Consider the following 48,884-nt stretch of genomic DNA (forward strand, 5'->3'; position numbering starts at 1 on the left):
TACGGAGGTCGGCGGGACATCATCCGGTACCGGACTGGATATGGCCCAGACGTCGCCGGACGCAGACGACATTATCGCAGACAGCATGACCGTCTCCGGATCGAGCGTGACGTTTACCGGGCTGGATACGGATGATAATGACGAGAACGATATCGCGCTGCCGCCCAGCTGGGTCGCTGGCGCCGTGGTCGAACTGAAAGCCCCGGCGAACTACCAGATCACCACGGCGGCCGGATACAGTGTTATCGCCAGCCCGCTGCTGACGGAGATCGCGCCGGTAGTAGGTATGCCGGTGACGCTGGGGTTTAACTCTGTCGATTACGATCTGTTTATCGCGTCATATACCCCCGGTCAGGCTGCAGTGCCCGGCACCGGGGGGAGTGCGGCAAAACTCCAGGCCAGTGCGGCCCCGACCACCTACGATTTTTCGACCAGCTCCAGCACGTTCACGATCACCTGGCAGGGGGTTACCTACCCGGTGTCGCTGGTGGCTAACTACGTCTCGATGTCGGGACTGCTGGCGGCCATCACCGAGGGACTCACTGGCTCCGGCCTGGTTGCGCAGGACAACGGCGGCACCGTACTGATAACCGAGGCGGCCAGTCCGTTCGCGGGTGGGGCGATCACGTCCTCTTCGCTGCCTGCAGCTGTTTTCGGTGATGCTCCGGTTTACACCTCCGGCACGGCATCAACCGGCGGCAGCCCGGCGGTAACGGCGAATGTGACGCTTACATATAACAGCGCCACGGGAACAGCCTTTTCCGGCATGCCGGAGGGGGTGCAACGGCTTTCACTTGCTCACCGCGGGAATGAGTACCGCATTGTCTCGACCGACGGCACAACGGCGACGGTGGCGCGCCTGGTTAATGGTGCCGTTGATGAGTCATGGCCGGGATTCACCGCCCGGACGATGATCGACTATGAGGCCACTGGTCTTAACGACACGCTGAGCTGGCTGGGGCCTTTCCTCGTATGCCCTGAGAATGAAGTGGTGGATGCATTCGAGGTGAACTTTTCATACCCTTCCGGTATTTGCGGCTTTGACAGTAAGGGCAAAAAACGGATCCGCCACGTTGAGTGGGAGATTCAGTATCGCGTCTACGGTTCCGGAGCGGGGTGGGTGAGTCACCAGGGAGAGTATGCGCTTAAAAACGTCAACGGGCTGGGATTCACTGAGCGGATCACCCTCAGCTCACCAGGGCTGGTAGAGGTTCGCTGTCGCCGGCGCAATGAGCAGGGCTCAAACAACGCCAGGGATTCGATGTACTGGCAGGCACTGCGCGGGCGACTGCTGACGCGCCCTTCATCCTATCCCGGCGTGTCGCTGATGGCGGTGACCGTTGAGACGGGGGGCAAATTGGCGGCTCAGTCGGACCGCCGCGTAAACGTTGTGGCCACGCGGGCCTATGACTCAGGAACGGCCAGAACCATTTCGGGGGCGCTGCTGCATGTCGGGAACTCGCTGGGACTGGAGATGGATGTCGACACCATCAACGTGCTGGAGTCTGCATACTGGACGCCACGCGGCGAGTATTTCGACTTTGCTACCGGCGACAGTATCTCAGCGCTGGAAATGCTGCAGAAGATAGCCAACGCCGGGAAGTCCCGCTTCCTGTTAAGCGATGGCCTGGCGACGGTCAACCGTGAGGGGATTAAGCCATGGACTGGCGTGATTACTCCGCATGAGATGGTGGAGGAGCTGCAGAGCGGATTTACCGTACCGTCCGACGATGATTTTGATGGCGTCGACGTGACGTACATCAACGGGACTACCTGGGCAGAGGAGACCGTTAAATGCCGGACGCCTGATAATCCCACGCCGGTGAAAGTCGAGAATTACAAACTCGATGGGGTACTGAATCAGGATCACGCCTACCAGAACGGCATGCGTCGCCTGATGAAAGCCCTGCAGCAGCGGGTGACGTTCCAGACCACTACCGAGCTGGACGCGCTGTGCTACAACCTGGGCGATCGCATTGTGCTCACGGATGATATTCCGGGTAACAACACGATTTCCTGTCTGGTGGAGGCGATGACAACGGCTGGCGGTGTAACGACCTTCACCGTTACGGAGCCGCTGGACTGGTCTTTCGAAAATCCCCGCGCGCTGATCCGCTATCAGGATGCCTCTGCATCCGGGCTGATGGTGGCGAGCAGGGTGGGTGATTTTCAGCTGTCAGTCCCGCACCTGAGCGAGTTTGATGATCCCATGCGGGTTGACCTGTCGTCGGCAACCATCGAGCCGATCCGCCTGGTGTTCTGCGGCTCAACGCGCCACGTCTACGACGCCATTGTAGAGGAGATCGCGCCGCAGTCTGACGGCACCTGTCAGATCACCGCAAAAGAATACCTCGAATCGTTCTACCAGTACGACGACGCCACATACCCCGGCGACGCTGCTTAATACCAAAAAAATCCCTTTCAACTTTTCTTTCGCTCAAACCCTCGTTTGAGCGAACGCCTTTTTTGGAGCAAAAAACATGGCCTTTACTCCCCCGCTCGGGAGCACCTCCCCGGAGGTGTTGCTGGATAATGCCACGCGCCTCGATAAACTGGTGAACGGCCCAGAGGCCACCATCCCGGATCGCGCCGGAGAACCATTAGACTCATGGCGACGGCAACAAAAGAAAGTTGACGATACCCTGGTTAATTTCCAGGAGAACGGCGGCGCTATGGGTTTCAGTTCTTTGCAGGAACTGCTGGCCTTTACACCTGATAAAGCCAATGTTCTGGCTGTCGATACCAGTACAGGAGAACAATATTTGTGGAATGGTACCGAGTGGGTACCTTCTGAATACCAGGTCAATAAGCAGATTAAATCGCTTAACGAAATCGTTGAGAAAAGCCACAGCACGAAGTTCTTTCATCGGTGGAAGGACAGGATCGGAACGATTATCGCCGGGTGGAAAAACGATGATGTGGGCGGTGTTTATTTTCTGTCACGGCTGCTGAAGTTCGGCCCGAATGGTTTTTTTGGCGCGGGCATGCAACTGTCAGAAAATGAGATATCGAATAAAACCATCGCATTCAAAAAGGGGCTGGACGGTAAAACCAGAATCTTCGATAAACGCGGCGTGATGCTGGCCTCGATTGAGAACGGCAAACTGCAGATGGCTAAAATGAATATTGAAACCATGCTGCAGTTAGCTGTTAAGTCCGGGAATACTTCTCTGACCATCAGAAAAGATGGCAAGGGGATCAGCGTTTCTGACAAGCGGGGAGTGGTATGTTTCAGGATTGATGAAAGGGGTTACGTTCACGGTAATTTTGTGAATAAAGGCGGGAGCGCCAGCCCGGTTTTGACTGAGGAACAGATTATTCAGCAGCTTGAAACTTCAGCTTTTGCAAAGCAATCAAACCGCTTCAATAAAATTTTCAGTTGCTCTCCAAAGTCCCGTAAAAAAGTAAAAGTCATTCTTGTTTACGGGCAGTCTTTCGCCGCTGGCGCGCAAAGCAATGCAGCGCTCACGACTACGCCGCTTTATGGCAATGTGATGTTGGGTCAGTCGCCTCGTGGATCATTCTTCTCTAACCCTCCGGTAGGGAGTGAGGTATACGGGCCGGTTGGCGGGGAGAATAAATTTTATCCTTTGCATGAAGTATGTCAGGACGTGGACGGAACCATTATCCCGCAAAGTGGATATGGCGAAACGATTTGTTCAACGGTCGGCAATGAGTTCAAGCGCCTGCACAACGAAGCAATGGGCGTCGCCAATGATGATGACATGGTTGTTTGTGTAGGTAGTTGCGGTGTATCCGGGCGGTCGATTGCGCAGCTACAGAAAGGAGCATCCCCGGAGCTTTACAACAGAGTTGAAACCTTTCTTGCAGGCGTCGCGGAGGCCTGTGCAGCTGATGGGGTCGAGTTTGAGGTTATCGGGATCATTTACCTGCAGGGAGAAAATGATAATTCCGCCAGCACCACTTACTATGCCGCCCAGTCACAGACTATGCGGCAGAACCTTATCAATTCCTGTAAGGCGGCATCCGGGCAGACCTTCGCTCCAATTTATTTGATTAACCAGATTGGTAACACCTATATCAACACAATGGGCGTACCACAGGCGCAGAACAGACTGCCGGAGCAGGCCGACAAAACCATTCTGGTTGGTTCGTATCAGGGACTGCCTAATCCCGGCGCACATCTCTGCTCGAACTCATACCGCAAGCTGGGTTGCCTCTTCGCGCGGGAACTATGGCGCTATTACTCTGGTAATGGTGATTTCACTTTTCGGATACTGAAAGCTGTTCACCGTGAGGACAAAGTTTATTTGTCTCTAACGCCACGGGTAGCGCCACTGAAGTTTTCAGCTGTATACGATAAATGGACAGAGACACTCCACGCAGATAAAGGGATAACGCTCTCAGATGGTGCCGGGACATTTTCCCCGGAAGATTTTATCGTTGACATAGTTTCTGACCGTGTGATCCGCATTAAGGCCAGTCGTGCCTTAACCGGAGCAGTGACTGTATCGCTGGGGGATAAAAGCCATAACGGGACTCATAATATTAGCGACTCGTCCAATGAAGTTGGCGGACTTAACTGGGTATACGGAATAAACGGTCAGTATACTCAGGAAAATATACCTTCTCTCGTTAATAAACCTTACGCGCTCAATAATTTTGCCGCCATTCAACAAATTCAGTCAGAGGAAATTAAATATGTCTCTTGATTTAGTTATGGGTGATTCTGTTTTTGCATCCGGGATAGGTATTGATGTTCCTGTATCAAAAAACCTGCTCTCTTTTGGTCTTGGGGGCGATCTTTTTGGTGTGAATCTTGTCGAAGATGGTGTGCAACCGATAATTGTCGGTGCACCAGCCAGGCTGGACGCATACTCAACTCTGCTTGGTCCGGGAGGGTATCTTGATCTGAATATTAAGGAGTCGGAAAACTTCACTTACTTTGCAGTGTTTAAACTGTGGAATTCGGGCGGGGGCGGAAATACTCAGCTTATAGGCACATTCCAGAGTTATGCAGCAGATGGCACTACCGCAGTGGTGGGATCGGGGATTGTTCTTGAGGCTCAGGGATACCGTGATGTTATCTGTTCAACGTATGACGGCGGCACTGGTTCATCGTCTGCAAACAACGTGATAATAACGGATGTTTCTGATCTGGCGACAACAGAAGCTACAGCCTCCTGGCGCTGTCTTGTTGGCTGCTATGACGGAACAGGCATTAACGGTACACCGCGACTCAAACGAATTATGGATAAAACGTCAGGAAAATCCGGTTCCTCGTTAACGCCGACGGGTGTGGTTCGTGATATGCGTGGGACATCTACTATCAGGGTAGGGAATACTGGCCCTCGGGTTACTCAAACGAAATCGCTCGCATTTATGGGGTATGCTTGTTACGACCGCCAGTTAACTAACGCAGAAATGGATCTGATGTATAGCCGGTTTAAAGATATTGGTGAAGTTCAGGGAATGTCACTGTAATAAAAACCCCCGGATCAACCCGGGGGTTACTTTACTGCTCAGCCAGAGATAAATATTACGGCAGAGCCGATAGACTGTCAGCTAACCAACCAGTTTTTGAAGTGCAGTAAGTCGGTCTGTTACCAGTGAGGAGATACGCACAGGCCCCGCGTCTGCATTGAGATGAATGCGAGAGGGATTGGTATCACCTTCCGTCATCAGGAAGTTGCTGCTGTTAAACTTCGTCCATCCGCAATCGGCGTTCAGGTCAATTAATGGGAAACCGTATCGCAATGCCACGGCGCGAATCGCTGCAGCATAGTCTGAAACCCGCCCATACTGATTCGTCTCCCCATCAACCCACGCCCCCGTCCTTCCTGAGTCATAGTCGCCATTGAACGGCGTGGCCCACAGGATAGGTTTTGTTGGGGCTCGCGCCCGCAATTTCTGAGCGATGATGTTCAGCGCGCCGTAAACGGTGGTGTTCACCGTGTCGGAGATACTTCCAATCGGAATATTTTGCGCCCAGTCGTTTGTTGCCCACGGACCGCAAATCCACGCTGCCGCCGATGTATCCAGAGCATTAATTCGCACATCGTCGCACATGCTGATTTGCGTTGATGAGCTATCCGGTTTGGCTATTTTCGAACCACCGATACCATGATTCAGGAATGAACACCCCAGCGCTTCCGCGACAAGGGGTTGCCATTTGTTATAGGCAACGTTGCTGTCACCCATCACATCGATGATTTTTCCAGACCACGGACTCACCGCACTTCCCCCGCCGGGTACGACTACATATTTTTTGGCAATAATGGGCACTGCTATACGGGTGGTGATCCCGATTTTGGCGGTGCCGGAAGGAGGTGTTAGCTCGTAATCGGTATAGTCCACCGATTCTGTAGTACCGTTCCCTTCGGTGCCGATAACCGTCCCGGCGCTGTTCATATACACCGCGAGTGAAACTCCACTGCCGTTAACCCTTGCTGTGACTTTCCAGCGGTCTCCTGCTGTGTAATTAAAAATTGCACAGTCAAATGCAGCATTTACCACCACACTGCCATCAGCACGGTTTATATATGCTCCTGAGGTAATCGTTACGTCCTGTTTAATAAAATCATATACAAGAGAGTCCTCTATTGTCTGTACCCTGACATCCAGAGAATCGATCGATGCCAGTACTGTGGCCGTCTCAACGACAGCAAGTTTTTTAACAGCAATTTCCGCAGAATTACGACCGGTTATACCGATCTGTGTAGTCCCGGCAGGAACGTTCAGACGATAATTTGTATACTGCTGCGGGGTTGCCGTGCCCCGCCCTTCAACACCCAATACCATCCCGGCGCTGTTCAAGTACACAGCCAGAGCAGTCGCCGATCCTGTCACAAGGGCTGTCACCAGCCAGCCATCCCCGTCGGAATGCGGAATGATTGCGCAGTTCAGCGCAGAGTTATCAGTGATGGCCCCTGTAGTTGGATTGATAAATTTCCCGACTTGCCAGGCAGCTGCATAAGCATAACCAACAGAAATAGCCCCCTGCAGCGCATCGACGCGTGATGTTAACCCCGAAATACCGGATGATATGACGGCTGACAGATAGGTTTTATCCGGCGTGGCGCGAACAAACTCAGGCTGAATAGCCCCTAACGCAGCAGCATAAGCACCGACCTTAAAGATCCCTGCCGAAGTATTTTCAACCCGGATCCTGACGTAGGATGCGCCGGATGGAATGACATCTGTGATAACCGGAGTATTTATACCGGCGGCCAGAGCAAGCTGTGATTTAGACGAAATAACAGCGCCCGCGGTGGACATCCAGAAAATATGGAACTTAGCACCGGCATCCTGGAACCACGCCAGCACGGAAAAGGTTAACTTATCACCAACCCTTACAGGCAGGCGGGCAAGGTCATAATATTTATCTGCAGACCATACGCCGGAATACTGTGCCACTGGAGTCGGTAACGGAATATTGGCATCAGTAGTGCTGAAAGTGACCACTGCTCCGCGATACCAGTCCCACGCACCGAATTTAGGATCATTTGCTGAATATTCATTCAGAGCATCAAACAGAATGTTCGCCCCGCGTAGCGAAGAATAAGATGGCATTTTCCGCCCGGTAGGCTGCAGCGTACCGGCGTTATTGATCACTTCTACAGCTAAAGCGCTGTCATCCGGGCTACGGTAATACGTGGTCGACCCCACCGGAATATACACAATATCCGCCTGCGCTGCCGCCAGCGTCTGATACTGCTTACTGAGCGGGATCAGGTTCTGCCTGATCTCATCGTTTTTCGCCATCATCTGGCGCCAGGTATCGAGCGGTTCACCGCCGCGGTCGTTAACCGTTCCGGCCGGACCGTTAACCAGCTTATCCAGGCGCTCGGCGTTATCGAGCAACACAGCGGGAGACGTGCTCCCCAGCTCCGGGTTAAAGGCCATGTTTTTTGCTCCAAAAAATAGCGTTCGCGCAAACGAGGGTTTGAGCGAAAGCGCGGGGCTTTTTACAATCAGCTATTTCAACGGGTTACAACATGCTGATTGGCTATGCACGGGTCTCTACAGGGGATCAAAACCTCGATTTACAGAAAAACGCGCTGATCCGCGCAGAATGTGAGCTGGTTTTCGAGGATATGGCCAGCGGGAAGAATGCCCGGCGTCCAGGGTTAAAGCGAGCGCTGCGGCGGCTCCGCCCGGGTGATGTGCTGGTGGTCTGGAAACTGGACCGGCTGGGCCGCAGCGTGCGCGATCTGATTACGCTCGTGTCGGAGCTGCAGGCGCGCGGGGTGAATTTCCGCAGCCTGACCGACTCGATTGACACTTCGACGCCAGCAGGCCGCTTTTTCTTCCACGTCATGAGCGCCCTGGCGGAGATGGAGCGCGAGCTGATAGTGGAGCGTACCCGCGCCGGGTTAGCCGCAGCGAGGGAGCAGGGGAGAGTAGGCGGCCGCCGCCGGGTAATGACCACTGAGGTTGTGGAGCGATGCCGCAGGATGTTGGGTACGGGCGCTACCCGGCAACAGATCGCAGATGTGATAGGGGTGGGGGTGAAGACGATCTACAAATACTTTCCTGCTGCCGTCCGCGATCAAGGATTCCTGCCCTTCCCGTGATATGTAACATTTGAGATAATAAGTACTTTCAGTTTTGAAAACAGTTTGGTTTGTTCGTGAACGGTAAGAAAACAATAAGTTTTGAACAATTTTTAACTATTAACAGCAATCTTGTTTCCATCTCAGATACATGGGCAGACTTGTGGGCGTTAATTTTTCACACAGGTTTAAGCGCTGGAAGGCTGCTGAGTATTCGATATGATGATATTGATGATGGCTTGATACTGATACGAAAACAGGGTCACCTGAAGGAGCTACGTGTTGAATCAACCCCTCCAGTGGAGGGGATCATTGCTCGTAGAAGAGAACGCTATCCAGAAGATGTTTTTTTATTTCAGAGCCATTCTAACCGTGTGAAGTACCAACGCCGGCCGGTCACTATAATTGCTTTCAACGCCGCTTTACGTCGCGCCGCTAGATCATTACCAGACGTTAACGTAAGCAGTAGTAGCGCGAGAAACATACCGGACTAACCGCCTGTCCAGTCGCGTGTGGCCGATGTGACAGGCGTGGGGGTGAAGACTATTTACAAATATTTGCCAGTACAATACGGCGATAAAAAATCCCCCTGAGCAGGCACACTCAAGGGGAAAATACTACATAACATCATTGCTGTGTGCGTCTTTGCGCTCGTCTATCTTCCAGGAATATGCCTAAAGCTTCCAGATATTTCTGGTCCGAGCTGTTACATCATGGAGTAGGTGCCGATGTGATAGGTTAAGAGCGAAGATGATCTGTAAGTACCTTCCGACGTCGAGGAGCAAGGACCACGAATTTGGGTCTATACCATCCCAATTCATACATTCTTTCTAAGTCTATGAAATATTGAGCAGAGTATTCTGTTCGAAATGAACCATATGGAATAGCCAAAGGCTAAAATGCCCAGCGTAAAAACAACAATCAGCAAGTCCGTCTGTGACATCTTATATCCATTTTGCAGTAGCAGGTTTTGAGAAAAGATAGTTCATAGCTGGCACATAGACAACATAATCACTAAGTGAAACCAATATCAGGGGCTCAAAGGTGACTGGTTTCCCCCCTCTGTGCTCCTGATTGATAGTTGAAACCTCTATTGATCAGATTAGTGAATGAAACTACTGTATATAAAAACAGTATTTTGTGAGCGAGTTATTATGCAGTTCTACACGCCCGTTGAGTTACGCCAGATCATGCTGCTCCCGTTGTACAGTGACCTTGTGCAGTGCGGCTTTCCTAGTCCAGCGCAGGATTATGTTGAGCAGCGTATCGACCTGAACGAGCTGCTGGTTAACCACCCCAGCGCGACGTATTTTGTCAAAGCTGCCGGTGATAGCATGAAAGATGCGGGCATTGGTGAGGGGGATCTTCTGGTCGTGGATAGTTCAAGGACCGCAGTCCATGGTGATATTGTCATTGCCGCTGTAGATGGGGAATTCACGGTTAAGAAGCTGCAGTTGCAACCGCGGGTTCAGCTTAACCCAATGAATAGCGCGTATTCCCCAATAGTCGTCGGTAGCGAGGATACTCTCGATGTGTTCGGCGTCGTAACTTACATCATCAAATCGGCTGGCTGAGATGTTTGCACTTTGCGATGTGAACTCATTTTACGCATCGTGCGAGACCGTATTTCGTCCTGACCTGAAAGGGCGTCCGGTGGTCGTTCTGTCAAACAACGACGGCTGTGTGATCGCCCGCTCGCCAGAGGCGAAGCCCTTCGTCAAAATGGGTGAGCCTTATTTCAAGCAAAAGGACATGTTTCGCCGGCACGGTATTATCGCGTTTAGCAGTAACTATGAGCTCTATGCCGATATGTCCAACCGAGTGATGACAACGCTGGAGGAACTCTCTCCACGCTGCGAAATTTACAGTATTGATGAGGCATTTTGCGATCTTACTGGTGTTCGTAACTGTCGCGACCTTACCGACTTTGGCAGGGAAATTCGCGAGACGGTTCTGCGCAGGACGCACCTCAAGGTCGGTGTCGGCATAGCCCAGACTAAAACCCTGGCAAAGTTGGCCAATCACGCGGCGAAACAGTGGCAGCGGCAGACCGGAGGAGTGGTGGATCTGTCTAATCTGGAAAGACAGAGGAAGTTGATGGCTTTGCTTCCGGTGGATGAGGTCTGGGGCGTCGGGCGCCGCATCAGTAAAAAACTGGAGGCCATGGGGATTAAAACTGTGCTGCAGCTGGCGGATACCGATATCCGTTTTATCCGAAAACATTTTAATGTTGTGTTGGAAAGAACCGTGCGGGAATTGCGCGGGGAGCCTTGCCTTGGTCTGGAGGAGTTCGCGCCGGTAAAGCAGGAGATTGTCTGTAGTCGCAGCTTTGGGCAGCGGATTTCCACCTACGAAGAGATGCGCCAGGCGATATGTTTATACGCATCCCGTGCCGCGGAGAAGCTCCGTGGCGAGCATCAGTATTGCCGGTTTATCTCTGCTTTTGTCAAAACCAGTCCCTTTGCGCTGAACGAGCCGTATTACGGTAACAATGCATCAGTAAAGCTGCTTACACCGACCCAGGATAGCCGGGACATCATCACCGCGGCGACAAAATGTCTTGATGCCATCTGGAAAGATGGGTATAGATATCAGAAAGCAGGGGTGATGCTTGGGGATTTCTACAGTCAGGGCGTAGCGCAGCTAAATCTGTTCGATGACAATGCACCACGGCAGAACAGCGCGAAGCTGATGGAAGTTCTCGACCATCTCAATGCGAAAGACGGAAGAGGAACTCTGTATTTTGCAGGGCAGGGGATCCAGACTGCCTGGCAGATGAAACGAGAAATGCTATCCCCGCGCTATACTACGAGGTTCTGTGACCTGCTCAAAGTTAGATGATTCGGCCATTAACAGTGGTGGTTATGCTGCTACTACAGTCCGCTTAGAGCGATAAGCGGACTTTGGAAGTGATCTTAATCACAGTAGTCAAAGAATGACTAGTTAAGTACTGCGGGGATTCCTTCTTTTATTCTACCGTTTGGTATAAATTGGTCGAGTCAACTATATAGAGTATTTAATCGAGACGCTAATAGGTTCACAATCTTTACAGAACAAGCTCTCGCTTGATGATTTTAAGGGGCACAGCCCACATGAATTTGACAAGCGCTAATACGAATCTGAATTTATTTAAAGAGAAAAGTATGGAAGGCAAGGAAATATACGAGCATGAGTTTTCAGGTTTGTTAACTAAATTTGAAGAGGTTTGTACTTGGTTCGATAGTTTGGGCTTTAGGTTTGCAGTAACAAGATATGGGGTATACCACAAAAACCTTCAAAAATTGAAAGCACTATCAAATGGAGAAAAAATTTTCAAAGATATACCCGATGAAAATTTAGTTGCCTTTATGAAGGAGATGATGAATTCTCACGTGGAAGCTAATGAAATCATAAGGGTTTACAATGATCTTAAAGGGCTTGATATCCAGGAATATCTCGATCAAATAAAGAAGGTTATCACTGGTCAAGAATTTCGTGCTACTTCTGAGAACGATCCTGCAAGAGACTTTCTGTTTGAGTTGTCAATGGCTGCAAGATTCCTGCGTGGAGGGTATAAAATATCTCTTAAAAGCATTTGTGATATCGAAGTGAAACTCTCTGACGGCAGAATTCTTTTTGTAGAATGCAAACGAGTTAAGTCGTTAAAAAAACTATCTAAAAACATAAAAGTTGCAAACCAGCAGATCGTGCGCAGGATAAAGGATAGCTCATCACTTAAAAATCTAGGCATGGTGGCCGTTAATGTTACTGATTTGCTTCCTAAAGTGTCTCTCATTAATTCTGAAGATGCGAGAATGGCAATAAATGAACATCGTGAGTTGTCACGAAATTTTATCTTGAGAAATTTAGAAGATTTTATGGCAGGGGAAAATAAAAAATGTATAGGTGTTTTATGTGAAAGTTCTTTGTCCAAGCTTATTCCAGGAGGTTTGATTTATTCCCGGCATATTAATAACATCCCCTATGAAAGTGATGATTTATTTGAGAGATTAATGCCTCAACTCAGCAATCAGGATATTGCTTAGGGGGGGGCAGAGGCTTAGCGATATTCCTGTGAGTCAGAGTTGTCTCCGGAACTGTTTAACGGTAAAAATGATAATCGAGTTATTAGGAAGAGCATGTGCGTATTTAAAGCTACTTTCAGAACTTAACTCAGTAATGTCCGCTCCTGGCATATTGTGGACATTACGTATTTATAGGGGGTCGATAGCCTCAATTAATTCTGGCCCCTGATTTTTCGCATTACCCACGGTGCGCGTAACGGCGTGCCAGATAAACTTGTCGGCGGGCACTGCTCCGTCGGCGGCTATCTCTTCAGCTTCCTTCCCGCCTATATCCTTGCGCATCCATTCGCGTGCTGCTGCCGGCGTCAGGACCAGCGGACGGCGGTCGTGAATATCGACCAACCCCTGATCGGCCGCAGCGGTCACTATCAAAAAACCTTCGGCTTCGTCACCGCGCTCGAAAGGGACACTGCCGATCGCCGCCATAAAGATTGGCTGGCCATCGGCACGATGAATGAAATAGGGCTGCTTCTTGTCTCCTTCTCGCTTGTCGAGTAGGGTGCCGAAGTTACCTCCGACACCCCCTCTAAGAACCGTGCGTGAGAGTTTCCAGCTCACACGGCTCAAGCCTTATCAAACACCACTATGAAATGATGCAGCAGGTGCAGTCAGTCGCGAAGATCTGGCTCGGGCATAATCTGCCCAATTCGTGTCATAGGGATTAAGTGCTGAGGCAACAAGTCTGTGACGGACAATTTTGATGCTTTGAGCGTTAATTAATCTCAAAGTCATAATTTGTCCCGTGACAGTATCCCGATATAGACCGCTGAAAACCCAGTCTCGGGATTTCACCTGAGCGAAGTATTTCTTTTTAATCCATCTGAGCCCTTTACGGGGATGTCTGGCCTTGGCCCACCTCCGGATAATTTCAAAGATCAGGTGATCCACATAAGTGAATACCCGCTTGGAAACAACATGACGATGGTAGTTGGCCCATCCCCTGATCACAGGGTTTAGCCTCGTGATCAATGACGCAACAGGTTGAGCTATCATTTGATTAGCAATTGCTTTGACCTTCGAGATCAACGTGTTGATGCTTTTTCTGGACGGTTTAATGAGAAGTTTTCCGTTAGGATAACGTCTTATGTTCTGGCCGAGAAAATCGAAACCTTCAGAGACATGGGTAACCCGGGTCTTTGCTTTAGAAAGCTCCAGCCCACGTTCTGCAAGGAATGCTTCGACGAGAGGTATGACTTTATTAATCGTGTCCCGGCTGTCACCGGTAATAATAAAGTCATCGGCATAACGGATCAGATGCACTTTGGCTGCTTTTCCCGCCCCTGAACCTTTTCCCTGCCGTGGATATTGCGTCCTCAGCAGGTGTTCCAGTCCATCCAGCGTCAGGTTTGCCAGCACGGGTGAAATGATCCCTCCCTGAGGAGTGCCTGCAATTGTTGAGTGATAAACCTGTTTTTCCATAAAGCCTGACTTTAACCATTTACCGAGAACTGTTTTGTTCATTGGAACGTGGTCAATGAGCCACTGGTGGTCGATATTATCGAAACAGCCTTTAATATCACCTTCAAGAACCCATTCCGGGCTGCTTTTTCGAGCGAGATTAGTAAAGCATCTCTCGATCGCATCAGCGCACCGTCGCATGTTCCTGAATCCATAGGAACCGCCATCTGCTGTAGTTTCCGCGACAGGATCAAGCGCCAGCAGAAATAGTGCCTGCATAGCCCGATCCTTAATCGTAGGGATCCCAAGCGGACGTCGCTTACCATTAGCTTTAGGAATGTATATTCTTTTGAGCGGAGCAGGCGAGTAGCCCCTTGATTTGAGGGATTGAGCCCCAGCAAATCTTTTCGCTGGAGAGTCCCAGATGATACCGTCAACGCCAGCGGTATTTCTGCCTTTGTTGCTGGTCACTCTGCGAGCCGCCAGAAATTTACCGCTCATCGAACGCGTCAGCAGATAACTCAGGACACGAACTTTATTCCAGCGATTTTCCTGCACTGCCTTCACGATACGCGCCTGTAGCCGACTGACATTTGCCTCAATGTTCAACCAGTTAATGGCATCCCATTGCTGACCTTTGCCCGAGGCTGCACCAGCTTTCGCCATCATCTGCTTTTCCTCGCACGTCGTTAATCAGGTTATCTCGTGACGTAAGACCACGGGGAAGTCTGCCCGCTTTCGCGCCGGGTAATCTTTCAATCCGTATCCTGTTCATTACAAACAGGCATTCGCTTTTTCCCCGATCCTCTACCCACATAGCTATCACTTCACCTTGCGGTGAAGCTTCCTTAATAAGGAGCTATTTGGGCTTACCATGTTCCGCATAAATGACAAGAATGGTTTAGGTTCCTCTTACGCTACCGGCGGTCACTTTGCCCATGGCGGATGAGAATGGGACATCCGCTCCGACCGCAATCGAGCCCTGTCAGCATCTTTGGGCCCTTCATGGTTGACGATAGTAAACGAGGTTCGCATATGCTAACCATGCCACTCACCCTAGCTCCGACCCGCGTTGATGCTCGCAGGCATGCCGTTTTCTCACGATTCTGGCACTTACCAAATGGTAAAGGCTACATTGTCCGAGGGCTTTTGGACGGCCTGTTACCAGTCCGCCCTACCTCGTAGGGTACTGCCGATGGGACGGCAGGTTCGGTAATAATATATATTCCGAACAATCACTTATGCGACTTCACGTCGCACCCATTCAAACCAGCCATCGGCAAAGCAGATCGCCCGGCCATGTTGCCATAGAGGCTTGAACATTCTGCTTGTCGCCGCGGTTTCTACGCGAGCGTTAATGAGCGCTGGCTTATCCCACCACCCGGGTGCGTAACCCCAGTGAACCGGATCGAGGTGCAGCTGTTCGTCTCGTTCGCTCAGGAGCAAAACTTTAGTCCCCGGCGCCACGTTGTAACGCCCAATCGGCTCAGGGTCGTATGCGATGTCGCGCTTTGCTTCATCCGCCAGGTATGCCAAATATTCTTCACGGGTTTGTGATTGAGCAAAGCGTCCGCACATGGTTGCCTCCAGTCTTCAGACTGAAAGTATAGACGTTGCTAGTGATGGCCAACTGATGGGTTTTCCTAGGGAAGGCCGTTATCATGAAAGAGTGGTGCGCACCGAAAATTACATGATTAACGCAGGAGATGATGTCATGGGAGGATATTGTCGTAAACATGCACTTTTTCTTTCTGAAAAGCTGCTCGCAAAAGAGGGGCATAGAAGGGGCATCGGATAAGAAAAAGGGGCAAAAAAGGGCATTAAATTCGTAGGCTGGCGTCGGTTGGCGTTGTTCGCATGGGGTAATAACTGACTGTAATACAATATAAAATTAATAAATTCAGGGGCTTGGAATTATTTGGGCAACTTATCGATGTTGTATTTTTCTTTTTTACTGATTTCTTGGTTTTGCAGCATGTAATAGTGGCTCAATTCATAGTGTGGCATCAGAAGAGCACGCGTTCTGCCAGCCTGGACAACGTGGCGCTGGCGCGTAGCAATTAATGAGGTCTGACAGACAACCGTGGCGTGTATGGTACGGATTCAGGCGCGGAATGTCAGCATCTTTCCGGCACTTTCCGCTGCGGGCAGGCAGGCGGAGGCGGTGTAAGCGGAAATAAAAAGCCCGCCGGGCGGCGGGCTGTGGCGTTAACGCACCACCAGGACTGAGCACTCGGCGTGGCGGACCACCGCGGCGGCGTTGGAGCCCAGCAGATAGGTGGTGATATCTGGCCGGTGCGACGCGATGATCACCAGGTCGGCGGGTAGCGACTTGGCCAGCGCGAGGATCTTATCTTTTGGCGACCCTTCGGCGACGTGAAAATGCATCCGATCTTCCGGGATGGAAAATTGTTTGGCGATCTCTTTAAGCTGCGTTTCCGTTCCTTCGCGCAGCTCATCCATACCCGGCAGTTCGGCGGTGTAAGCCATTCCCAGTGAGGCATAATAGGGCAGGGAAGGGATCACGGAGAGGAAATGGACCTCGGCGTCGTCAATCCGTGCTTCCGATTCAACGTGACTGATAATGCGTTCAGTAAATTCTTTATCAGAGATATCGATAGGGACAAGAATCATTCTGCTCATAAAAACCTCCTGTTTAAGTATCCCCTCACATTGTACGGCATTAGAGCACGTTTTGTATCATGACCGTGGTCACACTTTGACATTAACGTGGCTTGCGTTCGGGGAATTTCCCTTTGATCACGCCGTCATAAAATCGTCCTTTTGACACCACCTGTAAAAAATCGCGGAAAATACGCGGTGGCACGCCGGTATATTGCAACGGCGGCTGGTGATAAAAATAGATTTCCAGTGTGGCGGAGGCGTCATCGTAGGCGACAGAGATAATTCGGGATGATTTTACCGGGTGATGATGCATAGTGGACGTCCTCGGGCAAGCACTGACTGAGCACGACTATATCACTAAATGGACGGCTATTTTAACCAGCGGGATATATTGTTTTGTTTTATCTACTGTACGGCGGGAGGAAGAAGCCCGCCGGAACCGGCGGGCTGGCGCATCAGAACTGGTAAACCAGGCCCAGGGCGACGATGTTGTCGGTAGAGATACCGTTGTCTTTGTAGAAGCTGTCGTTGTCATCCAGCAGGTTGATTTTGTAATCAACGTAGGTAGACATATTACGGTTGAAGTAATAGGTAGCGCCAACGTCCATATATTTGACCAGATCTTTATCGGCGTAGCGGCCGTTATTATAGAGATCTTTGCCTTTGGACTGCAGGTAGGAGATGGCCGGACGCAGGCCGAAGTCGAACTGATACTGCGCGGTGACTTCGAAGTTTTGCGTTTTATTGGCCACGCCGTCATTGCCGTACGGGGTCATATTGCGGGTTTCTGAGTACATGGTCGCCAGGTAGATATCGTTGGCGTCGTACTTCAGGCCGGCGGTCCAGGCTTCGGCTTTATCGCCGCGGGCGTTGGTCTGGGTCATCTGATCGTTGGTACGGTCAGAAGAGGTGTAGGCCGCTGCCGCGCTGATGCCCATGCCGAAGTCATAAGAGGTGGAGAGACCGAAGCCATCGCCATTGTCGAAGCGAACATCGCTGTCGCTGCTGCGGTTATTGGTGCCGACGTTGATATCCTGCGCGTTCTGACCTTCGTTTTTACCCTGATACTGCAGGGCAAAGTTCAGACCCTCCACCAGGCCAAAGAAATCGCTGTTGCGGTAGGTCGCGACGCCGTTGGCGCGGCCTGCCATAAAGTTATCCGCATAGGTGTAGGAGTCGCCGCCGAACTCCGGCAGCATATCGGTCCAGCCTTCGACGTCGTACAGCACGCCGTAGTTACGACCGTAGTCGAAGGAGCCGTAATCGCCGACTTTGATACCCGCGAATGCCAGACGGGTCCAGGCCTGATCGCTGGAGCTCTCGGTGTTGTTGGCCTGAACGTTATATTCCCACTGACCATAGCCGGTAAGCATATCGTTGATCTGGGTTTCGCCTTTAAAGCCGAAACGCAAATAAGTTTGATCGCCGTCTTTTTTCGAATCGCTGGAGAAATAGTGCAGACCGTCTACCTTGCCATAGAGATCTAATTTATTTCCGTCTTTATTATAAATTTCCGCCGCATGGGCGGCACCGGCGGCTAATAAAGCCGGAATAACGAGGGCCAGTACTTTTCTTTTCATGAAGAAATTCCTTTAACTGTTTTTATGTTTTAGCTTCCGGGAAGGAAGTGAACTCATGCTAAAGGAGCGGTCTGAGATATGGTAAGACTCAATTGTTACGATATAAGTAAAATCTAAAATAAATAATACCAAAGAAATGTTGATAATTATGCTGAATATATCCGTGGATAATATACAAAATAAAAATTATACATGCCCAGGATAATCACGTATTATTCGCGCGTTATATGCCTTTATTGTCATGCCAATTATTTATTGTTGCCGTCTCATTCTGCGGAATGATTTTGTTTATCGGTAAAACGACAAGCCCGAACAACATGTTCGGGCTTTTTTTATGGCTGCAGGATGGAAAATAACCTTAGCCTTCGCTCGGTGATTTCTCCGCTTTGCCGGCCAGCTGGGCGAGGAAGTCATACCGTTTCTGCAGATCCGCGGCGGCGTCTTTCCACAACTGCTCCGCCACCTCCGGCTGCTGGGCGTTCAGGCGACGGAAGCGTTGCTCGTTGAGCAGCGTCTCGGCTAGCGCGTCGGACGGCGGACGAGAATCCAGCGCCAGCGGCAGTTTGCCTTCGTCGGCGCGACGCGGGTCGAAGCGGTAGAGCGGCCAGAATCCAGTAGCGGTCAGCTGACGCATCTGATCGTGGCTGAGCGCCAGATCGTAGCCGTGCTCTTCGCAAGGACTGTAGGCGATGATCAGCGACGGTCCCGGATAGGCTTCCGCTTCCTGAATCGCTTTCACCGTCTGGTTCAGCTGCGCGCCCAGCGAAATCTGCGCCACATACACATGACCGTACATCATCATGCTGACGCCCAGATCTTTGCGCGCCTTGCGTTTACCGTGTTCGCCAAACTTGGTGACTGCCCCCAGCGGGGTGGCTTTTGACGCCTGGCCGCCGGTGTTGGAGTAACACTGGGTATCCAGCACCAGAATGTTGACGTTTTCCGTCAGGCTCAGCACATGATCCAGACCGCCGAAGCCAATATCGTAGGCCCAGCCGTCGCCACCGATCAGCCAGACGGATTTCTCCACCAGCGCGTCAGCATCGGTCAGCAGCTCTTCAGCGCCGTCCACGCCGGCCAGCGCCTGGCGCAGGGCCGCCACCTGTTCGCGGCGTACTTCCGGCGTCGCCTCGGCATGTAACGCCGCGTTCAACTCTGCCGGCAGTTTGTCGGCAAATTCGCTCAGCAGGCGCATCACGCGCTGACGGTGCTGGTCGACGGTTAAGCGGAAGCCGAGCCCGAATTCAGCGTTATCCTCAAACAGCGAGTTGGCCCATGCCGGGCCGCGGCCGTTGGCGTCGGTCGTATACGGCGTCGAGGGCAGGTTGCCGCCGTAAATGGAGGAGCAGCCGGTAGCATTGGCAATCAACATCCGATCGCCATACAGCTGGGTCAGCAGTTTGATATACGGCGTTTCGCCACAGCCGGAGCAGGCGCCGGAGTATTCAAACAGCGGGCTGATCAGCTGCGAGGTGCGAATATCAATCCGCTCCAGTTTTGTGCGGTCGATTTCCGGCAGGTTGAGGAAGTAATCGTAATTGACCTTCTCCTCTTCCACATGCTCCAGGCGCGACATCATATTGATGGCCTTGATCTCCGGGTTCTGGCGATCTTTCGCCGGGCACACTTCAACGCACAGGTTGCAGCCAGTGCAGTCTTCCGGGGCGACCTGCAGAACGTATTTTTGTCCGCGCATATCGCGGGATTTGACGTCCAGCGAGTGCAGACTGGCAGGGGCGTTCTCCATCTCTTCCGGCGCGACCACTTTGGCGCGGATCGCCGAGTGCGGGCAGGCGGCGACGCAGTGGTTGCACTGCGTACACAGCGCTTCCTTCCAGATGGGGATCTCTTCGGCGATATTGCGTTTCTCCCAGCGCGTGGTGCCCATGGGCCAGGTGCCGTCCGGCGGCAGGGCGGAGACCGGCAGCGCATCGCCGAGGCCGGCCAGCATCGCGGCGGTGACCGTTTTGACGAAATCCGGCGCGGCGTCGGAAACCACCGGCGGGCGGTTCGGACTGCTGGCGTTCACTGGCTGGAGCGGCACTTCCGCCAGCGATTCCCGGGCCAGGGCCAGCGCCTGCCAGTTGCGTTCCACCAGCTCCTGGCCTTTGCTGCTGTAGCTTTTGGCGATGGCTGCCTGCAGTTCCGCCAGCGCGCTGTCGCCCGGCAGGATGCGGGTGAGATGGAAGAACGCCATCTGCATCACGGTATTAATGCGCGCGCCGAGGCTGCACTCGCGGGCGATTTTCGCCGCGTTGACCACGTAAAAACGCGCTTTTTTCTGATTCAGGGTGGCCTGGACTTCCTGCGGCAGGCGAGACCAGACCTCATCGGCGCCGTAAGGCGTGTTGAGCAGGAAAATACCGCCGGGCTTCAGCCGCTCGGCCATCTGGTATTTATCGATAAACTGTAGCTGGTGGCAGCCGACGAAATCAGCCTGCGAAATCAGATACGAAGAACGAATCGGTTTTTCGCTGACGCGCAGATGCGACACGGTGAGGCCGCCCGCTTTCTTCGAGTCATAGACAAAATAGCCCTGTGAGAACCACGGGGTCGAGTTGCCGATGATTTTGATGTTGTTTTTGGTGGCTGACACGCTGCCATCGCTGCCGAGACCGTAGAACAGGGCCTCGAGCTTGGCCTCTGCGGGCAGGGTATTTTCTCCCAGCGGCAGCGACAGATTGGTCACGTCATCATAGATACCGACGGTAAAGCGTGGCTTCGGCTGAGCGGACTGCAGTTCACTAAATACCGCCAGCACGCATTCCGGGCCGAACTCCTTGGAGGAGAGGCCATAGCGGCCGCCGATGGTGCGCGGCAGCGTCTCGCGCTCGCCGCGGTTAAAGGCTTCCGCCAGGGCGGTCATCACATCGAGATACAGCGGCTCGGCAAGCGCGCCAGGCTCTTTGGTGCGATCGAGCACCGCTACCGCCCGGGCGCTTTCCGGCAGCGCTGCCAGCAGGTGGGCGGCGGAGAACGGGCGATAGAGGCGCACTTTCAGCACGCCGACTTTCTCGCCGCGGCTCAGCAGTTCATCAACCACCTCTTCGCAGGTACCGATGGCCGAACCCATAATGACGATCACGCGCTCTGCCTGCGGGTGGCCGTAAAACTCAAACGGTTTGTACTGACGGCCGGTGGCGGCGGCGAAGTCGTTCATCGCCGTCTCAACATGGTCATAGACCGCGTCGTACCACGGATTGGTGGCCTCCCGGGACTGGAAGTAAGTGTCGGGGTTGGCCGAGGTTCCGCGGATCACCGGGTGTTCCGGATTGAGCGCGCGCTGGCGATGCTCGGCGATTTTATCCTGCGGTAGCAGGGAGCGAATGGTGTCATCCGCCAGCGGGGCGATTTTGTTGATTTCGTGCGAGGTGCGGAAGCCATCAAAGAAATGAATAAACGGCACCCGGCTTTGCAGGGTGGCGATATGCGAGATCAGCGCAAAATCCTGCGCCTCCTGGACGCTGCTGGCGCACAGCATGGCGCAACCGGTCTGCCGCACGGCCATCACATCGGAATGATCGCCGAAGATCGATAGCGCGTGGGTGGCGACGGTGCGGGCGGCGACGTGCAGCACAAACGGCATCAGCTGGCCGGCCAGTTTGTACAGCGTGGGGATCATCAGCAGCAGACCCTGCGATGAGGTAAAGGAGGTGGAGAGGGCGCCGGTCTGCAGCGCGCCATGTACGGCGCCAATGGCGCCTGCCTCCGACTGCATTTCGACCACCCGGGGAACATCGCCCCAGACGTTTTTCAGCCCATTGCCGGCCCAGGCGTCGGCCTGTTCCGCCATCGTTGAACTGGGCGTGATCGGGTAGATGGCGATAACTTCACTGGTGCGAAACGCGACGGAAGCGACCGCGCCATTACCATCAATCGTAATCATATGAAGACACCCTTACATTGCGCAAAAGAATGGACACGTGAAACCGCGACGCGCCCTGTAATTATATAAGGGGTAGTTTAGCAAACCGTTGGCGCGGCCATTTTTGCATTTGTGTCCTCAATGCGCCGGCCACCCGTGACCAGATCAATATTTTGCATGGTTCGCGGAGAAAATGGCTTCCTGCCGAGTGTCGAATCACGTGCGCCCGGCGACCAGGCCGGAGCAGATCAAGCTTTCGGCGAAAATTTGCTAGAAAATGTTAATGAGGCGCATAAATACGTACTTCCCCCCTCGACGCCGCCCGCCACGCTGCCTATTATTCTGGGGGTTGCTTTTTTAAGACGTTTCCGAGGGGAGAGAGAATGCGAGCTGCGATATTAGTAGGTTGTGCGGCGCTGTTGCTGTCGGCGTGCAGTAGTGAACCCGTTCAGCAGGCCACGGCGGCGCACGTCACGCCAGGCATGCGGGCGGCGATGAGCGACGCCGGTCAGGCCAACTGCGCCATGATAGGCGGCTCGTTATCGGTGGCTCGTCAGCTCGATGGTTCGGCGATTGGCATGTGCGCGCTGCCGAACGGCAAACGCTGCAGCGAGCAGGCGCTGGCGGGCGGCAGCTGCGGCTACTAACGGCGGCCCCGTCGCGGGGCAGCGTCAGCGGCACCTCAATGCCGGCTAGTGCATCAGGTCGGCGAGCTTATAGACCAGCGTCTGGTCGGCGGTCGCCAGCGTCAACTGGTTTTCCGTCAGATCGACCTGCGCGCCTTCGCGCAACATCTTGCCGATCGTCGCGTCAAGGGTATTAAGCTGGGCATCGTGGCACAGCATCCGGGTCATCGCCAGCGACTTCACCTTCAGCTCGCCGTCCGACACCTTGCCTTCCCCGCTAAAACCGTTGCACATATTGCCCGAAACATACATCTTGCCCGTAATAGCCATCTTCTCGCCGAAGCTCAGCTCCAGCGGCCGGTCGCCGACGTTGACCGCCTGGCCGTTGACGCTGGTCAGCACGAAGCGATGATGCTGCAGCTGTTCCGCGCCGGTGGACACCTTACTGTTATAGACACAGCCGGACAACAGCATACCTGCCGCCAGTAGCGCCGCCAATTTGTTCATTTTCACTCCAAAACATTCACATTACTAATAAAACCAAGCCAGTGTAACGGTATCGCAGCGGGGATCTGTGGGGATTATCTGAATGTACTCCCCCCGGGAGAGGAGCACAAAAGGGAAAGGAATCAGACGATGGCGTTCGGGCAGGTTTCGCCGTTTGCGACCTGCTGCAGGTTGCCCAGGGTGGTCTCCGAAATGCTGATCAGCGCCTCAGCGGTGAGGAACGCCTGGTGGCCGGTGAACAGCACGTTGTGGCAGGCGGAGAGGCGGCGGAAAACGTCGTCCTGGATCACATCGTTGGATTTGTCTTCAAAGAACAGATCGCGTTCGTTCTCATAAACATCCAGCCCCAGCGCGCCAATTTTCTGGTGCTTCAGGGCGTCGATGGCCGCCTGGGAGTCGATCAGCGCGCCGCGGCTGGTGTTAATCACCATCACCCCGTCCTTCATCTGGTCAAACGCCTCGCGATTGAGCAGATGGTAGTTTTCGTCGGTCAGCGGGCAGTGCAGGGAGATCACGTCCGACTCCTTGTACAGTGTAGCGAGGTCGACATATTCCACCCCCAGCTCCAGCGCGGCGGCGCTTGGGTACGGGTCGAACGCCAGCAGGCGCATGCCGAAACCTTTGAGGATCCGCAGCATCGCCACGCCAATTTTCCCGGTGCCGATCACCCCGGCGGTTTTACCGTACATGGTGAAACCGGTGAGGCCTTCGAGGGAGAAGTTGGCATCACGGGTACGCTGATAGGCGCGGTGGATGCGACGGTTGAGCGACATCATCATACCGATCGCATGCTCAGCGACGGCTTCCGGCGAGTACGCCGGGACGCGGACCACGCGCAGGCCAAGCTCCTTTGCCGCCTCGAGGTCGACGTTGTTAAATCCGGCGCAGCGCAGAGCGATATACTTCACGCCGTGGGCCTTCAGCTCTTCCAGCACCGGGCGGCTGCCGTCGTCATTGACGAAGATACACACCGCTTCGCAACCGTTGGCGGTTTTGGCGGTCTTCGCTGTCAGCAGGAAGTCGAAGAATTCCAGTTCAAAGCCGTAGGTATCATTCACGTGCTGCAGGTACTTTTTATCGTACTGCTTCGTACTGTAAACCGCGATTTTCATAAGACTTTTCTCCAGTGATTATAACGTCACGGTAGCATATTTAAAATAATCGTACAATTATTAAAAAATAGTTTAAGTGTCAGGTGCTTATGCTAATTCTAGAGCATATCGCGGATTTGCGGAATCTCTTTGAAAGACAAAGTTTTTTCACCACAAACTGAGGCTTAAAGCGCCGGGGGAGAGCAGCAGAAACGGCCACAGCAGACCGGAGCTGACGTTAGCTAGCTGAAACGACCACAGCGGCAGGCCGCTGGCGCCGCTGACCAGGGGCAGGGTGGCGCGCAGGGGAGAGAGGAAGCGACTGAAAAAGACCGCCCACAGCCCGCGGCGCTGAAAAAAGAGTCGGCTGCGGGCCAGCCGCTCGGCGGTGAGCCAGCGTAACTGTGTGAGGCGGTGACGATAGCGAACGCCTAACCACCACGAGAGCCAGAATCCGCCGATGGCGCCGAGGCTGGCGCTGGACCACATTAACAGGAAATGACCGAGGCTGGCGGAAGCGAATGTCCCCAACAGCAGCAGACCGGAGGTGCCCGGGATCGCCAGCGACACCAGCGCGCAGGATTTAGTGAAGGTAAGCAGGAAAACCATTAGTAATACCAATGGATAGTGGCCCTGTGCGCTCTCAATGAGCGAGATAATTAACGACACGGTTTCTCCCGCAAGCCATTTCTGTCTGGCTGGAGTGTGGCAGGCGCTGCTTAAACAAAAGCTAAATGATGACGGCCGATCGCCGCGCCGCGAGTCCGGCTGGCAACTATGCTTTAACAGGTCGCAAACTTTCACTCACTGGTCGAACGTGTCACAATGGGCGCCATTCGGCTTTTACTTATGTTGAATCAGGATATTAACTGCCCATGAAGGGTAAATATAAAGCCGCCATCGCGCTGGTGTTAGTGCTGGTGTTATTGCCGCTAACGCTGCTGTTGACGCTGACCCACTGGGTGCCGACGCTGGCGGGCATCTGGCTGCCTGTGGGCACTCGTATCTCGTTGCAGGAGAGCCCGCGTCTGACGCGGTCGGCTCTGCTGATCCCCGACCTGCGCTATCTGGTGGGCGACTGTGAACTCGCCCGGGTGACCGATGCCCGTCTCTCGCGTCCCAGCCGCTGGCGGCTGCATATTGGCCAGCTGGACATCAACAGCGCTTGTCTGAGCAAACTGCCGGCCAGCGAGCCCACGCCGGGATCGCCGCGCACCCTCGCCGAATGGCAATCGATGTTGCCCTACAGCTGGTTAACCATTGACAACCTGCGGCTGTCGCCATGGGAGAAATGGCAGGGGCGGCTGGTGATGTCGTTGACGCCAGTGCAGCAGGACATCGGCTTTGCCGGTAAGGAACTGAGTCTGCAGGCGCGCCTGCGCGGCCAGGCCCTCACCGTCAGCCAGTTCAGCGCCCGGCTGACTGACGATCAGCCGCCGGTGAAGCTGGTGGGAACCTTCCACCTGCCGCTGGTACCGGATGGTCTGCCGGTCGACGGCCAGATGCAGGGCACCTTTGAATTTCCACAAACCGCGGAATGGATCGATGCCGAGCTCGAGTGGCAGCACAATCGCGGCCAGCTGCTGGTGACGCCGCGCGGCGAGGTAGAGCCGATCCTGGACCTGCCGTGGGAGATCACCCCGGAGCGGATCACCATCAGCGACGGCCGCTGGCGCACCCGCTACCAGAACTACCCGCTCAGCGGGCGCCTCGCACTGTCGGTGGGCAACTGGCAGCAGGGGACCGAGCAGATGACCGTCAGCGGTCGCTTAAATGTCCTCACCGAGGGGCATGCCGGCAAAGGCAACGCGGTGCTGAATATCGGTCCGGGCAAGCTAAGCATGGATAACAGCGACATGCCGCTGCGGCTCACCGGCGAGGCCAAGCTGGGGGAGATGATCTTCTACGCGGCGCTGCCGGCGCAGCTCAGCGGGTCGCTGGTCAGCCCGCAGCTGGCGTTTCATCCCGGGGCGCTGCTGCGTTCGCGCGGACGAGTGATCGATGCGCTGAATATTGATGAAATTCGCTGGCCGCTGGCTGGGGTGAAAGTGACCCAGCAGGGCGTCGATGGCCGCCTGCAGGCGATCCTCCGCGCCCATGAGCAGCAGATGGGCGACTTTACGCTGCATCTGGACGGTCAGGCGAGCGATTTTCTGCCTGACAGCGGCCGCTGGCAATGGCGCTACTGGGGTGAGGGACACTTCACCCCGATGCAGGCGCGCTGGGATGTGAAGGGCAGCGGGGAGTGGCGCGACAATGCTATTACCCTGAGCAGCCTCTCCACCGGCTTCGATAAGCTCGAGTACGGCACGATGCGGGTCAGTACGCCGCGTCTGACGCTCGAGCAGCCGATCCGCTGGCTGCGTGATGCCCAGCACCCGCGGCTGACCGGCGCGCTGTCGCTGGACGCGGCCAAAACCACCTTCTCCGGCGGCAGCTATCTCCCGGCGTCAACGCTGAAATTTGCCCTCGACGGCCGGGACCCGACGTGGTTCCAGTTCACCGGCGCCCTGCACGCCGATACCATTGGCCCGGTGCGGCTGACCGGGCGCTGGGATGGCGAACGGCTGCGCGGCCAGGCGTGGTGGCCAAAACAGTCGCTGACGGTGTTCCAGCCGCTGGTGCCACCGGACTGGAAGATGAACCTGCGGGAAGGGAGTCTCTATGCGCAGGTGGCCTTTTCAGCGGCGGCCGGGCAGGGATTTGAGGCGGGCGGCCACGGCGTGCTGAAGGGCGGCAGCGCCTGGATGCCGGATAACCAGATTAACGGTGTCGACTTCGTGCTGCCATTCCGTTTCAGCGACGGCCACTGGCAACTGGGCACCCGTCGTCCGGTCTCCCTGCGTATTGGCGAAATCGTCAACCAGGTTACCGCGCGCAATCTGACGGCGGACCTGCAGGGCACCTGGCCGTGGAGTGAGGCCAATCCGCTGCAGCTCAGCGACGTCAGCGTCGATCTGTTAGGCGGAAAACTGACCCTGCTGCAGCTGCGCATGCCGCAGCGCGACCCGGCGCTGATCCGTCTGCAACATATCTCCAGCAGCGAACTCACCAGCGCCGTCAAGGTGAAGCAGTTCGCCATGTCCGGGGCGGTGAGCGGCGCGCTGCCGCTGTGGCTGGAAAACAACCAATGGATCATCCACGACGGCTGGTTGCGTAATGACGGGCCGATGACCCTGCGGCTGGATAAAGACACTGCCGATGCGCTGGTGGCGGACAATGTCTCCGCCGGGGCGGCGATTAACTGGCTGCGCTATATGGAGATCTCCCGCTCGTGGACGCGGATTAACCTCGACAATCTGGGCGTGTTGACGCTTAAGGCCACCGTCAACGGTACCAGCCGGGTGGACGGAAAAAGCAGTACCGTGCATTTAAACTACGCTCATGAAGAGAATATTTTCGATCTGTGGCGCAGTTTACGCTTCGGCGACAATTTACAGGCGTGGCTCGAACAGAATGCCATGCTGCCCGTGCGGCACTGTACGGACGGTAAGACATGTAAGGAACCTAAATGAAGAAGTTGCTAGTGGCCATGGTGGCGCCGATGCTGCTCGCCGGCTGTACGCCGCGTATCGAAATTGCGGCATCGAAAGAGCCCATCACCATTAATATGAATGTCAAAATTGAGCATGAGATCCATATCAAGGTCGATAAGGATGTGGAAAATCTGCTGAAATCCCGCAGCGATCTGTTCTGAGGCGACGATGAGAAAACGACTGTTAAGCGCAGCGCTGGCGCTGACCTTACTCAGCGCGCCCGCGCTGGCGTTGACCCTGAGCGAAGCGCGGCAGCAGGGGCGGGTGGGGGAAACGCTGAACGGCTATCTGGCGCCGCTGCGCCAGGATAAAGAGACCTTAGCGCTGGTGAAGCAGATCAACGCCGCGCGCAGCGAAAGCTACCAGCAGCTGGCGGATGACAACAATCTGCCGGTAGATGAAGTGGCGAAAATGGCCGGGCAGAAGCTGGTGGCCCGGGCTCAGCCCGGGGAGTACGTCCAGGGGCTGAACGGCCAGTGGCGGCGTAAATGATCAGCGGCAGCGCTTGCGGTATTCGCCCGGCGAGACGCCAAAGCGCTGCTTAAAGGCGGTGGAGAAATGGCTGTGGTCGCTGAAGCCCCAGCGGTAGCCGATCCCCGCCAGCTTTTCGTCGGCATGGGCGTTCTGTAACGCCCTGGCACACAGATCCAACCGCCGGTTCTTAATATACTGCGCCACCACCAGCCCTTTATCGGCAAACAGCCGGTACAGGCTGCGTACCGACATCCCCGTCTCGCTGGCCAGCCACTCCGGGCGCAAATGCTCCGACTGAATGGACGCATCGATTAAGGCAATAATCTTTTGAAACTGCTTTTCCCGCCGGGAAGGGGCAGGCTCGCGCTGATGCAGCACCGGGCGCAACAGGCAGGCGATCGCCTCCAGCGCCGCTTCACTCTCGCTGGCGGAGAGTGTCGTGCCGCCCATGCTTTCCAGCAACAGTCGCTGGCTGAGCTGCACCATTGGCAGGGATTTGTCCAGCCGGCAGGCGGTGGCGATGTCGCCTGTGGGCGCCACCCGCTGGCGCGGCAGCAGCAGGGAGGCCTGACGCGAGGTCTGCTGCCAGACAATCGAGCAGGGGCGGGCGGCGTCGATTAACGTGATATCGCCTGCCGCCAGCGTCACCTGGCGATCGTCCTGTTCGATGATGGCTTCGCCGGCAAGCTGAAATACGGTGTAGAACCAGGCGTCGTTATCGCGTTTTATCTCATTGTGTGTGCGGTAGAGATTAACGCCGGCGGCGGTGACCGTGCTGACCTTGAGGTTACCGGCGTAGCGGGCGTCAATCTCGCCGTGGAAGTGCCCCTCCAGCGGCCGGGCGGCGAAATGGCCGCAGACCTGATTGATCGTCGCCAGCCAGCGCTGGTACGCCAGCCCCCCCTCTGCCGTGGTCATCATTCGCCCTTCTCCTGTAATAACAATGTTTCTGCATTGTTGCATTTATGCCGCCTCAGGCAAGGCCGCGATGGCGGGTATATGAAAGAACTATTACCTGCGGCACATTTCTGCCAGGGTAAGCCGCGGATTTGCGGCGACTGTCACAGCGGCGCAAACGAATGTCACAGAGAAAAAAGCGCCAGCCGCCAACCGGACATAGACTGAAAGCACTATCCGCGAAGAATAAGGAAAGGGTATGTCCACCTCTCAGATAGCGCTGCTTGCCAGCGTCCAGCAGTTTTTAGACCGTCAGCATGGCCTGTATATCGACGGCGCTCCCTGCGCCGCGCAGAGCGAAAACCGGTTAACCGTTTGGGATCCGGCCACCGGGCAGGCGATTGCCACCACCGCCGACGCCAGCCCGGCGGATGTTGACCGGGCGGTAATGTCCGCCTGGCGCGCTTTTGTCGATCGCCGCTGGGCCGGGCGCACCCCGGCCGACCGTGAACGCATCCTGCTGCGTTTTGCCGACCTGGTGGAGCAGCACGGCGAAGAGCTGGCGCAACTGGAAACCCTTGAGCAGGGCAAATCCATTGCGATCTCTCGCGCCTTTGAGGTCGGCTGCACCCTGAACTGGATGCGCTACACCGCGGGGCTGACCACCAAGATCAGCGGCCGGACGCTGGACGTGTCGATCCCGTTCCCGCAAGGGGCGCGTTACCAGGCGTGGACCAAAAAAGAGCCGGTCGGGGTGGTGGCGGGTATCGTCCCGTGGAATTTCCCGCTGATGATCGGCATGTGGAAGGTCATGCCGGCCCTGGCGGCAGGCTGTTCGATCGTCATCAAACCTTCTGAAACCACCCCGCTGACCCTGCTGCGGGTGGCGGAGCTGGCGACCCTGGCGGGCATACCTGACGGGGTATTCAACGTGGTCACCGGCAGCGGCGCGGGCTGCGGCGCGGCGCTGACCGCCCATCCGCAGGTAGCGAAGGTCAGCTTTACCGGCTCGACGGCGACCGGGAAACAGATCGCCCGCGTGGCCGCCGACCGCCTGACTCGCGTGACGCTGGAGCTGGGCGGCAAGAACCCGGCGATTGTGCTCAAAGATGCCGATCCCCAGTGGGTTATTGAGGGGCTGATGACCGGTAGCTTCCTCAATCAGGGGCAGGTCTGCGCCGCCAGCTCGCGGATCTACATCGAAGCGCCGCTGTTTGACACCCTGGTCAGCGGTTTCGGGCAGGCGGTAAAATCGCTGCAGGTGGGGCCGGGGATGCAGGAGACGGCGCAGATCAACCCGGTGGTCTCCCGGGCCCACTGCGACAAGGTGGCGGCCTACCTCGAAGAGGCTCGCCAGCAGAAGGCAGAGCTCATCAGCGGCAGTGCCGGACCGGATGCAGGGGGGTACTATATTCCGCCGACGCTGGTGGTTAACCCCGACGCCGGGCTGCGCCTCACCCGTGAGGAGGTGTTTGGCCCGGTGGTGAACCTGGTGCGGGTGGCCGACGGCGAGGAGGCGCTGCGTCTGGCCAACGACAGCGATTTTGGCCTGACCGCCAGCGTCTGGACCCGCGATCTAACCCAGGCCCTGAACTACACCGACCGTCTGCAGGCGGGAACGGTATGGGTCAACAGCCATACCCTGATTGACGCCAACCTGCCTTTCGGCGGCATGAAGCAGTCTGGTACCGGCCGCGATTTCGGCCCTGACTGGCTCGACGGCTGGTGCGAAACCAAATCCGTTTGCGTGCGTTACTAGACCGCTGTCGGGGAAAGCGAATGGCTTTTCCCGACGCGCCGCTTGCCGACCTCCGGTCTTTCTCGCTACTGTGGAGGGCAATCTTTGCCCAACCAGGGCGGTGAATCATCAGGAGGTCTTCGGCATGTCAGCATTTCCTAAGGTTGCACTTATTGGTCCCGGCGCCATCGGCACGACTATCGCCGCCGCCCTGTTTGAGGTGGGGAGGGCGCCGATGGTCTGCGGGCGTACCGCCCATTCGGTGCTGGTGCTGCGCACTGACGAGGGCGAGATCGTGGTGCCCGGCCCGGTGCACACCGACCCAACGGCGATAGCCGCCCCCTTCGACCTGGTCTTTGTCGCGGTGAAAACTACCCAGACGGAGGCCATCGCCTCCTGGCTGACGGCCCTGTGTTCCACGGACACCGTGGTGTGCGTGCTGCAAAACGGCGTTGAGCAGCGCCAGCAGTTTGCCCCCCTGACCGGCGGCGCGACGGTGTTGCCCTCGGTGGTCTGGTTTCCGGCGCAGCGCGATGCCGATGCCTCTGTCTGGCTGCGCGCCACGCCGCGCCTGACCCTCCCGGATCTGCCGGGGGCAGAGCGAGTGCAGCAGGCGCTGGCGGGGACCCGCTGCGCGGTGGACCTGGCGGCGGATTTTACCACCGTGGCCTGGCGTAAACTGTTGCAGAACGCCGTAGCCGGACTGATGGTGCTGACCGGACGCCGCGCCGGGATGTTTGCCCGGGAAGACATTACTGCCCTCGGACTGGCTTATCTGCGCGAATGTCTGCAGGTGGCGCGGGCGGAAGGGGCCGCCCTGGGCGACAGCGTGCCGGAGGAGATTATCGCCGGTTTTCACCGGGCGCCTGCCGACTTAAGCACCTCTATTATGATCGATCGCCTGAATGGCCGACCGCTGGAGTGGGATATTCGTAACGGCGTGGTGCAGCGTCGCGGGCGTCAGCACGGCATTCCGACACCGCTCAGCGATACCATCGTGCCGCTGCTGGCGGCAGCCAGCGACGGCCCGGGCTGACCCGGGCAGGCGCGGGGTTAGTCCACCAGGGAGGGATCGAGGTCGATCATTAACTGCTTCATTTCGGCAAAATGCTGCCGCGAGAAATCGGCAATCTTCTCCCAGTCCTGGGCCGTTTTTTCCGCTACCGCGTCTGACAGAACCTTCAGCGGCTGGCCGGTGGACCAGGCGGTGATCAGGATCTGACAGGCGCGCTCCAGGGTCCAGATATCATCGAACGCCTCGCCGATGGTCGGGGCGGTCACCAGCACCCCGTGATTCCCCATCAGCAGGCGGCGTTTGTCCGCCAGCAGGCCCGCCAGCCGGGCGCCTTCTGCCGCGTTGTCCGCCATCCCGCCGTACAGCGTATCGACGGCGACCCGGTTAAAATAGCGGGCCGTGTTCTGGTCGATGGGCAGGATCTGCGGCGTCGCCAGACAGGCGAGGCTGGTGGTGTACACCGGGTGCAGATGCAGCACCACCCGCACGTCCGGGAGCCGCTGATGGATCTGCCCGTGAATAGCCCACGCGGTGGCATCGACGTCAGGGCGCGCGGCGCAACGTTCATCATCGGCGTTCAGCACCAGCAGATCGCTGGCGCGGATGCGCGAAAAGTGTTTCCACTTCGGGTTGAGTAAAAACGTTTTCCCGTCGGCGGAGAGCGCGGCGCTGAAATGGTTGGCCACCGCCTCATGCATGCCAAGATGGGCAATGATGCGAAAGGTGGCCGCCAGGTCGATGCGGATCTGCTCTTCATCGGAATCGCGCATGGGCATTACTCCGCTTTCGGCATCAGGGTCTGCAGATCGTCCGCCGTCGGCGCCTGGAAGTGATATTTCTTCAGCAGGGCGGCATATTCCGGCGTCGCGCTGTATTTTTTCAGCGCCTCTTCGAGGGCGGTTTTCACCTCAGTATTGCCTTTTTTAACGCCAAAGCCGTTCAGCACCGGATAGATCAGCGTGTCAGAGGAGATAACCACCCGGTCACCCAGTTTTTCCACCACCCCGCGCGCCACGGCGGCGTCGGTGATCTGCGCATCCACCGCGCGCGACAACAGCGCCTGGGTGGTCTGCGGGTCGGTGGTATAAACGCTCAGCGCAATCGGCTTCAGCCCCTTCTTCACGCAGTAGTCGGTGGAGAGCTTCTGCAATTGCGCCAGCCAGGAGGTGGCGCCCATCGAGCCGATTTTATGGCCGCAGAACGCTTCCGGGGTCTTAGGCTGGTAGTCGCCGCCTTTGCGGGCGAGGATCGCTTCCCCGCTTTTCAGGTACGGCACCATATCGATCACCTTCAGGCGTTCGGCGGTAATGTACATCGACGAGTTGGTGATATCGAAGCGCCCGCCCTGCAGCCCGGGGATCAGGTTGGGGAAGCGGGTATCGATATTCACTGCTTCACGGCCCATAGTCTTCGCCAGACCATCGAGCAGCTCGATGTCAAAACCGGCTGGCTTATTGTTTTCCATGTACTCGTAAGGAAAAAAGGTCATGTCCGAACCGGCGGTGATCTTACCGCTTTGCTGAAAGGCCAGTGCGCTAAAGGATGTCAGAGCAGCCGCTGCGCAGAGCAGCAGGGTCAGCGGGCGTGGTGCGAAAATGCGTGTCATAAAACCTCCGGAGTGTGGGCAAATTACATGCTGGCGCGATCGGCGCCGGCCTGCTGAACAAAAAACGAAGCGCCGCGCGGCTTCTGCGGCAGACGAAGCTGGTTATTGGTGCTGCGCACCAGACCGCTCTCTTCTCCCGCGACCAGGTGGCCGGCATGGCGGCTCGGCAGCGGGTTTTCGCCGTAGGGTAGCGCATCCTCCGCGGCGTAGACGCTGATGAACAGGGTGCGCGGCAGGGCGGTCTCGTTGGGGCTGGAGGCGTGCAGCAGGCGGGTATGCATAAAGCAGACTGAGCCCGCCGGGCCAAAACAGGCCTGCGGCTGCTGGCAGTGCGTCGCCACCACCTCATCATCCACCGCCCCCGTGAAGCGCCCCTCCTGCCAGTGGGACCACAGCGGCCCCTGATGACTGCCAGGCACCACGTTGAGCGGGCCATTCTCTGGGGTCACCTCGCTGACCATCAGCAGGGCGGTGATGATGTCGTCATTGCTGTGTGGGGTGAAAAGGAAATCCTGATGCCATTTCACCTCGGTGGCGGTGTGCGGCAGCTTGGAGTTAATTTTGCTGTGATGAAAGCGGGTGCCGCTGCCGCCGATCAATTGCGCGGCGATGGTCGCCATCCGCGAGTTCAGCGCAGTATGGCGATAGGCCTCGGAGATCTCCGTCGGGGAGGCGACCCGGCGCAGCGACGGATGGTCAGGAGCATGATCGCGCTCGATATCGAAGCGTGGCCGCCCGTCGAGGGTTTCTCCCCACACCGTCGCGTGACCGCGGCTCTCCTCGACCCAGCCGTCGAAATCGCTCTGCAGGGCGGCGATGTCGGCGCTGGAAAGCACCTCTTCGACCACCAGAAAACCCTGCTGATGAAACTGATCAATTTGCCACTGCGCAATCATAGTTTTTCCTCTTCACGTTCCGATAGTTAAGCCAGAGAAACATCTTTGAGAAAGGCCTCGACCCGCGGGTGTTGCCCGCTACGCATCGCCTGCGGCGTGTCATCGCACACCACCCGGCCTTTCTCCATAAACACGATCCGGTCGGACACTTTGAAGGCGAAGTTCATCTCGTGGGTGACGATGACCATGGTGATGCCTTCGTGGGCCAGGGATTCGATAACCTGCAGCACTTCATTCACTTTTTCCGGATCCAGCGCCGAGGTGGGCTCATCGAACAGCATGATCTGCGGACGCATCATCAGGGCGCGGGCGATCGCCACCCGCTGCTGCTGTCCGCCGGAGAGCTGGTGCGGATACTTCCAGGCGTGCTCCAGCATGCCCACTTTGTGCAGCAGTTCGCAGGCGTGCTGGCGGAGCTCCGCGTCACTTGCCAGATGGTGATAGCGCGGGGCCAGCAGCAGATTGCCGAACACGGTCAGATGCGGGAACAGGTTAAAGCTCTGGAACACCATGCCGATGTTCAGGCGATGTTCGGCATTCTCCATAAAGCGCGGCTTCTGCTGCCCCTGGCGGTCGAGGTGAATAAAGGGTTGGCCGTTAATCTGAATTTCGCCGTTATCGATCTGCTCAAGACCGTTCAGCAGGCGAATGAGGGTGGTTTTCCCCGAGCCTGACGGACCGATGACCGAGACCACCTCGCCGGGCTGGATCTGCAGGCTCACCGCCCCCAGCACTTCGACGTTGTTGTAGGCCTTATGCAGCTTAGAGGCCTGCAGCGCCGGCTCATGACTCCGGGTGACGCTGCGCGCCATCACCGGGCGGCGGGCGCTGGCCAGCCGCTGCATCTCGGCATCTACCGGACGAGCGGTATTGCGCTGGGTCACGTCAAGGTAGTTCTCCAGCCGTTTCAGCAGAAAATCGAACACCGTGACGATAAAGATGTAATAAAACGCCACGGCCGTCATCGTCTCCATGACCAGAAAGTTCTGCGAGTAGAGCTGCTGGCCGACCATTAATATTTCGGTCAGGGAGATCACCGACACCAGCGAACTGAGCTTCACGATGGCGATATATTCATTGGCCAGCGCCGGCAGGGCGACGCGCAGCGCCTGGGGGATGATCACCCGCCACTGGATCCCGGCGTAGCGCAACCCCAGGGCCCGCGCGGCTTCGCTCTGCCCGCGAGGGATGGAGAGCAATCCGCCGCGGTGGATCTCGGCGATATAAGCCGCTTCGCTGAGGACCATTGCCAGCAGGCCGGCCCAGAAGGGATCGTTCAGCACCGGGGCGAAGGAGGGCAGCGCCTGCGGCATGTTGTAGACAAAAATCAGCAGGACCAGCAGCGGCATACTGCGAAATAACCAGATATACAGCCGGGCTGGGGTGGATAACCAGCCGCGCGGCGACTGTTTGGCCAGCGCCAGAATAAATCCGAGCACAATACTGCAGCCCCAGGTCAGCAGACTTAATTTAATGACGGTCCAGGTGGCCCACCAAAAATCGGCATCGCTGAGCAGGCTTAACATGTAGTTCCAGTTAAACGTCATGGGCTATTTCACTCGTCATAATTATCAAAAATGAAAGTGGCTCGGCTGTGCCGTAATGGAGCGCCACCGGTATTCATCGTGCGAATACACTATGCTGGCAGGATGCTTTCAGAGGCAATTAGTAAATTTTTGGTCTTTAAGTTTAAAAAAACTATACAGCGATATTAACGATATGGAATTTAAAGTGATTGTTAAGATACTTTGCGTAAACAATTTAAAAACAATGACTGTAATTCAATAACGCTATTTTGCGCAGACAGGTTATTTTGCGCGAAACTGGGGCAGACGCTGCCAGTCTGGCGTGCAGCGTGGCGCATGATGGTGCAATGGTGGAAATAAACCACGCGGGCGTAGAGCAATAATAAATATTGTCGCCCCTTGTCGGGCAATGCGCCGCTCTTTTCCGGGGGTGGCACGCGGATTGCTTGGGACTTAGAGGAAAACTATTCCCCGTGTGCGCCGGACCATATTTTATCAATGGTGATGCTATGAACCGATTTACCCTGAAGCAGCTCAAATATTTCGTCACCGTGGTGGAGACGGAGAGTATCGCCGAGGCCTCCCGCCAGCTGCACATTGCGCAGCCGTCGATTTCGATTGCCATCAAGAATCTGGAGAGCACCTTCGACCAGCAGCTGTTTATTCGCCACCATGCGCAGGGCGTTTCGCTCACCTCCAGCGGTCGGCGGATCTACGATAAAGCGAAAGAGCTGCTGCGCCTGTCCTGGGAGTTCGAACAGAATTCGCGAGCGGATAAAGAGCTGGTTTCTGGCATGATCTCCATCGGTTGCTTCGAATCGGTGGCTCCGCTGTATATGCCGAAGCTGGTGGCCGGGTTTAAGAAATGCTATCCGGAAATCACCCTGCATCTGTACGACGGCGAACAGCATGAGCTGATGCATGGCCTGCACCGCGGCCGCTTCGACCTGGCGCTGGTTTACGATCTGGAGCTCGGCCATTCGATCAATAAAGAGCGGCTCAATGCCCCGCATAAACCCTACGCGCTGCTGCCCGCCGCGCATCCGCTGGCGCAGAAGGCGCAGGTGACGCTGCAGGAGCTGAGCCGCGAGCCGATGATCCTCCTCGATGCGGTCCCCAGTAAAAATTATTTTATCTCCATCTTTAAGGAAAAGGGTTATCACCCGGAAGTGGCTTACAGTTCCCCCTCCATTGAAATGGTGCGCTGTATGGTGGGTCAGGGGTTGGGTTTTTCGGTGCTGGTCACCCGGCCCTGCTGCGATATGACCTACGATGGCGAAAGAGTGGTGCAGCGGGATATTGCCGACGAGATGCCCGCCTCGACCTTAATTATGGCGCATCTCGCGAATAATGAGCCCACGCGGCCGACGCAACTGTTTATGGATTATTGTCGCAGCATCGAATTAACCCCAACTCACGCCTGAAATAACGCCTGTCGATCCGGCAGGCATTATTTTTTGTCGTCACTCAGCCTCGTAAAATTCTATTCAGTCGATCGTTTTATAATATTTTACCAATTCGTCACAGTTAAATAACCTGAAAGCCGTCAATTCCGGCGACGTCGTCGGCAACTGTGCTTGAAGGATAGCGAAATGACTGAACAGATTACCGAGATCGATACCCTGGTGGTGGGCGCGGGGCAGGCGGGCGTCGCCATGAGCGAGCATCTGACCCGGCTGGATATCCCCCACCTGGTGCTGGAAAAGCAGGGTATTGCCCAGGCCTGGCGCAGCGGACGCTGGGATTCGCTGGTCGCCAACGGCCCGGCCTGGCACGATCGGTTCCCGGGCATGGTGTTCCCGGACTGCCCGGCAGACAGCTTTGTCGGCAAAGAGCAGGTGGCAGACTATTTTGCCGCCTATGCCCGCAGCTTCAATGCGCCGATCCGTACCGGGGTGGAGGTTTTCAGCGCCGAACGCCTCGTCGGACGGCCGGGCTTTCGTATCGACACCTCGCAGGGGGTGATTGAAGCGCAGCGGATCGTGGCGGCCACCGGGCCGTTTCAGCGGCCAGTGATCCCGGCCATCGCCCCACAGAGTCAGGCTATTCAGCAGCTCCACTCCGCGCACTATTTTAACCCGCAGCAGCTGCCGGAGGGCGGTGTGCTGGTGATTGGCGCAGGCTCCTCCGGCGTGCAGATTGCCGATGAGCTACAGCGAGCCGGACGCGCGGTGTGGCTGTCGGTGGGAGCGCACGACCGCCCGCCGCGTCGCTATCGTCAGCGCGATTTTTGCTGGTGGCTCGGGGTGCTGGGAATGTGGGATGCCGCGGCCAATGCGCCGGGTAAAGAGCATGTCACTATCGCGGTGAGCGGCGCGCGCGGCGGCCATACCGTCGATTTTCGCCAGCTGGCGCATCAGGGGGTCACGTTAGTGGGGCAGACCCGCGGCTTTGACGGTGACAAAGCACTGTTTCACCACGACCTGGCGGAGAATATCCGCCGCGGCGATGCCTCCTACCTTGCGCTGCTCGACGCCGCGGACGCGTGGGTGGCCCGCAACGGCATGGACCTGCCCGAAGAGCCCTCCGCCCGCGAATTTCTGCCCGATCCGGCCTGCGTCACCGACCCGCTGCTCAGTCTCAATCTGGTGGAGGCCGGGATCGGCGCCATCATCTGGGCGACGGGCTACACCACCGACTATCGCTGGCTGAAGGTCAACGCCTTCGATGACGCACAGCGGCCACAGCATCACCGCGGCGTGTCGACGGAGCCGGGCATCTATTTCCTCGGCCTGCCGTGGCTCTCGCGGCGCGGGTCCACCTTTATCTGGGGCGTCTGGCACGATGCCAAATATATTGCCGACCAGATCGCCATTCAGCGCCAGTACCAGCGTTACCAGCCGTCCTGTTAACCGTTTTCCTTAAGGAGTGCTTTGATGCCAACTCATACCCGTATTCGCATGTTTAACACCAAAGAGACCTACCCGAACCAGGCGCTGAACAACGATCTGTGCCAGGCGGTGCGGGCCGGCAATACCGTCTACGTTCGCGGCCAGGTTGGCACCGATTTCGCCGGCAATCTGATTGGCCTCGGCGACCCGCGGGCGCAGGCGGAGCAGGCGATGAAGAATGTCGCGCAGTTGCTGAAAGAGGCGGGAAGCGACCTCACGCATATCGTCAAGACCACCACTTATCTGATCGATCCCCGCTATCGCGAGCCGGTCTATCAGGAGGTGGGCAAATGGTTAAAAGGCGTCTTTCCCATCTCCACCGGGGTGGTGGTGTCGGCCCTCGCGCAGCCGCAGTGGCTGATGGAGATTGACGTTACGGCGGTGATCCCTGACGACTGGCAGGGGGAGGCAGCAGAATGACTCTCTCTATTAGCGCCCGCTGCCCGGAATCAGGTCAGCTGGGCATTGCCATTAGTTCGTCGAGCATGGCCGTGGGATCTCGCTGTCCGTGGCTATTGCCCGGCGTCGGCGCGGTCGCCAGTCAGAACATAACCTTACCGTCGCTGGGGCCGCATATTCTTGGTGCGCTTGAGGCGGGGGCCTCCGTTGAGCAGGCTCTGAACCTGGCCCTGGCGGAGGACCGCTTCCGCGAATATCGCCAGGTCGCGGCGATTGATGCCAACGGTGAAGTGGCGGCGTTCAGCGGGGAACATACTCTCGGGATCGGTGGCACCCTGGCGGGAGATAACTGCGTGGCGGCGGGCAACATGCTGGCCAGTCACGAGGTGATCGCCGCGATGGTGGCCGCCTTCGAGACGGCGAGCGGTGAACTGGCCAGCCGGCTGCTGGCCGGGCTGCGCGCGGGGATTGCCGCCGGGGGCGAGGCCGGCCCGGTCCACTCGGCGGCGGTGAAGGTGGTGGACGATTACCCGTGGCCGGTGGTCGATCTGCGTATTGACTGGGCGGAGACGGATCCGCTGGCGGCCCTTGAGCAACTGTGGCTGGCCTGGGAGCCGCAAATGGACGCCTATATTACCCGGGCGCTCGACCCTCGCGATGCGCCCGCCTATGGCGTCCCCGGCGATGAATAACATCCTCGCCGCGCTGCTGGCTTTTGACACCACCAGCCGCCATTCGAACCTGGCGATGATCGACTGGATCGCCGATTTTCTCGCTGCCCGCGGCGTGGCGTCCCGCCGCTTTTATGACCCGTCGGGCGGTAAGGCCAATCTCTACGCCCGGCTGGGGCCGTCCGGCGGCGGTGGGGTGATGCTCTCGGGCCACACCGACGTGGTCCCGGTGGACGGCCAGGCCTGGAGCGTTCCGCCTTTCAGCCTCACCGAGCGCGATGGCCGCTACTATGGCCGCGGCAGCGCCGATATGAAGGGGTTTCTCGCCTGCGTGCTGGCGGCAGTGGATGACTTTCTGGCGGCGCCGCTGCGCATGCCACTGCATCTGGCCTTCTCCTATGACGAAGAGGTCGGCTGTCTCGGCGTGCGCAGCCTGGTGGATTTTCTGCAGGCCTCGCCGGAGAAACCGGCGCTGTGCCTCATCGGCGAGCCGACGGAGATGCAGCCGGTGTTCGGTCATAAAGGCAAACTGGCCATGCGCTGCTGCATCGAGGGGCAGGCCTGCCATTCGGCCTATGCCCCGCAGGGGGTGAACGCCATCCGCTACGCGGCCAGGCTGATCAACCACCTGGATCGGCTGGGCGTGCGTCTGGCCCGGCAGCAGGACAGCCGCTTTTCGCCGCCCTTCAGCACGCTGCAGGTGGGCACCATTCAGGGTGGGGCCGCGCTGAATATTGTTCCGCAGTCCTGCCGCTTTGATTTTGAGATCCGCTACCTGCCGGGGATGCGTCCCGAAGCGGTCACCGAGGCGCTGGCGGCCTACGCCCGCCGCCAGCTGCTGCCGGAGATGCGCCGGGTAGGCAGCGGGAGCGACATCCAGTTCCAGCTGTTAAGCCACTATCCGCCGCTGCTCAGCGATCCGCAGTCCGACTTCGCCCGCTGGCTGTCACAGTGGTGCGGCAGCGATCGCTTCTCCACCGTGGCGTTCGGCACCGAAGGAGGGCTGTTCGATGAGATGGGCGTCGCGACCCTGGTCTGCGGACCGGGCAGCATGGCCCAGGGCCATAAGGCCGATGAGTACATCAGCATCGCGCAGACCGAGCGCTGTATGACGATGCTGAGACAGCTTTGCGCGTGGATGCGTGCCGAACCGGCGGAACCGCTCACCTGATCCCTCAACACAGGAACCCAAGCGATGCACAATCAACACTCTCCCCACATCGATCAAGCGACCATCGACCGCTGGCAGGCGGATGGCGCGGTGTTATTAAAAGGCGTCTTTACCCCCTGGGTCGATCGCCTCGCCGAGGGGGTCACGGCGCTGATGGCCAGCCCCAGCGAGTATGGTCATGCGCGCACGGTGATCCCCAAAGATGGTTCGCCGCCTTTTTTTCAGGACTACTGCAACTGGTCGCGGATCCCGGCGTTTAGCGAGTTTGTCTTTCAGTCAGCGGCCGCCGAGATCGCGGCGGCGCTGATGCAGTCGCAGACGGCGAAATTTTTCCATGAACATACGCTGGTCAAACCGGCCGGAGGCAGCACGGTGACTCCCTGGCATCATGACCAGCCCTACTATTGCGTCTCCGGCAGACAGAACGTCAGCTTCTGGATCCCGCTGGACCCGGTGGCGGAGGCCACCTCGCTGCGCTGCATTCGCGGGTCGCATCGCTGGGAGGAGGAGTTCAGTCCTACCCGTTTCAATGGCACTAAGCTTTACGAGCACACCCGGTTCAGCACCCTGCCGGATATCGACGCCCATGAGGACGAATACGATATCGTCAGCTGGGCGCTGGAGCCGGGGGATGCGGTGGCCTTCCATTTCCGCACCGTCCATGGCGCCCGCGGCAACCCCGGCGCGCGGGCGCGACGGGTCTTCTCCGCCCGCTGGGTGGGGGATGACGCCGCGTTTGCCGATCGCGGTGGCGTGACATCGCCACCGTTCCCCGAGCTGACCCTGCGGGACGGCGACCCGCTGGATTCCCCGCTGTTCCCCCAGGTTTGGCCGCGGGCGTGAGCCACTGGCGGCGGGATCTGCTATGATCCCGCCTTTCGCTGTCTGGAGCCTGTCGATGTTCAACGACGCCATTGTTTATGATCGCTACGGGCCGCCGGCCGCCGTGCTGACCCTGAAACGCCTGCCGCTGGCGCCGCTGGCGGGCGATCTGGTGTTTGACGCGGTGGGCGGCGAACTGGCGAATACGCTGCTGTCGGTGCTGCCCGCATCGTCGATCCTGATCTCCTATGGGCTGTTATCCGGGCAGCCGCTGACCCAGACGCGCGGTAGCGCGACGGTGCGCAAGTTTCATCTGCGGGAGGCGCTGCCGACACTCAGCGTGGCGGCGTGGCGGGCGGCGTTTGACGAGATTTGGCTGCGCTTGCCAACGACCACCCAGCCGCCGGCCCAGCGCATAGCGTTGAACGACTGGCGGGAGGCAATTACCGCCGCCGACCAGCCGGGAAGAGGCGGAAAAATCCTGCTCGATTTCACCGCCGGTTAAGATTACTTTTTCTTCTCGCCAAGGGTTGGGGTTTCGTCAAAGAAGTTCCACGGCTTCAGCAGGGCGTGCGCCCACTCGGTCGGCATGATCGGCCACTCTTCGGCGCGCGCCACGTGAGTGGTGCCGGTGGTGATCCACACGACGTCATCGTGGTTAGTCAGCGGCTCATCATCCTTTGCGTACTGCCCTAAGCCGGTATCCTGGGCGGAACGGTTCGGGTATTTCCCTTCCGGATAACGCTCTGTCGGGTGGTAGCGCGTCACCCACAGCTGTTTATCCATAAAGCTCAGGCGATGGTAGATCCACTCGTCCGGGGCGAACTTCGCGCCGGTCGCCGCCGGGTGCGTACCGCCGGCATACGGGATGATCTGATAAGAGACCGGGTTACCCATGCGGTTCTCTTTGCTGGTGTTGCTCAGCAGGCGAATGGTTCCCGGGTCGAATTTCTGCGCCGCTTTCTGCTCGCTGTCAATGGTGTACTGATTCACCTGCATGGTACTGGTGCGCGGGCCACCGGCGGTGTTGGGCTTCACTTCAGGATCCATCGCCACCAGGGTGTTGTTTTCGCCGTCCACGTCGAGGTCGAGGCGGAAGTTATAGATGTGCTGATGGGTAGTGCCGACAATATTATGGTCGATCAGCGTCCCGTAGCGGGTATCCTCTTTGGCGCTGGGGTCATGCATGGTCTTCGCCATCACGCCTTTAACGGCTTCAATGCCGGTGGCGCCGGCGTCGATACCGATGGTGCCGTTGTCGTGGAACACCCAGTCAAAGATATAGTCGTAGTTGCCGACGGTACTGATCCAGCGCACCACCAGCTCCCGGCGCTCGGTACTGACGTTGGGCTTGCCCATCTCCAGGTGCTTATATTCTGGCCCGGCATAGCGTTCGAATATGGCGACCGCGCCTGGAATAGTGGTCGGTTTGCCGGTGTAATCAGCGATGGTTTCATCCAGCAGTACCGCATTCGATGGCGCGTCCTTGCCGCGGACAATCGGCGAGGTCAGGGTGCCCATGCCGTAATCGCCGGAGTCCAGATAGGCTTTGAAATACCAGCCGACGTCCGGGTCGCCGTAGGGGACGATCATCCCGCCCAGGGAACCTTCATACATCACCTGGCGTTTTTTGCCGTTATCGTTGTAGGTCACCGTCGAGAGAATTGGCCCGACGCGTGAGTTCAGGCGCAGGTGGAAATCCCAGTTCTGCCAGTGAATGGTATCCCCGGTGATTGTGTAGTTTTTGCCTTCCGGTTCGGTTATCTCCAGCGGTTTCACCGCCGGGGCGTTGCGGTCGCGGCCATCATACGGACGGGGCTCCATCGGTACCGGGATAACCGGGCCTTCCTCAATTTTGATAATTTTCTTCGCTTCAAGGTCGACCACCGCCACCAGGTTTTCAATCGGGTGCGCCCAGTAGTTGCCGTCGCCGGTATCGAGATAACTGACCACCTTCAGCAGACGCGCATCCTGCTGCAGGCCATCTTTGCCATCAAAATAGCCGACGGTGAGCGGGGTGGTGACCACTTTACTGGGATCGGTAATACCGTGCTTTTTCAGCACCTCAGCGAACTCGCTGCTGGCATTGATGATGTTCTGCACGCTGACAAAATCATCGAGCAGTACCATCCCGTGGGCGCCTTTAACTGGCGTCCAGGAGAGGATTTTTTTGTTTTGCAGATCGACGACGGCTTCAATCACGTGTTTGCCATCCAGCATCACCACATCGGCGGTGCGCGGTGAATCGACCGGCGTACCCTGCAGGGCAAAGGCCCACACCGCCGCTTTATCCGGCTCGTGCAGGGAAATTTCGGTAAAGCGGGTATTGGGCTGGAATTCCGGCGCGGCTTTAACAATGGTCACCGCTTCACTGATTTCCGCCGCCGAGAGCGAGTTTAACGGGTGAGGGCGCTTTTCCACCTGGAAGGTCTGATCGAGACCGGACTGGAATACATCGTTGATAAAGGTATCGGAGACCCAGGCTTTACCTTCCTTCATTACTACCGGCACCTGTAGATCAAGGGGTTTACCGTTGACGATCACCGTTTTGGCGCCGGGTTTTACTTTGACGTAAGCGCCGTCTTTTATCAGGGTGAACATTTGCGCGTAGTCATCCCACTGCACATCGGCGCCGAACGCCTGCAGCGTTTTATCCAACGGCACCATGTGCGCTTCGCTACCGTGAGCGAAGACCGGTGATTGCCAGGCGCAAACCACCGCGACAGCCAGCGCCAGCGCGGTTTTACGAGGAGAAAATTTCAAGCCGTTTGCCATAGTGACCTCATCTTATTGTTGTGTTGTCTCTTGCCGCTGCGAATGTCGGCTTTGTCACCCTTAAGCTACCAGCCAGCGGCGCCGGGGCGTTTGTTTGCTTTTGCCAGCTTGTTTGTCAGTTTTGCCAGACGGACGTAAAAAATGCCTCCGCAGAGGCATTGAGAACGTGCGCCGATTTTTTTGCCGGGTGGCGGCTGACGCCTTACCGGGCCTACAGCCCCTACAGATCCAAATCATCGCTGGCGCTGGGGCCGCTGAAACTGCCGGTGCTGGCGGCCTCAAAATCGCTGAGACGTTCCCGGAAGGCCGGGGCAGCCCGCATGGATGCGGGCTGAGGGCCGTGTTTTGCAGGGACGCTGCCTCGGCCCGACCCGCAGCCTGCAGGGAAAAGTCGAAGGCACCACGCAGTGGCGATTTTGCTGGCCGGAGCCCGGGGGTACAGGGGGCGGCGGCGACTGGCCGCCCCCTGTGCGCTCCCTGCGCCATGAGTGACATAACGCAGACGATTAATCGGGAGCGCAATGTGCGCTGAAGCCACAGATAACATAAAGGACTTCCCGGGGCGAAACCGTTGCAAACCGATTGCAGGATCAATGGCTCAAGGATCGGCCAACAGAGCGCCAGCGGTCTATTTTCCGCTATTACGCCGGAAAATCCCCTTGCTGGCGCGCCACCAGGGTCAGAATGGAATACAGCGCCACCGCCTGCTGGTGCTGGTTGAAAATCTCCACCGCCCATTCCACCACGCCGGTGGCTTTCTCATCGGCGCTACGCTGACGCTTAACGGTTTTACGCTTACAGGTCAGGCGAACCTGAATGGTGTCTCCCGGTTTGACCGGCTCAATAAAGCGCAGGTTTTCCATCCCGTAGTTGGCGATAACCGGCCCGACGCCGGCATCGACGAACAGTCCGGCCGCAGCGGAGATCAGGAAATAACCGTGGACCACCCGCTCGCCGAAAATCGACTCGGCGGCGGCGATTTTGTCCATGTGCGCATAGAAATGGTCGCCGCTCAGGCAGGCGAAGTTAACGATATCCGCTTCGGTGAGGGTTCTCCGCGGGGTTAATAAGCTATCGCCAGGCTGGATCTCTTCGAAGTATTTACGGAACGGGTGAATGCGGTCTTCGCTAACCTGCGCGCCACGCACCCACTGCTGGCCGATGGTCGCCAGCATCGTTGGGCTGCCCTGGACCGCGGTACGCTGCATATAGTGTTTCACCGAGCGCAGCCCGCCAAGCTCTTCTCCGCCGCCCGCGCGGCCAGGGCCGCCGTGTACCAGCTGCGGCAGCGGCGAGCCGTGGCCGGTCGACTCTGCCGAGGACTCCTCGTTAAGGATCTGAATACGACCATGGGCGCGCGCGGCGCCAAGGATAAACTCGCGCGCCAGCTCGCCGCTGGCGGTGACCAGCGTACCAGCCAGACTGCCACCGCCGGCGCGTGCCAGCGTCAGCGCATGCTGGCGGTCGCGATACGGCATCAGCGTCGCTACCGGGCCAAAGGCTTCAATGGCGTGAACCTCTGGCGTTTCATCCGGCTGCGGGCAGTACAGCAGGGTCGGCGGGAAGAACGCGCCATCAGCATTAAGATCTGCCTGTCCGCCGAGCAGCGCTTCACAGCCGGCGGCGATCAGTTTATTGACGTTATCCTGCACGTCCTGACGCTGCTCGGTGTTGACCAGCGCCCCCATCTTTATGCCTTCCTGCGCCGGGTCGCCGACGGTGATTTTTTGCAACCGGGCGATCAGCGCTTCACGTACCGCATCGATTTGTGCGTGCGGCACGATGATGCGACGGATAGCGGTACATTTTTGCCCGGCTTTCGCCGTCATCTCGCGGACCACTTCCCGAATAAACAGCGCGAATTCCGGTTGCTCCGGGGTGACATCTTCGCCTAAAACGCAGCAGTTGAGCGAATCTGCTTCCATGGTAAAGGGAATCGATTTGGCCACCAGGTTAGGATGCGACCGTAGCTGCTGGCCGGTGGCGGCAGAGCCGGTAAAGGTCACCACGTCCTGGCTATCGAGATGGTCGAGAAGATCGCCCGCGCCGCCGCAAATCAGGCTGATGGCGCCTTCCGGCACCAGGCCGCTGTCGACAATCGCTTTCACCATCGCCTGGGTAAGCTGGGCGGTAGCGGTGGCCGGTTTAATGATCGCCGGCATGCCGGCAAGCCAGGTCGGCGCCAGTTTTTCCAGCATTCCCCAGCAGGGGAAGTTGAAGGCGTTGATATGGACGGCGACGCCTGATTTCGAGGTCAGCACGTGACGCGCGGCAAAACCCCCTTGTTTGGAGAGCGGGATCAGCTCGTCCTCCGGCCACAGGAGATCGTCCGGCAATTCGCGACTACCGAGCCCGGCATAGGTGAAAAGGGTCCCGATGCCGCCTTCAATATCCACCCAGCTGTCGGCGCGAGTGGCGCCGGTTTGCGCGGAGATGGCGTAGAACTCGTCTTTCTGCTCCAGCAGCCGTTTTGCTACCGCTTTTAACATCGCGCTGCGTTCAATAAAGGTCATGGCTTGCAGAGCTTTACCGCCGCGCTCAATCGCGAAGCGGCGCGCCTGCGCCATATCCAGGCCTTCACTGGTCACCTCCCACAGCGCCGCGCCGGTGATGGCGTGATGGATAGTACGGGCGCGGCCCCGGCCGGTCTGCCAGGCGCCGGATAAGTAGCTGGCTAACTGCTGCATCGCAAATCTCCAAATATGTTACGTGTGATATCTATAAATAGTTCTTTTATGAATCATAAAAATCAAGTCTGTATTTAATAATTTATTAACATTGTGATCGGCGGCTGGTGGGGCGTTGCGTTTATGATACTGATTTATCAGCTGTTTACAAAAGGTTTTGCGGTTAGCATCACAAAAGGAGCAAACAAAATTTGTGGTTTTATTTAACCAATATGTAACCTTCAATAAACAAAGTGATTCACAAAAATGTTTTTGTTGTGAATATCGGAATCATAAAGGTGATGACGTGACAGAAGAACAACGCTTTGACCAGCGCATCGCGCAGGAAACGGCCATCGAACCGCAGGACTGGATGCCGGATGCCTACCGTAAGACCTTGATTCGGCAGATAGGCCAGCACGCGCACTCGGAAATCGTCGGCATGCTGCCGGAAGGCAACTGGATCACCCGCGCGCCGACGCTGCGCCGCAAAGCGATCCTGCTGGCTAAGGTACAGGATGAGGCCGGGCATGGGCTTTATCTCTATAGCGCCGCGGAAACGCTGGGCTGCGCGCGGGAAGACCTGTATCAGAAAATGCTCGACGGGCAGATGAAATATTCCTCCATTTTTAACTACCCGACCCTGAGCTGGGCGGATATCGGCGTGATCGGCTGGCTGGTCGATGGCGCGGCCATCGTCAACCAGGTGGCGCTGTGCCGGACCTCCTATGGCCCCTATGCCCGGGCGATGGTCAAAATCTGCAAAGAAGAGAGCTTTCACCAGCGTCAGGGTTTTGAAGCCTGCATGGCGCTGGCGCAGGGCAATGACGCGCAGCGGCAGATGCTGCAGGACGCCATTAACCGCTTCTGGTGGCCGGCGCTGATGATGTTTGGCCCCAACGATGACAACTCGCCGAACAGCGCCCGCAGCATGGCGTGGAAAATCAAACTGCACTCCAACGACGAGCTACGTCAGCGCTTCGTCGATAACACCGTGCCGCAGGTAGAGATCCTCGGTATGACCGTCCCGGACCCGGATTTGCAGTTTGATGAAGCCAGCGGCCACTACCGCTTCGGCGAAATCGACTGGCAGGAATTTAACGAGGTGATTAGCGGCCGTGGGATTTGCAATCACGAGCGGCTGGCCACCAAGCGTAAGGCCTGGGAAGAGGGCGAATGGGTGCGCGAAGCCGCGCTGGCCCATGCGCAAAAACAGCAGGCCCGCAGCGCGGCATGAGGAGAGACAACATGAGCAAAGTTTACTGGCCGTTATATGAAGTGTTCGTTCGCAGCAAACAGGGGTTATCCCATCGTCACGTCGGCAGTCTGCACGCCGCCGATGATCAAATGGCGCTGGAGAATGCCCGCGATGCCTATACCCGCCGCAGCGAAGGCTGCTCAATTTGGGTGGTGAAGGCCAGCGAAATCGTTGCTTCGCAGCCGGAAGAGCGCGGCGAATTCTTCGACCCGGCGGAAAGCAAAGTCTACCGTCATCCGACTTTCTATACCGTGCCGGATGGCATGGAACA

Annotated in this window: 40 protein-coding genes and 2 pseudogenes; 24 read left to right on the forward strand and 18 right to left on the reverse strand. The window is 57.0% G+C overall.

Features of this window, described 5'->3' with window-relative positions; all coding sequences use genetic code 11:
- The 3 genes from CW267_RS19055 to CW267_RS19065 all read left to right on the forward strand — a co-directional run.
- A partial coding sequence (locus CW267_RS19055; RefSeq protein ID WP_101148648.1) for a host specificity factor TipJ family phage tail protein occupies nt 1-2,404 on the forward strand: 2,404 nt, incomplete at its 5' end.
- Nucleotides 2,405-2,480: 76 nt separating this feature from the next.
- Nucleotides 2,481-4,673: a sialate O-acetylesterase gene (locus CW267_RS19060; protein WP_032755148.1), complete on the forward strand. Its 2,193-nt coding sequence runs from the start codon at nt 2,481-2,483 to the stop codon at nt 4,671-4,673.
- Nucleotides 4,663-5,445: a hypothetical protein gene (locus CW267_RS19065; protein WP_100781184.1), complete on the forward strand. Its 783-nt coding sequence runs from the start codon at nt 4,663-4,665 to the stop codon at nt 5,443-5,445. The genes CW267_RS19060 and CW267_RS19065 overlap by 11 nt, the downstream gene beginning before the upstream one ends.
- A gap of 81 nt (nt 5,446-5,526) precedes the next feature.
- On the opposite strand, the gene CW267_RS19070 is transcribed toward CW267_RS19065, so the two are convergent.
- Nucleotides 5,527-7,866, reverse strand: a complete 2,340-nt coding sequence (locus CW267_RS19070; protein WP_100781183.1) for an SGNH/GDSL hydrolase family protein — start codon at nt 7,864-7,866, stop codon at nt 5,527-5,529.
- A gap of 92 nt (nt 7,867-7,958) precedes the next feature.
- Between CW267_RS19070 and CW267_RS19075 the strand changes: the two genes are divergently transcribed.
- The 5 genes from CW267_RS19075 to CW267_RS19100 all read left to right on the forward strand — a co-directional run bounded on the left by CW267_RS19075 (nt 7,959) and on the right by CW267_RS19100 (nt 12,541).
- Entirely contained in the window at nt 7,959-8,537 is a 579-nt protein-coding gene (locus tag CW267_RS19075) for a recombinase family protein (protein ID WP_032755138.1), read from the forward strand.
- Between the two features lie 50 nt (nt 8,538-8,587).
- Entirely contained in the window at nt 8,588-9,010 is a 423-nt protein-coding gene (locus tag CW267_RS19080) for a hypothetical protein (protein WP_004892499.1), read from the forward strand.
- Between the two features lie 660 nt (nt 9,011-9,670).
- The gene (locus CW267_RS19090) at nt 9,671-10,090 is read left to right on the forward strand and encodes a translesion error-prone DNA polymerase V autoproteolytic subunit (RefSeq protein WP_040219432.1); all 420 of its coding nucleotides are present in this window, start codon (nt 9,671-9,673) and stop codon (nt 10,088-10,090) included.
- Nucleotide 10,091: 1 nt separating this feature from the next.
- Nucleotides 10,092-11,357, forward strand: a complete 1,266-nt coding sequence (locus CW267_RS19095) for a Y-family DNA polymerase (protein ID WP_100781182.1) — start codon at nt 10,092-10,094, stop codon at nt 11,355-11,357.
- Between the two features lie 251 nt (nt 11,358-11,608).
- A complete protein-coding gene (locus CW267_RS19100; protein ID WP_100781181.1) occupies nt 11,609-12,541 on the forward strand; it encodes a hypothetical protein in 933 nt (310 codons plus the stop codon).
- Nucleotides 12,542-12,709: 168 nt separating this feature from the next.
- Here the strand turns inward: CW267_RS19100 and CW267_RS19105 are convergent.
- The 3 genes and pseudogenes from CW267_RS19105 to CW267_RS19115 all read right to left on the reverse strand — a co-directional run.
- Nucleotides 12,710-13,069: pseudogene (locus tag CW267_RS19105) on the reverse strand (SOS response-associated peptidase family protein); the annotation flags it as partial.
- An 84-nt stretch (nt 13,070-13,153) separates the two neighbouring features.
- Nucleotides 13,154-14,647: a group II intron reverse transcriptase/maturase gene (gene ltrA, locus CW267_RS19110; protein ID WP_088679050.1), complete on the reverse strand. Its 1,494-nt coding sequence runs from the start codon at nt 14,645-14,647 to the stop codon at nt 13,154-13,156.
- Between the two features lie 591 nt (nt 14,648-15,238).
- Nucleotides 15,239-15,556: pseudogene (locus CW267_RS19115) on the reverse strand (SOS response-associated peptidase family protein); the annotation flags it as partial.
- Here CW267_RS19115 and CW267_RS30135 point away from each other — a divergent pair.
- Entirely contained in the window at nt 15,555-15,776 is a 222-nt protein-coding gene (locus CW267_RS30135) for a hypothetical protein (RefSeq protein ID WP_133124637.1), read from the forward strand. The pseudogene CW267_RS19115 and the gene CW267_RS30135 sit on opposite strands and share 2 nt — an antisense overlap.
- 410 nt (nt 15,777-16,186) lie before the next feature.
- On the opposite strand, the gene uspF is transcribed toward CW267_RS30135, so the two are convergent.
- From uspF to nifJ, 4 genes are all read right to left on the reverse strand, one after another.
- Nucleotides 16,187-16,621 (reverse strand): universal stress protein UspF, encoded by a 435-nt coding sequence (gene uspF / locus CW267_RS19120; protein WP_008805149.1) that lies wholly within the window; start codon nt 16,619-16,621, stop codon nt 16,187-16,189.
- Nucleotides 16,622-16,703: 82 nt separating this feature from the next.
- Nucleotides 16,704-16,916, reverse strand: a complete 213-nt coding sequence (locus tag CW267_RS19125; protein ID WP_008805148.1) for a KTSC domain-containing protein — start codon at nt 16,914-16,916, stop codon at nt 16,704-16,706.
- 142 nt (nt 16,917-17,058) lie between these two features.
- Nucleotides 17,059-18,183: a porin OmpK37 gene (ompK37, locus tag CW267_RS19130; protein WP_016160893.1), complete on the reverse strand. Its 1,125-nt coding sequence runs from the start codon at nt 18,181-18,183 to the stop codon at nt 17,059-17,061.
- Between the two features lie 358 nt (nt 18,184-18,541).
- Nucleotides 18,542-22,069, reverse strand: coding sequence for a pyruvate:ferredoxin (flavodoxin) oxidoreductase (nifJ, locus tag CW267_RS19135; RefSeq protein ID WP_023297500.1), 3,528 nt, complete (start codon nt 22,067-22,069; stop codon nt 18,542-18,544).
- Nucleotides 22,070-22,431: 362 nt separating this feature from the next.
- Between nifJ and CW267_RS19145 the strand changes: the two genes are divergently transcribed.
- Nucleotides 22,432-22,695 carry a DUF333 domain-containing protein gene (locus CW267_RS19145; RefSeq protein ID WP_008805145.1) on the forward strand — a complete coding sequence of 88 codons (264 nt, stop codon included), beginning with the start codon at nt 22,432-22,434 and terminating at the stop codon, nt 22,693-22,695.
- Between the two features lie 45 nt (nt 22,696-22,740).
- Here CW267_RS19145 and hslJ read toward each other — a convergent pair whose 3' ends face one another.
- The 3 genes from hslJ to CW267_RS19160 form a co-directional block, all read right to left on the reverse strand.
- Nucleotides 22,741-23,181: a heat shock protein HslJ gene (gene hslJ, locus CW267_RS19150; RefSeq protein WP_032735422.1), complete on the reverse strand. Its 441-nt coding sequence runs from the start codon at nt 23,179-23,181 to the stop codon at nt 22,741-22,743.
- Between the two features lie 122 nt (nt 23,182-23,303).
- Entirely contained in the window at nt 23,304-24,293 is a 990-nt protein-coding gene (locus CW267_RS19155; protein ID WP_008805143.1) for a 2-hydroxyacid dehydrogenase, read from the reverse strand.
- A 147-nt stretch (nt 24,294-24,440) separates the two neighbouring features.
- Nucleotides 24,441-24,941 (reverse strand): DedA family protein, encoded by a 501-nt coding sequence (locus tag CW267_RS19160; protein WP_004204015.1) that lies wholly within the window; start codon nt 24,939-24,941, stop codon nt 24,441-24,443.
- Nucleotides 24,942-25,147: 206 nt separating this feature from the next.
- On the opposite strand from CW267_RS19160, the gene CW267_RS19170 reads away from it, so the two are divergent.
- The 3 genes from CW267_RS19170 to CW267_RS19180 are packed head-to-tail and all read left to right on the forward strand — an operon-like array spanning nt 25,148 to nt 28,300.
- The gene (locus tag CW267_RS19170; RefSeq protein WP_032735424.1) at nt 25,148-27,787 is read left to right on the forward strand and encodes a YdbH family protein; all 2,640 of its coding nucleotides are present in this window, start codon (nt 25,148-25,150) and stop codon (nt 27,785-27,787) included.
- A complete protein-coding gene (locus tag CW267_RS19175; protein ID WP_016160896.1) occupies nt 27,784-27,969 on the forward strand; it encodes a YnbE family lipoprotein in 186 nt (61 codons plus the stop codon). The genes CW267_RS19170 and CW267_RS19175 overlap by 4 nt, the downstream gene beginning before the upstream one ends.
- A gap of 7 nt (nt 27,970-27,976) precedes the next feature.
- Nucleotides 27,977-28,300 carry a YdbL family protein gene (locus tag CW267_RS19180; RefSeq protein WP_012541948.1) on the forward strand — a complete coding sequence of 108 codons (324 nt, stop codon included), beginning with the start codon at nt 27,977-27,979 and terminating at the stop codon, nt 28,298-28,300.
- Here CW267_RS19180 and feaR read toward each other — a convergent pair whose 3' ends face one another.
- A complete protein-coding gene (feaR, locus tag CW267_RS19185; RefSeq protein WP_032735426.1) occupies nt 28,301-29,203 on the reverse strand; it encodes a transcriptional regulator FeaR in 903 nt (300 codons plus the stop codon).
- Between the two features lie 235 nt (nt 29,204-29,438).
- Here feaR and CW267_RS19190 point away from each other — a divergent pair, with 235 nt between their 5' ends.
- Both CW267_RS19190 and CW267_RS19195 read left to right on the forward strand, forming a co-directional pair.
- The gene (locus tag CW267_RS19190) at nt 29,439-30,938 is read left to right on the forward strand and encodes an aldehyde dehydrogenase family protein (protein WP_032735428.1); all 1,500 of its coding nucleotides are present in this window, start codon (nt 29,439-29,441) and stop codon (nt 30,936-30,938) included.
- Nucleotides 30,939-31,062: 124 nt separating this feature from the next.
- A complete protein-coding gene (locus CW267_RS19195) occupies nt 31,063-31,953 on the forward strand; it encodes an oxidoreductase (RefSeq protein WP_032735429.1) in 891 nt (296 codons plus the stop codon).
- Nucleotides 31,954-31,970: 17 nt separating this feature from the next.
- On the opposite strand, the gene CW267_RS19200 is transcribed toward CW267_RS19195, so the two are convergent.
- From CW267_RS19200 to CW267_RS19215, 4 genes are read right to left on the reverse strand one after another with little or no spacing between them, the layout of a single operon-like run.
- Nucleotides 31,971-32,702, reverse strand: coding sequence for a class II aldolase and adducin N-terminal domain-containing protein (locus CW267_RS19200; RefSeq protein WP_012541943.1), 732 nt, complete (start codon nt 32,700-32,702; stop codon nt 31,971-31,973).
- Between the two features lie 5 nt (nt 32,703-32,707).
- On the reverse strand, nt 32,708-33,538 hold the full coding sequence (locus CW267_RS19205; protein ID WP_012541942.1) for an ABC transporter substrate-binding protein: 831 nt from the start codon (nt 33,536-33,538) through the stop codon (nt 32,708-32,710).
- Nucleotides 33,539-33,561: 23 nt separating this feature from the next.
- Nucleotides 33,562-34,434: a phytanoyl-CoA dioxygenase family protein gene (locus CW267_RS19210; protein ID WP_008805134.1), complete on the reverse strand. Its 873-nt coding sequence runs from the start codon at nt 34,432-34,434 to the stop codon at nt 33,562-33,564.
- A 26-nt stretch (nt 34,435-34,460) separates the two neighbouring features.
- Nucleotides 34,461-35,981 carry an amino acid ABC transporter permease/ATP-binding protein gene (locus CW267_RS19215; protein WP_032735432.1) on the reverse strand — a complete coding sequence of 507 codons (1,521 nt, stop codon included), beginning with the start codon at nt 35,979-35,981 and terminating at the stop codon, nt 34,461-34,463.
- A gap of 488 nt (nt 35,982-36,469) precedes the next feature.
- Between CW267_RS19215 and CW267_RS19220 the strand changes: the two genes are divergently transcribed.
- From CW267_RS19220 to CW267_RS19250, 7 genes are all read left to right on the forward strand, one after another.
- Nucleotides 36,470-37,384 (forward strand): LysR substrate-binding domain-containing protein, encoded by a 915-nt coding sequence (locus CW267_RS19220; RefSeq protein WP_004190428.1) that lies wholly within the window; start codon nt 36,470-36,472, stop codon nt 37,382-37,384.
- Between the two features lie 168 nt (nt 37,385-37,552).
- Nucleotides 37,553-38,812, forward strand: coding sequence for a flavin-containing monooxygenase (locus tag CW267_RS19225; protein WP_032735433.1), 1,260 nt, complete (start codon nt 37,553-37,555; stop codon nt 38,810-38,812).
- 24 nt (nt 38,813-38,836) lie between these two features.
- Complete coding sequence (locus CW267_RS19230; protein ID WP_032735434.1) at nt 38,837-39,271, forward strand: RidA family protein; 435 nt, start codon at nt 38,837-38,839, stop codon at nt 39,269-39,271.
- A complete protein-coding gene (locus tag CW267_RS19235; RefSeq protein ID WP_008805132.1) occupies nt 39,268-39,942 on the forward strand; it encodes a DUF1028 domain-containing protein in 675 nt (224 codons plus the stop codon). The genes CW267_RS19230 and CW267_RS19235 overlap by 4 nt, the downstream gene beginning before the upstream one ends.
- Entirely contained in the window at nt 39,920-41,092 is a 1,173-nt protein-coding gene (gene argE / locus CW267_RS19240; RefSeq protein ID WP_124038086.1) for an acetylornithine deacetylase, read from the forward strand. Before CW267_RS19235 ends, argE begins: the two co-directional genes overlap by 23 nt.
- A gap of 24 nt (nt 41,093-41,116) precedes the next feature.
- Nucleotides 41,117-41,935, forward strand: a complete 819-nt coding sequence (locus tag CW267_RS19245; protein WP_012541938.1) for a phytanoyl-CoA dioxygenase family protein — start codon at nt 41,117-41,119, stop codon at nt 41,933-41,935.
- Nucleotides 41,936-41,957: 22 nt separating this feature from the next.
- A complete protein-coding gene (locus CW267_RS19250; RefSeq protein WP_100781178.1) occupies nt 41,958-42,419 on the forward strand; it encodes a hypothetical protein in 462 nt (153 codons plus the stop codon).
- A gap of 2 nt (nt 42,420-42,421) precedes the next feature.
- On the opposite strand, the gene tynA is transcribed toward CW267_RS19250, so the two are convergent.
- Nucleotides 42,422-44,689, reverse strand: a complete 2,268-nt coding sequence (gene tynA, locus CW267_RS19255) for a primary-amine oxidase (RefSeq protein WP_032735436.1) — start codon at nt 44,687-44,689, stop codon at nt 42,422-42,424.
- A 641-nt stretch (nt 44,690-45,330) separates the two neighbouring features.
- Nucleotides 45,331-47,376: a phenylacetic acid degradation bifunctional protein PaaZ gene (gene paaZ / locus CW267_RS19270; protein WP_032735437.1), complete on the reverse strand. Its 2,046-nt coding sequence runs from the start codon at nt 47,374-47,376 to the stop codon at nt 45,331-45,333.
- 286 nt (nt 47,377-47,662) lie between these two features.
- Here paaZ and paaA point away from each other — a divergent pair, with 286 nt between their 5' ends.
- Together paaA and paaB are read left to right on the forward strand one after the other, a co-directional pair.
- The gene (gene paaA, locus CW267_RS19275; RefSeq protein ID WP_032735438.1) at nt 47,663-48,592 is read left to right on the forward strand and encodes a 1,2-phenylacetyl-CoA epoxidase subunit PaaA; all 930 of its coding nucleotides are present in this window, start codon (nt 47,663-47,665) and stop codon (nt 48,590-48,592) included.
- Between the two features lie 11 nt (nt 48,593-48,603).
- The coding region (gene paaB, locus CW267_RS19280; RefSeq protein WP_101148649.1) for a 1,2-phenylacetyl-CoA epoxidase subunit PaaB at nt 48,604-48,884 on the forward strand (281 nt) is incomplete at its 3' end.

Source organism: Klebsiella sp. X1-16S-Nf21, from assembly GCF_002837615.1.
GTDB classification, from domain to species: domain Bacteria; phylum Pseudomonadota; class Gammaproteobacteria; order Enterobacterales; family Enterobacteriaceae; genus Klebsiella; species Klebsiella variicola.

Excerpts from the sequence above, each read along its gene's own strand:
- CW267_RS19060 (WP_032755148.1), top strand. The coding sequence starts at position 2,481 with ATGGCCTTTACTCCCCCGCTCGGGAGCACCTCCCCGGAGGTGTTGCTG.
- CW267_RS19065 (WP_100781184.1), top strand. The coding sequence starts at position 4,663 with ATGTCTCTTGATTTAGTTATGGGTGATTCTGTTTTTGCATCCGGGATA.
- CW267_RS19070 (WP_100781183.1), bottom strand. The coding sequence starts at position 7,866 with ATGGCCTTTAACCCGGAGCTGGGGAGCACGTCTCCCGCTGTGTTGCTC.
- CW267_RS19075 (WP_032755138.1), top strand. The coding sequence starts at position 7,959 with ATGCTGATTGGCTATGCACGGGTCTCTACAGGGGATCAAAACCTCGAT.
- CW267_RS19090 (WP_040219432.1), top strand. The coding sequence starts at position 9,671 with ATGCAGTTCTACACGCCCGTTGAGTTACGCCAGATCATGCTGCTCCCG.
- CW267_RS19095 (WP_100781182.1), top strand. The coding sequence starts at position 10,092 with ATGTTTGCACTTTGCGATGTGAACTCATTTTACGCATCGTGCGAGACC.
- CW267_RS19100 (WP_100781181.1), top strand. The coding sequence starts at position 11,609 with ATGAATTTGACAAGCGCTAATACGAATCTGAATTTATTTAAAGAGAAA.
- ltrA (WP_088679050.1), bottom strand. The coding sequence starts at position 14,647 with ATGATGGCGAAAGCTGGTGCAGCCTCGGGCAAAGGTCAGCAATGGGAT.
- CW267_RS30135 (WP_133124637.1), top strand. The coding sequence starts at position 15,555 with ATGGTTGCCTCCAGTCTTCAGACTGAAAGTATAGACGTTGCTAGTGAT.
- uspF (WP_008805149.1), bottom strand. The coding sequence starts at position 16,621 with ATGAGCAGAATGATTCTTGTCCCTATCGATATCTCTGATAAAGAATTT.
- CW267_RS19125 (WP_008805148.1), bottom strand. The coding sequence starts at position 16,916 with ATGCATCATCACCCGGTAAAATCATCCCGAATTATCTCTGTCGCCTAC.
- ompK37 (WP_016160893.1), bottom strand. The coding sequence starts at position 18,183 with ATGAAAAGAAAAGTACTGGCCCTCGTTATTCCGGCTTTATTAGCCGCC.
- nifJ (WP_023297500.1), bottom strand. The coding sequence starts at position 22,069 with ATGATTACGATTGATGGTAATGGCGCGGTCGCTTCCGTCGCGTTTCGC.
- CW267_RS19145 (WP_008805145.1), top strand. The coding sequence starts at position 22,432 with ATGCGAGCTGCGATATTAGTAGGTTGTGCGGCGCTGTTGCTGTCGGCG.
- hslJ (WP_032735422.1), bottom strand. The coding sequence starts at position 23,181 with ATGAACAAATTGGCGGCGCTACTGGCGGCAGGTATGCTGTTGTCCGGC.
- CW267_RS19155 (WP_008805143.1), bottom strand. The coding sequence starts at position 24,293 with ATGAAAATCGCGGTTTACAGTACGAAGCAGTACGATAAAAAGTACCTG.
- CW267_RS19170 (WP_032735424.1), top strand. The coding sequence starts at position 25,148 with ATGAAGGGTAAATATAAAGCCGCCATCGCGCTGGTGTTAGTGCTGGTG.
- CW267_RS19175 (WP_016160896.1), top strand. The coding sequence starts at position 27,784 with ATGAAGAAGTTGCTAGTGGCCATGGTGGCGCCGATGCTGCTCGCCGGC.
- CW267_RS19180 (WP_012541948.1), top strand. The coding sequence starts at position 27,977 with ATGAGAAAACGACTGTTAAGCGCAGCGCTGGCGCTGACCTTACTCAGC.
- feaR (WP_032735426.1), bottom strand. The coding sequence starts at position 29,203 with ATGATGACCACGGCAGAGGGGGGGCTGGCGTACCAGCGCTGGCTGGCG.
- CW267_RS19190 (WP_032735428.1), top strand. The coding sequence starts at position 29,439 with ATGTCCACCTCTCAGATAGCGCTGCTTGCCAGCGTCCAGCAGTTTTTA.
- CW267_RS19195 (WP_032735429.1), top strand. The coding sequence starts at position 31,063 with ATGTCAGCATTTCCTAAGGTTGCACTTATTGGTCCCGGCGCCATCGGC.
- CW267_RS19200 (WP_012541943.1), bottom strand. The coding sequence starts at position 32,702 with ATGCGCGATTCCGATGAAGAGCAGATCCGCATCGACCTGGCGGCCACC.
- CW267_RS19205 (WP_012541942.1), bottom strand. The coding sequence starts at position 33,538 with ATGACACGCATTTTCGCACCACGCCCGCTGACCCTGCTGCTCTGCGCA.
- CW267_RS19210 (WP_008805134.1), bottom strand. The coding sequence starts at position 34,434 with ATGATTGCGCAGTGGCAAATTGATCAGTTTCATCAGCAGGGTTTTCTG.
- CW267_RS19215 (WP_032735432.1), bottom strand. The coding sequence starts at position 35,981 with ATGACGTTTAACTGGAACTACATGTTAAGCCTGCTCAGCGATGCCGAT.
- CW267_RS19220 (WP_004190428.1), top strand. The coding sequence starts at position 36,470 with ATGAACCGATTTACCCTGAAGCAGCTCAAATATTTCGTCACCGTGGTG.
- CW267_RS19225 (WP_032735433.1), top strand. The coding sequence starts at position 37,553 with ATGACTGAACAGATTACCGAGATCGATACCCTGGTGGTGGGCGCGGGG.
- CW267_RS19230 (WP_032735434.1), top strand. The coding sequence starts at position 38,837 with ATGCCAACTCATACCCGTATTCGCATGTTTAACACCAAAGAGACCTAC.
- CW267_RS19235 (WP_008805132.1), top strand. The coding sequence starts at position 39,268 with ATGACTCTCTCTATTAGCGCCCGCTGCCCGGAATCAGGTCAGCTGGGC.
- argE (WP_124038086.1), top strand. The coding sequence starts at position 39,920 with ATGGCGTCCCCGGCGATGAATAACATCCTCGCCGCGCTGCTGGCTTTT.
- CW267_RS19245 (WP_012541938.1), top strand. The coding sequence starts at position 41,117 with ATGCACAATCAACACTCTCCCCACATCGATCAAGCGACCATCGACCGC.
- CW267_RS19250 (WP_100781178.1), top strand. The coding sequence starts at position 41,958 with ATGATCCCGCCTTTCGCTGTCTGGAGCCTGTCGATGTTCAACGACGCC.
- tynA (WP_032735436.1), bottom strand. The coding sequence starts at position 44,689 with ATGGCAAACGGCTTGAAATTTTCTCCTCGTAAAACCGCGCTGGCGCTG.
- paaZ (WP_032735437.1), bottom strand. The coding sequence starts at position 47,376 with ATGCAGCAGTTAGCCAGCTACTTATCCGGCGCCTGGCAGACCGGCCGG.